We start from the raw sequence: 56,722 nt of genomic DNA, 5'->3' as shown, positions 1-56,722 counted from the left end.
TCGCCGCAGGAGATTGATCGCTATATTGCAACCGGTGAACCCATGGATAAAGCCGGTGCTTACGGCATCCAGGGCTTGGGCGGGGTTTTTGTCAGGGCTATCAATGGAAGCTATCATGGCGTGGTGGGATTGCCGCTGGTGGAAACCGCTGAATTGCTTTGCCAGTTCATTGCTTTACGTAGTCTGAGAGGACAACATGGCTGCTGAATTACTGGTCAATATCACCCCTTCCGAAACGCGGGTCGCTTATATCGATGGCGGTATCCTGCAGGAAATTCACATTGAGCGTGAGGCCCGGCGGGGTATTGTCGGTAATATCTATAAAGGCCGGGTCAGCCGCGTGCTGCCGGGCATGCAGGCGGCGTTTGTCGATATCGGCCTGGATAAAGCGGCATTTTTGCATGCGTCCGATATCATGCCGCATACCGAATGCGTTGCCGGCGAAGAGCAGAAAAACTTCCATGTGCGTGACATCGCCGAACTGGTCAGGCAAGGCCAGGACATCATGGTGCAGGTGGTCAAGGATCCGTTGGGCACCAAAGGGGCGCGTCTGACCACCGACATCACGCTGCCCTCGCGTTATCTGGTGTTTATGCCCGGGGCGTCCCATGTCGGCGTCTCCCAGCGCATTGATAGCGAGGAAGAACGCGAACGCCTTAAACGCACCGTGGCGGATTACTGCGACGAGCACGGCGGATTTATTATCCGCACCGCGGCGGAAGGTATCGGCGAGGAAGAACTGGCCCAGGACGCCGCTTTTCTTAAACGCCTGTGGACCAAGGTCATGGAGCGCAAGCGCCGCAACCAGAGCAAATACATGCTCTATGGCGAACTGGCGCTGGCGCAAAGAATACTGCGCGATTTCGCCGGCGCCGCGCTTGACCGCATCCGGGTCGACTCGCGTCTGACCTTTGATCTGCTGGTGGAGTTTACCGGTGAATATATTCCGGAGATGACCCATAAGCTGGAACATTACAACGGCAAACAGCCGATCTTTGATCTTTATGACGTGGAAAACGAAATCCAGCGCTCCCTGGAACGTAAAGTCGAACTGAAGTCGGGCGGGTATCTTATCATCGACCAGACCGAGGCGATGACCACCATTGATATCAACACCGGCGCGTTCGTCGGCCATCGAAACCTGGATGAAACCATCTTCAACACCAATATCGAGGCCACCCAGGCCATTGCCCGTCAGCTGCGGTTGCGCAACCTGGGCGGCATTATTATCATTGATTTTATCGATATGGTGAATGAGGAGCACCGGCGTCGCGTGCTGCATTCCCTGGAGCAGGCGTTAAGCAAGGACCGGGTGAAAACCGGCATTAACGGTTTTTCCCAGCTCGGCCTGGTGGAGATGACCCGCAAGCGCACCCGGGAAAGTATTGAACATGTGCTGTGCAGCGAGTGTCTGACCTGTCATGGCCGCGGCACGGTGAAGACCATCGAAACCGTCTGTTATGAAATCATGCGCGAGATCGTGCGGGTGCATCACGCTTACGAATCCGACCGTTTTTTGGTATACGCCTCGGCGGCGGTGGGCGAAGCGCTGAAAAGCGATGAGTCCCATGCGCTGGCGGAAGTGGAAATTTTTGTCGGCAAGCAGGTGAAGGTGCAGATTGAACCGCTCTATAGCCAGGAACAGTTCGACGTCGTGATGATGTAGTGAGGCAGATGATTCTGGCCCGGCAAAGTGCAGCACGCGCGGGCGGGAGATAAAAATAAATACTTCCCGCCAACGGTGCGGTGGGAGGCAAGGAGAAAGGCGTGAAGCGACTGCCGGGGATATTGCTGGCCCTTTGTGCAACCCTGATTGTCCTGGTGGCGTTAGCGGTCAGTGCGTTACGCCTGGCGTTGCCCCATCTGGACAGCTTTCGCCCGCAGATTGTCCAAACCATTAACGCCGCCAGCGGACTGAATGTCCAGATCCGCGAGATGAACGGCGCCTGGCAGTCCTTCGGCCCGACGCTCGATATCCGCGCCATTGAATCCGTTACCGCCGATGAACAGTTGCGCATCCAGCGCGTCACGCTCGCCCTGGATGTCTGGCAATCGCTGCTGCACTGGCGCTGGCAATTTCGCGACGTGACGTTTTATCGACTGCAACTGGATTTGAATACCACCCTGTTGGGCCGCGATCATCAGGGCAGCCCGATTAAATCCGATAAGCTTTCCGATCTGTTTTTACATCAGTTCGACCACTTTATTCTGCGCGACAGCGAACTCTCTTTCCTGACACCCTCGGGCGAGCGCACCAAACTTTCGGTGCCCCAGCTGACCTGGCTCAATTCCCGCCAACGCCACCGGGCGGAAGGGCAGATAGCCATGTCCAACGTCGATGTGCCGCAGGGGGCGATCCAGCTGCGCATGGATCTCAATGACGAAAACGGTCTGCTGGACAACGGCAAGATCTATCTGCGCGCCGATGATATCAACCTCAAGCCGTGGTTCAGCCAGTGGGCGCAAAGCCAGACCGGTTTGCTGCGGGCTGATTTCAGCCTGGCCGCCTGGCTGAGTCTGGATCATGGCGATATTACCGGCGGCGATGCCTTTTTCAGCCAGGGGACGGCCAACTGGCGGGACGGGACCCAGGACCATCGCCTGGACGTGGCGAAACTGGCCCTGCGCCTGAGCAAACAGGGGGACGGCTGGCAAATGGACGTGCCGGAGCTGAATGTCACCACCGACGGCGAATCCTGGGCGCCCGGCGCGCTCTCGCTGTTCTGGCTGCCGGAAAAAAACCATCTCTTCGCCCCCGACCGGGCGGGCGAAATCCGCCTGCGGGCGAAAAACCTGGAACTGCAGCGGTTCAGCCCCTTCCTGCCGCTGATATCCATTATCACGCCCAACCTGCGCGCCCGCTGGCAGGATCTGCGGCCCAAAGGGGTATTGTCGACCCTGGCGCTGGATATTCCGCTGAATAACCCGGAAAAAATCCGTTTCCAAAGCGACTGGCGCGATCTCAGCTGGCAGCAGTGGCAACTGCTGCCGGGGATGGATCATGTCGGCGGTTCGGTAGCCGGCACGCTTGCCGCCGGCCGGCTAAACCTGGCGCTGGATAACAGTACCCTGCCTTATCAGGGTATGTTCCGCGCGCCGCTGGAGGTACAGCGGGCCAGGGTTGCCCTTGACTGGCGCAATGATGAGCAAGGGCTGAAGCTATGGGGCAAGGATATCGATCTGCGGGCCACCTCGCTATGGGCGACCGGTGATTTTTATTTCCACAAACCCGTCAATGGCGAACCGTGGCTGGACGTGCTTTCCGGCCTGCGCCTGTACGACGCGGCCCAGGCCTGGCGCTATTTCCCCGAGCCGCTGATGGGCACCCACCTGGTCAATTACCTCACCGGCGCGTTGAAGGGCGGGCAGGTGGATAACGCCACGCTGGTGTTTGCCGGCAATCCCAAACAATTTCCCTTCAAACATAACGACGGGCAATTTGAAGTACTGGTGCCGCTGCGCCACGCGGATTACGAATTCGAACCCGGCTGGCCGCATCTGACCGACCTGGACATCGACCTGGATTTCCTGAACGACGGGCTGTTTATGCGCGCGCCGCAGACCAAACTGGGCGAGGCGACCGGCAGCAATATCGTGGCGGCGATCCCCGATTATTCCAGGGAATTGCTGCTGGTGGATGCGGACATCAACGGGGCCGGCCCGTCCATCGGCGCCTATTTCAACCAGACACCGCTGCAAAAATCACTCGGCTCGGCCCTGGAGGAACTCCAGGTCGGCGGCAATGTTAGTGGGGACTTACACCTATCAATACCCCTGGACGGCAAGCCGGTTACCGCGTCGGGCAAGGTGAATTTGGCGAAAAATACCCTGCTGATAAAACCGCTGGGCACCGCCATGAAAGAGCTGACCGGCCAGTTCCGCTACCATAACGGCAATCTGGACAGCGATCTGCTGTCGGCGCAGTGGCTGGGGCAGCCGGTGGCGGTGCGTTTCAACACGCAAGAGCAGCCAAAAGGCGTTGATATCAATGTCGATATGCAAGGGGACTGGTCGGTGAGCCACTTGTCCGGCCTGCCGCAGCCCATAGCGCAGGCCTTGGGCGGCCATGCCTCCTGGCAGAGCATCATTGCCGTGACGTTGCCGCTGCAAGGCAAGCCGGCGTATAACGTGGACGTTACCGCCGATTTAAAAAATGTAAGCAGTCACTTACCCGCTCCGCTGGATAAACCGGCCGGCCAGCCGTTTCCATTAGCCATCAAGGCCCAGGGCGGCCTGACGGGTTTTACCCTGAGCGGACATGCCGGCAAGAATAACGCCTTCAACAGCGAATGGCAGTTGGGCAAACAGGTCACGCTTGCGCGCGGCGCCTGGGCCGGCGACAACGCCAAGATCCCCCCGCTACCCCAGGGGAAAAGCCTGACGCTGAATCTGCCGGCGCTGGACGGCGAAAAATGGCTGGCGCTGATGACGCCGCAGTCGCGCTCGGTAGGCAAAACGGTAGCCAGCCGGTTTCGTTTCCCGGACGCCCTGACGCTTAATACCCCGGTATTGACCCTGGCGGGCCAGCAATGGCATCAGCTGTCGCTGACGCGCAACAATACCTTCGGCGGCAGCGCCGTGGAGGCGCGCGGCAAGGAAATCGACGGTAAGCTGTTGATAGCCGGCCAAGGCCCATGGCGGGCCGATATCCGCTACCTTTATTATAATCCGCTATGGCCGCAGAGCGGCGCGGCGCAGGAGACGCTGTTTGACAATGACGCCGCGACGAGCGGCTTCAGCGACTGGCCGGCGTTGCAGCTGCGCTGCCAGGAGTGCTGGCTGCTTGGGCAAAACCTCGGCCGGGTCGAGGCCGATGTGACACCGCAGAAAAACACGTTGGCGCTGAGCCATGGCCTGGTGGACACCGGCAGGTCCCGGCTGACGCTTGATGGCGGATGGACCCGCACCGGCCGGCAAAACCTGACCTCGCTCAAAGGCAAGCTAAGCGGAAAAAACATCGGTGAGGCGGCGGATTATATCGGTATCGACACCCCATTGCGCGACGCGCCATTTAACCTGGATTACGATCTGCACTGGCAGTCGGCGCCCTGGGCCCCGGATATCGCCAGCCTGAACGGCGTATTGCATACCAATCTCGGCAAAGGCAAGATAGATAATATCAGCAGCGGCCAGGCGGGCAGGCTGTTGCGCCTGATAAGCTTCGACGCGCTGCTGCGCAAGCTCCAGTTCGATTTCCGCGATACCTTCGGCAAAGGATTCTATTTCGACTCCATCAAAGGCACCGCCTGGATTAAAGACGGCGTACTCCACACCAACGACTCGCTGATCGACGGGTTGGAGGCGGATATCGCCATGAGCGGGCAGGTGGATTTAAACGCGCAGCGCATTGATATGGAAGCGGTTATAGCACCGGAAATTTCCGCAACCGTCGGCGTTGCCGCCGCGTTCGCCATTAATCCGGTGGTCGGCGCCGCGGTATTCGCCGCCAGCAAAGTACTGGCGCCGCTGTGGAACAAAATCTCGGTGATCCGTTATCACATTACCGGCAGCCTGGATGAGCCGAAAATCGAGGAAGTGCTGCGCCAGCCGCGCACGCCTACGGCCAAAGGTAAATAATCAGCCTGGATTTGACGGCGGCGCTTTAATGCCGCAGTCTATAAATATGACTATAACGATTGTTAGTAAAATTATTATTCCAGCCGTTGCTGGCCATTCCATCATCTACAAGAGTGAAAACCTATGAGTCTGACTTTTGTCAGTGAGCAATTACTCGCGGCCAACAACCTGAGTCACGAGGATCTCTTTTCCCTGTTGGGACAGATGACCGAACGCCGTCTGGATTATGCCGATCTCTATTTCCAATCCAGCTACCATGAGTCCTGGGTTATCGAAGACGGCATTATCAAGGATGGATCCTATAACATTGACCAGGGCGTCGGCGTGCGCGCGGTCAGCGGTGAAAAAACCGGGTTTGCCTATGCCGATCAGCTCACTCTCAACGCGCTGCAGCTGAGCGTCAACGCGGCGCGCAGCATCGTCAAGGAACAGGGCAACGGCCGGGTGCATACCCTGGGCGAAGTGCCGTATAAATCCCTGTATCCGCTGCTTGACCCGCTTAACAGCCTGCCGCGTGAAGAAAAAATCGCCTTATTGCATCGGGTGGATAAGGTGGCGCGCGCCGCCGATCCCCGGGTGCAGGAAGTGAATGCCAGCCTGTCCGGCGTATACGAGCAGGTACTGGTGGCGGCCAGCGACGGTACCCTGGCGGCGGATGTGCGCCCGCTGGTGCGTTTGTCCATCAGCGTCCAGGTTGAGCAGGACGGTAAGCGTGAGCGCGGCTCCAGCGGCGGCGGCGGCCGTTTCGGTTATGACTTCTTCCTTGCCAGCGACAATGGCGAGGTGCGTGCCGACAGCTGGGCGCGGGAAGCGGTGCGCATGGCGCTGATTAACCTGTCCGCTGTGGCGGCGCCGGCCGGCGCCATGCCGGTGGTGCTGGGCGCCGGCTGGCCGGGCGTGCTGCTCCATGAAGCGGTCGGCCACGGTCTGGAAGGCGATTTCAACCGCCGCGGCAGCTCGGTGTTCAGCGGCCAGATGGGGCAACTGGTGGCCTCGCCGTTATGTACCGTGGTGGACGACGGCACGTTGGCCGGCCTGCGCGGTTCGCTGGCCATTGATGATGAAGGGGTGCCGGGGCAGTATAATATGCTGATTGAAAACGGGATCCTCAAAGGGTATATGCAGGATAAGCTCAACGCCAGGCTGATGGGCGTCGCGCCCACCGGCAACGGGCGCCGCGAGTCTTACGCCTCGCTGCCGATGCCGCGCATGACCAATACCTATATGCTGGCCGGCCAGTCCACCCCCGAGGAGATCATCGCCAGCGTCGAATATGGCCTGTATGCGCCCAATTTCGGCGGCGGCCAGGTGGATATTACCTCCGGCAAATTCGTGTTCTCCACCTCCGAGGCCTATCTCATCGAAAACGGCCGGGTAACCAGCCCGGTAAAAGGGGCGACGCTCATCGGCTCCGGCATCGAGGCGATGCAGCAAATCTCGATGGTCGGCAACGATCTGGCACTGGACAAAGGAGTTGGCGTCTGCGGCAAGGAAGGCCAAAGCGTGCCGGTCGGCGTAGGCCAGCCCACGCTCAAGCTTGACAACCTCACCGTCGGCGGCACCGCCTGAGTCCTGCTCCGTCGGGATATCAGAACATGGTATCCTGGCGGAACGCCTGATAAACCGCCGTAACATTGGTAAAATACTCCTGCAGGGCGTTGATGCACACCTGCACCTTCAGCGGTAACTTGTCTTTTTGGGTATAGACCGCATACACCGGCCGCGGGTCGGAAAGATAGCGACTGAATAATATCTCGACGTTGCCCTGTTTGATCTCATCCAGTACCCACATTATCGGCACATAGGCGATGCCTGCACCGGCGGTCAGCCAGCGGATCAGCGTCTGCGAGTCGTTGGTGGCGAAGCGGCCCTGCGGCGCCAGATGCAGGGTAATGCCCTCCGGCGCCACCAGCTCGAATTCGCTGTCCGGCCTGACGTCATATTCCAGCCAGGAAAAATTGACCATATCGCTGGGTTTTTCCGGCGTGCCATGGGTCGCCAGGTAATTTTTGGCGGCGCATACCACCATCGGCATGGCGCCCAGACGCCGAGAGAACAGGCTTGAATCCTGTAACGCCCCCACCCGCACCACCAGATCCAGGCCGTCGGCAATCAGGTCCGGCGCCGGTATGCCGGTCACCAGGTTAACCGACAGGCCCGGATACTCCTTGAGCATATCGGCGGTGATGGTCGCCAACACATTATGGGCCATGGTGGAGGAACTGCCGACGCGCAGCGTGCCGATGGGGGTGTTGTTAAAGGCGTAAAGCTGTTCATGCACTTCCTGGAACTCCAGCAGCATGCGGCGGCAACCCTGGTAATAAATCTTGCCGGCCTCGGTCAGGCCCAGGCTGCGGGTACTGCGGTTTAGCAGCTTCACCTGGAGTTCGTTTTCCAGTTTCGCCACGGTCTGGCTGACGGACGACACGCTCATCTGCAACTGCCGGGCGGCGGAGGTAAAAGAGCCGCCTTCCACCACCTTGGCAAACACCATCATGCGTTTCAGTCTTTCCATTGTTAACTCTGAGTGAAAAGTGATTTAGATCACATAATATTGAAAACCCTTGTAGGTAAGGCTTATTATATACCCATCGGTCCATCAGAACGCTGGTCGCCACGCTATATTTCATCGGCCTTTATCGCATTGAAATAAACAGTAACATTATGTGTGTCTCCGCGCCATGCCGTCTCCAGGCGTTTTATCCGCCGGTCATTTCCATCGATCACCTTTCCGGGTTCTATACTTAGCCGCGTTCATCTGCGCGTATGCCGCCCGCGATCGCCGGGTGAATCAGACGGCGTGTGAAGCGCCATTGGGGACTGCGGCCACGGTTAACGGTAAAAGGTAAGGAAAAAGTCATGAGTTTGCTGCCGGTTATGGTGATCTTCGGCCTGTCGTTCCCACCGGTATTTTTTGAACTGCTGGTGTCGATGGCGGTGTTCCTGTTACTACGCCGCGTATTGCAGCCGACGGGAATTTACGATTTCGTCTGGCATCCGGCCTTGTTTAATACCGCGTTATATTGCTGCGTGTTTTATCTGATTTCGTGTCTTTTCGTTTGAGGTCGCTGTGAAAACTGTCGTAACAAAAATAATCAGGATGGCGATTACCCTGCTGTTGGTCTTGATTGCCGCCGTCGCCATTTTCCGGGCATGGACGTTCTATACCGAATCGCCCTGGACGCGGGACGCCAAGTTCACCGCCGATATCGTGGCGATTTCGCCGGATGTCAGCGGCCTGCTCACCGATGTGCGGGTGAGCGATAATCAGCTGGTGACGCGCGGTCAGGTACTGTTTGTGGTCGATCAGCCGCGTTATCAGCAGGCGCTGGACGAAGCCCAGGCCGATGTGGATTATTACCAGGCCCTGGTGGCCGAGAAACGCCGCGAGGCGGGACGCCGGCTGCGGTTGGGCACCAATGCCATGTCGCAGGAAGCCATCGACCAGTCCAGCAATGATTTGACCACCGTCGGCCATCAGCTGGCAAAAGCGGTGGCCGTCAGGGATCTGGCGAAAATCGACCTGGATCGCACCACGGTGCGCGCGCCCGCCGAAGGCTGGATAACCAACCTCAACGTCCACGCCGGAGAATTTATCACCCGCGGCACGGTGTCGGTGGCGTTGATCAAGCGTAACTCTTTCTACCTGCTGGCCTATATGGAAGAGACCAAACTGGAAAAAGTGCGCCCGGGCTTTCGCGTGGAAATCACGCCGCTCGGCAGTAACCGGGTGCTGTACGGCACGGTGGACAGTATCTCCGCCGGGGTGACCAACAGCAGCAGTTCGGTGGATGCCAAGGGTATGGCGACCGTGGATTCCAATCTGGAATGGGTACGTCTGGCCCAGCGGGTGCCGGTGAAAATCCGCCTCGACGCGCAGCAGGGCGATCTTTATCCGGCCGGCACCACCGCTACCGTGGTCATCACAGGCAGTAAAGATCGCGACCGGCGCGAGCTTTCGCCGATGATGCAGCTGATGCATCGCCTGCGCGAGTTCGGTTAAGCGGATGGCCCGATAATGTTGCAACTGCTGGCGCCGATATTTTTCCGCTGCCGTTTTGCGGTCAAGCTGACCTTCGCCATACTGCTGGCGCTGTTCCTGGGGTTTCATTTCCAGCTGGAAACGCCGCGCTGGTCGGTGCTCACCGCCGCCATCGTCGCCGCAGGCCCGGCCTTTGCCGCCGGCGGCGAGCCGTTTGCCGGCGCCATACGCCATCGCGGCATGCTGCGCATCGTCGGCACCTTTATCGGCTGCGCCGGGGCGCTGGTGATCATTACCCTGACCATCCGCGCCCCGGTGGTCATGCTGCTGTTAAGCTGTATCTGGGCCGGCGGCTGTATGTGGATTTCCACGCTGGTGCGGGTGCAGAATTCTTATGCCCTGGGACTTGCCGGGTATACCGCGCTGATTATTATCGTCAGTATTCAAAGCCAGCCCCAGGTCACGCCGCAGTTCGCCATTGAGCGCTGTAGCGAAATCGTGCTGGGCATCGTTTGCGCCATCCTGGCGGATATCCTGTTTTCGCCGCGCTCGATAAAACAGGATATCGACCGGGCGGTGGACCAGTTGCTGCTGGATCAGTACCGGCTGCTTTTCCTGTGCATCAACGGCGCGGCGAAAGAAGCGGTGGATAAGGCCTGGGGCGATTTGGTGAAATCGACCGCCGCCCTTGACGGCATGCGCGGCAACCTGCTGATGGAATCTTCGCGCTGGCAGCGCTGTAGCCGGCGTCTGCGGGCGATTAACACCCTGTCGCTGACCCTGATAACCCAGGCCTGTGAAACCTTCCTTATTTTACAGGTGCGGCCCGATTTTATTCAGCCGCATCTGCGGCGGCTGTTAAACGAACCGGTGCAGGGCGTGGGGGATATTCACAAACGCATGAAGCTGATGCGCCAGGTGATTGCCACCACGCCAGCCCGTGATATCCCACAGGTTCTCTATACCTGGGTGGGCGCGGCAACCCGTTTTCTGCTGTTGGCGAAAGGGGTCAACAACAATACGCGCATCAGTAAAATCGAGGAACAGGTGCTGGTGGATCAGGTGATTATCACCGCCCCTTCCGCCGAGCGGCATCACGCGATGATTAACGGGCTGCGCACCGGCGTCGCCACCGCGCTGGGATGCCTGTTCTGGCTATGGACCGGCTGGACGTCGGGCAGCAGCTGCATGGTGATGATCGCGGTGGTGACGTCGCTTGCCATGCGTCTGCCCAATCCCTGGATGGTGTGCAAGGATTTCATGATCGGCATGACGGCGGCGCTGCCCCTTGGCGCGCTGTATTATATGGTGATCATGCCCGCCACCCAGCAAAGCATGCTGTTGCTGTGTATTGCGCTGGGGGCGCTGGCGTTTATCATCGGCATCGAGGTGCAAAAACGTCGTCTCGGCAGCCTTGGCACCCTGGCGGGGACGATTAATGTGCTGGTGCTGGCAAATCCCATGAGTTTTTCCATAAACACCTTTCTCGACAGCGCCATAGGCCAGATAATCGGCTGCGGCCTGGCTGCGCTGGTGATCCTGCTGATCCGGGACGGTTCCAAGGCGCGTATCGGCCGGGTATTGCTGAACCGGTTTGTCTACGGCGCGGTATCGGCCCTGTCCACCAATAAGATCCGGCGCCGGGAAAATCATCTGCCGGCGCTGTATCAGCAACTGTTTCAACTGCTATCGCTGTTCCCCACCGATATCGCCAAATACCGTTTGGCGCTGACGCTTATCATTATCCACCAGCGCCTGCGCCTGGCGGATATTCCGGCCAATGCCGATCTCTCGGCCTACCACCGCCAGATCCGCGCCACCGCCGACCGGGTACTGGTCAGCCGCAGCGCCATTCGCCGCGGGGAACATTTCGACCAATTACTGGCGGAATTGCGCATTTATCATGACAAACTGCTTCACTACCAGGCCACGCCCGATATCACCGAATCGGTGCGGCGCCTGACCGACACGCTATTGCGCTACCGCCACGCCCTAAGCGATTAACCCGCCGGGACGGCTTTCACCCAACCCGGCCGCCCCATCGTGCAACCAGCATCTATACTTAAACCATATTTCTTACGCCGCGGCGCCCGCGCAGGCCGATGTCCCGCGCAGGCCGGGGCGTAAATCGGCAAATACACGCCTTTCCTGACGGAGGGCGCAAAAAGGAGGATAACAATGAGCGAGCACTTACACCTACAGGACCACCCGCTGTTCAAAACCGGCTATCTGGTCAACGGCGAATGGCTACGCGCTCGGGACACCTTTGACGTCATAAATCCGGCCACCGGCAAGCTCATCGCCCAGGTGGCCAAAAGCGGCAAACGGGAAACCGAGGCCGCCATCGCCGCCGCCGACGCGGCGTTTCCCGCCTGGCGCGCAAAGACCGCCAAGGCGCGTTCTGAAATCCTGTACCGCTGGTACCAGCTGATAATGGAAAACCAGCAATACCTGGCCCGGCTGATGACGGCGGAACAAGGCAAGCCGGTTAAGGAGGCCGAGGGCGAAGTCGCCTATGCCGCAAGCTTTATCCAATGGTTCGCCGAGCAGGCCAAGCGCGTTAACGGCGAGATTATTCCGCCGGCCAAAGCCCATTCACGCATTTTCGCCACCCGCGAGCCGGTGGGTGTGGTGGCGGCGATTACGCCCTGGAATTTCCCCCTGGCCATGCTGACGCGCAAGCTGGGTCCGGCGCTGGCGGCGGGCTGCACCGCGCTGATAAAACCGGCCAACAATACGCCGCTGTCGGCATTCGCCCTACTGGCGCTGGCGCAGCAGGCCGGCGTGCCGGCAGGCGTGCTTAACGGTGTCGCGGGGGATACCCACGCCATCAGCGACGCCATCATGGCAAGCGATCGGGTGCGTAAGGTGACATTTACCGGTTCCACCGAGGTGGGCAAGACGCTGATGCGCAACGCCGCCGACACCATGAAAAAGGTCTCCATGGAACTGGGCGGCAACGCGCCGTATATCGTGTTTGACGATGCGGACATCGACGCCGCGGTACAGGGCGCCATCGCCAATAAATTTCGCAATGCCGGGCAGGTATGCGTCAGCGTCAACCGTTTTTATATTCAATCCGGCGTCTATGACGAATTTGTTTCCCGCCTGGCGGGCAAGGTGGAGCGGCTAAAGGTCGGCAACGGCATGGATCCGGAGGTGGTGGTCGGGCCGTTGATTAACCGAGCCGGCCTGGAAAAAACGCAGGAGCACGTCGCCGACGCATTGGCCAAGGGCGGAAAGGCCGTAGCCGGCGGCAAGCCGCACCAGCTTGGCGGCAATTTTTTCCAGCCGACGGTTATCAGGGACGCCAGCGAGGAGATGAAGCTGGCGCACGAGGAAACCTTTGGTCCCGTGGCCGCCTGTTTCCGCTTTGACACCGAGGAGGAGGTGATCCAGCGCGCCAATAATACGCCGTTCGGGCTGGCGGCCTATTTTTACAGCCAAAATCTACAGCGCGTGTTCCGCGTATCAGCGGCGCTGGAAAGCGGCATGGTGGGGGTGAATGAATGCGCGGTGTCCACCGAGGTGGCGCCGTTTGGCGGCGTGAAGGAGTCCGGACTGGGCCGGGAAGGCTCCGTTCTCGGCATGGACGATTACCTGGAAGTGAAAACGCTGCATATTGGCGGTTTATGATAACTCTTTTTGCGCTATATCCGGGAAACGGTCTATGGCATGCTGGCACAATAGTGGGCAAGCTACAATTGATAACCTGCGGTGCGGAGAAAGATTGATGGGTAAAGTGTCCTTTGATTTTAACCAGATACCCGATCTGCCGGCCTTTTACCGCGATTTTGGCCGTCAGCTGTCCCTAAGCGAACCGTGCGCCGCCAATCTGGATGATTTATGGCAAACCGTGACCAGCCGGTTGCCGTTGCCGATGGAAATAGAGTTCTTGCATCTCAGCGCATCAAAAAAACGCCGCTTCGGCGCCCTGATACTGCTGTTTGACGAGGCGGAAGAAGAACTGGACGGCCGGCTGCGCTTTAACCTGCGCTGACGCCCGGCCTATTTATCGCCGGCGATGGTGCGCAGGTACTGGAAAATCTGGCGTGATGTTTTGGCGGGTTTGTTGGCCGCTTTTTCTTTTTGCGCGTTACGCACCAGGGATCGCAACTGCTGCCTATCCGCCTCGGGATACAGGGCCATCACTTCATCCACCACGTCGTCACCCTGCTCTATCAGGCGGTCGCGCAGGTTTTCCAGCTTATGGAACAGGGTAATTTGCTGATTGTGGCGGTTTTTCAGCTTATCCAGCGCCTGCTGGATAGGCTCGGGATCGCGTGCGCGCAGCATTTTGCCGATAAGCTGGATCTGGCGGCGGCGTCCCTCTTTTTTGATGCGTTGCGCCAGCTCTATGGCGGCGAGCAGGTCATCGTCCAGCGGTATTTTTTCCAACGCGTTTTTGCCGAGATCGACCAGTTCGACGCCGAGCTCCTTCAGGGCTTCGGCATCGCGTTTGATCTCGCTTTTGCTGACCCAGATAATCTCGTCATCGTCTTCGTCGCCGGGCTGCGCCGCGGGCTGTTCGTCTTGCCAGTCTTCCGGTTGTTTACTCATGATACGGTTCCTCAAAAAGAGGCTAATCCTAACAGGTTGCGCGGGAGGATCCACGCCCTTATTTTACCGCACCCTCGGTAATACCATGAATAAATCTGCGCTGGAACAGTAAAAATATCGCCACCAGGGGCAATATGGCAATGGTGGCGCCCGCCATCAGCACCGGAATATTGATGGTATTGCGATTCTGGAAAAACATCATGCCGATAGGCAACGTGCGCAGTTCCTCTTTATTAACCAGTATCAGGGGGATCAGAAATTCATTCCAGGTCCAGATGAACAGCAACAGGGCCAGGGTGGATAAGGTGGGTACGATGGCCGGGACCAGCAGGCCGCACAATATTTTCCAGCGGCTGGCCCCGTCCATCACCGCCGCTTCCAGGAGTTCTTTCGGCACCTGTGAAAAAGCGCTGGCCACCATCAGGGTGGTAAAAGGGATCGACATCGCCACCTGCGGCAGGATCAATGCCAGGTAATTATTATTCAGGCCGAGCCAGTGGATCTCGTGATACAGCGGGATGATATAGGCTTCCGACGGCAGCACCATGCCGATGGATAGCAGGAATGCGATGAATTTTTTCGCCGACAGCCGTAAAAAGGCGAAGGCGAAACCGGAGGGGATGCCCGCCAGCAGGCTGATGATAATCACCGGGAATACCACCAGCACGGAATTGGTAAAATAGATTTGGAAATGGCCGTCGCGCCAGGCGGAAACATAATTGGCAAAACTGAGGCGGGAAGGTAGGGTAAAAACGCCCTGGAACAGTTCGGTCTGTGTTTTGAACGAGGTTAATAACGCCAGGGCGAACGGCAGGATGGTAAGGAGGGCGAACAGCCACAGCAAGCCCCGGGTAGACCATGGAATACCGCGCATTAACGACGCTCCCGAATAGCAAGGTGAATGAATCCGTTGATAATGAAGACCAGCCCCATGCCGACAATCGCCACCGCCGAGGCATAGCCGAAATGGCGTAAATCAAAACCCTGCTGGAACATGTAAATATTGGTCACCAGGGTAGAGGTGCCGGGACCGCCGCGGGTCATCACATACACCAGATCGAAGGCCTTGATGCCGGCAATCACCGTCAGCAGCAGCGCGACGCGGATTTCCGGCAGCAATGAGGGCAGGGTAATGCGCATAAACTTTTGCCGATGGGACGATCCTTCCAGCTCGGCGGCTTCCAGCAACGAGGGGTCCATGCGCTGGATGCCCGCCATAAACAGCACCAGGCAAAAGCCGAAGAAATACCAGGTGGCCACCATGCCCACCGCCGCCAGCGCCCAGTCGAAATCGCCCAGCCAGGCGCGTGCCATGTGCGGCAGCCCAATGACGCGCAACAGCTGATCGATAGGACCGAACGCCGGGTTATACAGCCAGCGCCAGACCACGCCGAGCACCGCCATCGGCATGATATACGGCAGGAAAAACAGGATGCGCAGCAAACTGCGCTCGGTGGGCCGCGAGGCGCTGAGGAAACTGCATAACGCCAGGCCGATGATAATCGGGAATAAAGTATAAAACAGCAGTAGCAGAGCGTTATTGCCGATGGAGATCCAGAATACCGGATCAAGCAGCATGCGGATGTAGTTGCCAAGGCCAATGAAGACCGGCCATGAGGTGCCGTCCCAATCGGTCAGGCTGGTCCAAAAGGTTATCAGCAGGGGTATCAATAAAAACACGCAGTAGATAAGCAGCGATGGCAAAATATACAGCATATTTTGCGAACTGGACTTATTAAACATTGATACGCCTCTTGATGAGAAAAAAAACAACCGCCGTCCCGGCCGCGATAATCCGCGGGCCGGGACGGCGGCCAAGGGTTAATGCTTCAGTGTCTTGATGTATTGCTGATAGTTCTCGTCCAGTTTGTCGGTCAACTGCTGCGGGCTTTCCTTACCCGCCAGCAACAGCTGCACATGCTCTTGCAGCGCGCCGATCATGGTGGGGGTGGCCCAGTCGATATAATGGCCCAGGCCGTCATAGTCGCTGACCTTGATCCAGACCCGGTAGATTTCGGCCAATAACGGATTATCGGCCGGGATCTTGGCGTTTTTATCGGCGCTGGCCGGCAGGAAGCCCGCCTTGAGCCAGGCCTCCGCCATTTGGTCGGACACCAGGTAATCGATGAATTTAGCCGCGATATCACGCTGCTGCCGGGTTTTGGCGGTCGAGGTTATCGAGAACGGTAAATCGGTGCCCCCCACCATCAGCGGTGATGTTACGCCTGGGAACGGCGGCAGGTCGGCAAAGTGAATGTCCTTGTTTTCCTGCAACTGCCCCATGTACCAGGTGCCGCTGATAAAAAAAGCCGCCTGGCCGTTCTGGAAAAGCGTAGCGGCGTCATCGTTGCCGATGCCCTGGTAGCCGGGGAAGAAATACCCTTTGTCGGCCCAGGTTTTCATCATGGTGGCCGCCTTAAGCAGCTTTGCGTCATGGAAGGTGCCGCCCTTGCCGTAGATCAGATCGTCAAGCGGCTTACGATCCTTACTGTCGATCTGATCCTGCCAGAGCATCATCAGCAAATGGGGACCGCCGTTGCTGTCAAGCAGTCCCATCATCAGGGGCGCAATGCCCTGCTGCTGCAGTTTCGGCAGGGCCGCCTCAAATTCGTCCATATTTTTGGGCACCGCGACGCCCGCCTGATCGAGCAATTTCTTGTTGTAATACAAGCCGACCATTTCCCCCAGGCTCGCCACCCCGTAAAGATGGCCTTCGCCGAAATCATTATGATCCGACCAGCGGTTGCGTTTAAGAATGGAGGCCGGGAACCGCTGCTCCCAATGATAGGTTTTGGCGTAATCATCCAATGAATAGAGCAGTTTTTCATGTACCAGCGCGCCCATATCGCCGCCGCCCTGATTGACCTGCGCCACCTGCGGGCCTTCGCCGGACGTCAGCGCCAGCTTCAGGGGAATGCGCGTATCGGCGGATGCGTGGACTGAACGGTCGAGCCTCAGGCCGGGATTTTGCTGCTCAAACCGGGTAACGGTTTGTTTCATCAAGGCATCCTGGGCGGGATAGTTCCAGACATCCCAGGTGGTGAGGGTTTCGGCATGCGCGGCGCCGAGCGCGCAGAGACCGAGCAGGCTTCCCGCCAGCGCCAGCCTGATGCGATGGAGGGAAAGTCCGTCCGCGCCGGAGGATGACCGGCGGTAAGCTTTGACTGAATGGGACATGGGGTTCTGACCTCCATCACAGGGAAACAAGGCTATTCCGCCGGGAATAAAGCAATATCGATTCACCGGCGAAAAGCGGCTGACAGGTTGTCCTTTAATACTTACTTTAGGATAAAAATAAAGTCAATATTCTTTTATTTATCGGCTGTCCTGTGCGGATACAGCATAAAAGGACTGGATAAATGATGAATGGAAGGATAATTGTGAGATAAAACCGCATCGGTACAGTGTTACCGCCCGCTATTTCCAATAGACAGTGGTGTAATTTTTTATTTTGTAATTCATGAAGTTATTTATTGTTCCATCGTTTTATCTTATGGACAAACGCCTCATCAACGCCATATTTATGCCAAATAAAGGGTAAAATTATGATTATGCATCATTAAATTTATCAAACAATAAAGCGGTCATCACTTTTATGTCTGGCTGGGGATAATCAGGGGTTTTCATCATTACGTTGTACCATATAATATAATTATTATAACTTGCGAACTAAGTATGCTTTGCTTAGTGTATCAATCCATCCTCCCCGGAACGCAACGGAGACCGGCTGTTATGACCTCTACCCCGCTATTGATCCGACAGGCCGCGGAGCGCGATCGTTCCGCGCTGTCTGAAATCTGCCTGAAAACCGCCAATGCCGGCACGGATGCCAGCGCGCTTTACAGCGATCCGGCTTATCCCGGGCTGCGTTTCGTGATGCCGTACGCTGTTTTTGAACCGGAACTGGCGTTTGTCCTGGAGGAAAACGGCCGCGCCGTCGGCTATGTGGTCGCCGCGCGCGATACCGAGGCGTTCGAGCGGCGGCTTTTGCGCGATTGGTGGCCCGGACTCAGGGAAAAACTGGCCGATCGCCGGCCGCTGTTGCCGCTCGATGAGGGCGTGCTGGATTTTATACGCCGGCCGCAGCCCAAGGACGCAGGGCTGGTGGAGCGGTATCCGGCGCACCTGCATATCAATATCCTGCCGCAGTCCCAGGGCAACGGCCAGGGAAGGCGGATGATTGAAACGGAGCTGGACGCGCTGCGGCGCGCCGGCGTTTCAGGCGTGCATCTCGGCGTGAGCCTGAAGAATGAACAAGTCTGCGCGTTTTATCAACGGCTGGGGTTTAGGCTGTTACACCGCAGCCAGGCCATTTATATGGGACAAACACTGTAAACGGGGACGGAGATGGCCAACGTAGAGCTTCGGGCTATAAAAAAATCCTATGACAAAATCAACGTCATTCACGGCATCGATCTGCAGATCAACAGCGGCGAGTTTATCGTATTCGTCGGGCCGTCCGGCTGTGGTAAATCGACCCTGCTGCGGATGATTGCCGGTCTGGAGGATATAACCGGCGGAACGCTGAGCGTCGACGGTAAGGATATTACCCATAGCGCGCCCACCGATCGCGGCATCGCCATGGTATTCCAGTCTTATGCGCTGTATCCCAACATGACGGTGCGGGGTAACCTGCGTTATCCGCTGGAGGTGGCCAAATACAGTAAACAGGATATTGAGCAACAGGTAAACAGTACCGCCGCGGTGCTGCATCTCACCGAGTTCCTGGATCGTTTACCACGCGCCCTGTCCGGCGGCCAGCGTCAGCGGGTGGCCATTGGCCGCGCGATTATCCGCAAGCCGCGCATCTTCCTGTTCGACGAGCCGTTATCCAACCTGGACGCCGAGCTGCGCCTGAAAATGCGCATCGAAATTGCCCGTCTGCATGAAACGCTTGGAAACACAATGATTTATGTTACCCACGATCAGCTGGAAGCGATGACGCTGGCCGATCGCATCGTGGTGCTGCGCCAGGGCCGTATCGAACAGGTGGGCGCGCCCCTGGAGCTGTATCATGATCCGGATAATATCTTTGTCGCCGGATTTATCGGCTCGCCTAAAATCAATTTTATGCCGGCTACCGTGGTGCGCAGTGAACCGGGCTGGGCGCGGCTGTCGGTTCCCGAGCTGGCGTTGGACAACCTGGTGGTCCAGGTGGCCGGCGCGCTGGAGCGGGATCGTCCGGTCACGCTCGGGATCAGGCCGGAGCATTTCCTGGCGGCCGAGGGGGCGGAGGTGCGGTTTAGCGGCGTGCTGGCCTTTGCCGAGCGGCTGGGCCATACCAATTACCTGTATTTGAATACCGGGCGGGAGGAAGCGCTGGTGATTGAACAACGGGCGCCGACCACCATCAGCAACGGCGAAACGCTGGCGCTGGGCATCGATCCGGCAAAATGCCTGCTGTTCAGCGCATCCGGCGAGCGGATCCGCTAAAGAGATTATGCGTCATCGTCCGCCCGCGAGGCTATCGCGTCAATCAGTCCGTTGACCGCGAAGCCCGCCGCCCCCAGCGCCCACATGCGGCTTGAATCGGTCAGGTAGCGCAGCGGGATCACCTGCGGCGTCAGCTTGAGCCGGTATTGCTGGAAATGCGTCATGATCTGATCCAGCAGGATGCGCGAGGCCATCTGCGGCTCCATCGCCAGGTACACCACGTCCGGATCGAACGCGATCGACAAATTGGCCAGCGAAATGCCGATGTGCCGTCCGGCGGTGGTCAGGATATCCACCACCTGGTGCGACGGCCATCCGTCCACTTCCTGCAGGCTGCGCGGCGGTCCGTTTTCCGGCAGCGTGGCGGCGATACTGCTGAGTATCGCTCTTGAGGAGGCCACTTCCTCCAGGATCGCCGCCGAACCGTCGCCGACCAGCGCGTTGCCTATTTCACCGGCGTTGCCGTGTCGGCCGCGGTAAAGCTGGCGGTCGAGGATAATGCCGGCGCCGATCCCTTTGCCATACGTGGCGATGATAGCCGACCGGGCGTCGCCCAGCTGACCAAACACCATGGAAGCCAGCGCCATGGCGTTGGCGTCATTTTCGATATAAACCGGTATGGCGAAACGCTCGCAGAGCAGGCCGGCTATCGGGACGTGGTGCCAGTCCAGTACCTTGGAACGAATACAAACCCCGCTAAGCGGATCCACGATGCCGGAGATGGCCAGGCCGATCGCGCCGACCTTACTGGCTTCCACCGATTTAAGGAATTTCGCCAGCGCGTCGCTCAGCTGTTTCGGCGTCAGCGCGCCGGTCGGCATCTGCTGTTCGCCAATCAGTTTGCCGACCAAATCGGTCATGACGATCAAATTACGCTCGGCGTTGAGCTGTACCCCCACCACCGAGGCATAGGCGGGATCGATACCCAGCAATATCTTGGGCCGCCCCATGGATTCCCGGCGCAGGCCCAGCTCATGGATAATCCCTTTCGATAATAACCGGTTGGTCGCCTGCGAAACCGTGGACATGCTCAGGCCGCTGCGGACCTTCAGGTCGGATTGGCTGATGGGCGAGTGTTCGGCTATCAGGCGTAGGATGCGTGGGGATACGGTCGGCGCGCTCATGGCTGGGCTGTTTTATCCTTGTGACGACGATAACGGGTGAACCGGCTGGGCCTGGGGGAAAAGCCCGCCGCCGGCCAGTCGCAGCGCGCCGTCCAGGGCGTCCGCGCAGGGTGCGACGATATGTTTGCGCCAGCGGGGATCCAGCCAGGGCAATACCGGCTGTGAAAGACCCCCCATCAGCGCAATCCGCGGCGAGCCGGCCTTCGCCAGACAGGCTAGCATCAGATCGATCTCCAGCGCCAGCTGGCGCACCAAATGCACGCCGTTAGGGTCGTCGCACCGGGCGAATTCAAATATTCGCGGGGCAAATGCCGCCCAGTCGCGGGGGCCGGCGGACCGCGACCAGTGCAGCATGGTCTCGGGCGAATGGTCGAAATCCGCCATCAGGGCCCGCGTTAACGCGGACGCCGGCAGTATGCCTTCATGGGCCTGCAATGCGCGGCGCAGCGCGTGACGCCCCAGAATGGCGCCCGATCCCTGGTCTCCCAGGCTAAAGCCCCAGCCGCCGAAGGAATGGAACCGGTCGCCGTCATACGCCGTGGCCTGGCTGCCGGTGCCGGTAATCAGCACCGCGCCGGGGCGGCCTTGATGCGCGCCAAGACAGGCGATTTCCACATCGGAGGCGATGTGCCGGGCCGCGAACGGCATCGGCCAGGTTTCCGCCAGTTGCCTGACGCGCTGCACGTTGGCGCCGGCAAAACCGAACCCCGCGCGCGCGCGCGCCTGTTCCGCCAAAGGCAGGCCGGCGAGACGAAAGGCTTGGGCCACCAGCTCAAGCGAAGTGTTCAGGGCATCCGCCGTGGCGCTGAAAATATTGGCCGCTCCGCCCCGGCACTCCGCCAGCAGGCGGCCCTGGCTATCAACCAGGCGCACGCGGCATTCCGTGCCGCCGCCATCCACGCCCACATAAAAATTTGGTTGCAACGTTCCCCCTTCTTTTGGCTGTAGATGACATGAGTTGCCGCCAGGGACGCTGTGGAACTGACGTGTCGAGCGGAAAAGATAGGGTAAAAAAACATAAATCGCAATAATGAAAAAAACATAGCATTATTATATTTTAAAAAATCATTGTATTTCAACAAAATAGATAGTGTCATCATTTTTACATATTGGTGGATAATTGACATTACTTTTGTAATCGTAATAAGTTCAATGGCAAGAAACGGTGATTCATCATGGGCGGCAGGGGCAACCAACATGAAAGCAGGTATTGTCGGACTGGGTTTTCGCATGGCGAATGTGGCTAAGGAATTCAAACAAGCCGATGCGGATTTTACCATAACAGGATTTGCCGACCCGGCGCCGGCCGGGCTGGAGACGTTAACGCAATTCGGTATTGATGCCGGGCGGGGCTTCAGCACGCTTGGCGAACTGCTGGCGGCGGGTGGTTTCGACATGCTGATGGTGGGCTCGCCCAATTACCTGCATTTGGAACACATCCGCGCCGGGCTGGAAGCCGGGCTTATCGTCTTTACCGAAAAACCGGTGGTGATAAACGAAGAGCAGACCCTGGCGCTGGCGGAGCTGGTGCGACAGTACGGCAGCGATCGCATCATCGTGGGCCTGGTGCTGCGGTATTCGCCGCTGTATGTGGATTTACTCCGCGCCCAGGCGCAAAACCAATTGGGGGAAATCACGTCCATCGAGGCTTGTGAGCATATCCCGCCCTGGCATGGCGCTTTTTTCATGCGCGACTGGCGACGTTTCGAACGCTTCGCCGGGGCGTATATGCTGGAAAAATGCTGCCACGATCTGGACCTGTACCAGGGGCTGGTTGGCGCGCGCGCCATGAGCGTGGCAAGTTTTGGCGGGCGCAAGTCCTTTACCGCCGCGCATGAACCGCACGGGCCGGTGATTACCGCCGCGTCTGACGTGTATCACCGTAAGCCCAGCGGCTGGCACAGTACGGATAACGTGTTTACCAGCGATGCGGATATTATCGATTATCAGACCGCAATCGTTGAATATGCCACCGGGGCTACGCTCTCGTTCCATGCCAATCTTAACGTGCCGGATTATTTTCGCCGGTTTTGCGTGATCGGCAGCGACGGCATGGCGGAAGGGGATTTTGTGCGCAACTATTTCCGCGTCCATGATGCCCGCAGCGGCGACAGGCTGGAGGATAAAACCTATGAAGGGCACGGTGACGGCGGCCATTATGGCGCGGATACGCAAATGGCGCGGGGCGTGGTTGACCATCTGCTGCGCGGCGTGCCCCTGAAAGTCTCTATTATCGATGCCATGGAGGCCGGGCTTACCGCGATTAAAATCGACGAAGCGCGTAAACAGAAATGCCTTATCGACCTGACGGAATGCTGGCAGCGTTTCGATCGCGCGCTTGGCCGCACGGCCTGACCCGAGGCGATATCCCGGGCGCCTGACGTTATCCCCGTCGCGGGATAACGGCAATGCGCCTTTGTCTGCCGGTGGTTTTTGTCATCTGCCTCCCAGCCTTTCATTCATCCCTTCCTGATACCGTGCGAAACCGCCGACGGACTGATAGACTTGATACATTATCCCGCGGCGAATAACCCTTATCATTATGGCGGCCCAATGAAATTAGTCACTCAAGTTGCAGAACAGCGTAAATTATTGGAAAACGCGGTAGCCCAGGCGTTGGAACTGGCGGGCGCCGGCTCCGACGCGGCCGAGGTCGCGGTGACCAAAACCACCGGTATCGGCGTCAGCACCCGTTATGGCGAAGTGGAGAACGTTGAGTTCAACAGCGACGGCGCGCTGGGCATCACCGTGTTCTACCAGCAGCGTAAAGGCAGCGCCTCGTCAACCGACCTCAGCCCGGACGCGATTGCCCGCACCGTTGGCGCCGCGCTGGATATCGCCCGTTATACCTCGCCCGATCCGTTCGCCGGTCTGGCCGATAAAGATCTGTTGGCCTTTGAGGCGCCGGAACTGGACCTGTTCCACCCGGCCGAGCTGGACGCCGAGCGCGGTGCCGATCTGGCCGCCCGGGCCGAGCAGGCGGCGCTGAATGCCGATAAACGCATTACCAATACCGAAGGCGGCAGTTTCAACAGTCATTACAGCACCAAGGTCTACGGCAACAGCCACGGCATGCTGGCAAGCTACAACAGCAGCCGTCATTCCCTTTCCAGCAGCGTTATCGCGGAAAGCGGCGGCAATATGGAACGTAACTACGCCTATACCATCGGCAGGGCGTTCGACGATCTGCGCTCGCCGGAATGGGTGGGCGAAGAGTGCGCAAGGCGTACCCTGGCGCACCTGAATCCGCGTAAAATCGCCACCCAGCAGGCACCGGTGCTGTTCGCCGCCGAAGCGGCAACCGGTTTGTTCGGCCACCTGGTCGGCGCCATCAGCGGCGGCAGCGTGTACCGCAAATCCACTTTTCTGCTTGATTATCTGGGCAAGGCGATTCTGCCGGACTGGCTGTCCATCGAAGAGCATCCCCATTTGCTGAAGGGATTGGCATCGTCGCCTTTTGACGGCGAAGGGGTGCGTACCCGGGATCGGTCCATCGTCAAGGACGGCGTATTGCAGACCTGGCTGCTAAGCAGCTACTCGGCGCGCAAGCTGGGTCTGAAAAGCACCGGCCATTCGGGCGGCATTCATAACTGGCGCATAGCGGGCCAGGGCCTTGATTTTGTGGCATTGATCAAAAAAATGGATCGTGGGCTGGTGGTTACCGAACTGATGGGGCAAGGTGTAAGCGCCATTACCGGGGATTATTCACGCGGAGCCGCCGGTTTCTGGGTGGAGAACGGTGAAATCCAATATCCGGTCAGTGAGATTACCATTGCCGGCAACCTCAAGGATATGTGGCGTAATATTGTTTCCGTCGGCGACGATATCGAAACCCGCAGCAATATCCAATGCGGATCGGTGTTGTTGCCGGAGATGAAAATCGCAGGTATTTAACGAGAATTCATAATAATGAGATATAGAGCAATAGCAATGTTGTCGGCGGCCCTGTTTATCGCCGCCCCCCTGGCGTCGCAGGCGCGGGATCTGGGCGAGGATATGGATGTCCTTAACGCCAACTATAGCAAGGTGATGAAAAGCGATAACCTTGATGCGCTGAAAAAGGGCCTGGCCGCCATGCATGAAGCGGCGCTGGATGCGCGCAACGCCACGCCGCCCAAGCTGAAAGGCCAGCCGGCGGACAGCCCGCAGATGAAGGATTTTCGCCAGGGTATCGACACCCTGACCAGTCAAATCGAACGGGCCCAGGCGCTGGCGGCCAAGGGGGATTTGAAACAGGCCCAGGCGGTGGCGAAGGAGTTTCAGCAAACCCGCAACGAAAACCACGCAAAATTCCGCTAGGCTGACGTGCGCGCAAGGCAGCAAACCGGCCCCGGCCGGTTTTTTTATTACCGCGCCGGTGCGGGTGCCGAGGGTCCGGTCGCATAAAATGCCGTGGCGAAAAGCACGGACATCAGCCAGGGATCCTGATGATGGCGAATCGGCGGATGACCGGTGTTCATGCGCCGATGCAGATGCGCCAGCAGCTCGCAGAAGACGTCGGGATTGTTGATAATCATGGCCATCCTGGCCGTGGCCTTCTTGTGAAACAGCGCCAGGGCAAGCTCCTTATCGGTCATTAGCGCATAATTACTGATCCGGCTGGTCTGCGGCAGGCTTATCAGGCATTTGATTTCGTCAACCGTCATCTCGCCCGCCCACAAGCGTCTGATAATTGACGGAAAGTTCTCATGCTGATACTGGGCCGCATAATCCCCTGCGGCAAAGGTGCCGTTATCAAGGTTTGCCTGCTTGAGGATGGCGATATTCTCGGCCGGCGGCAGCTCATGGCAGCCGTAACGACAAAAAAGGGCGTGGTGACGTTGCGGGGGATTTGCGCTCTCATGATATCCCGCGTTGACCCATAATCGCTTAAGCGGGTCGGCATGGACCGCCATGACAATGGTCTCGGTTTGATTAAACTGCGCGACCCACACCCGGCTGAATTTATCATCTATATGCTGCTGAATAATAGCGAGCATTTTTTCAAGTAATTCCAGTACCCGCTTGGTATTTTTTTTGCGGAAATGATCCTGGTCGGGATTTTTGGCTCTTATCAGAGTGAAAATAGTATCATAGAAGAATGTCTGCTGTTCGCGCTCCGAGGCATTCAAAAGATCCATGAGGATATGGCGGCAAGAGTTCATGGCCCCTTTTAAACGGGTAGTCAATGACGTGGATTCAGGGTGGGTAAATACTTCATGGGGCAACAGACCATAACATATTATCTCCTTGACGCCGGCGTCGACAATAATTTTGTCGGCCACCATGGCGCCAAAGTACTGTTGTTCATTGCTGCCCCGGTAGCCGTCCCGGTAACTTAGCGACATATTGGCGCTTTTTAACCGATCATTGTCATCAACGGCCAGCTGATTGTATAGCGCCGATAATGTCAGCTCCGCGTTTAAGGAAAGTATGAATTTTCTTTGCGAGTCATCATAGATAACCAAAAGATGGAAGGCGTCGCGATAGCCTAAATAGAAATGATTATTTATGACGTTTCTTTGAATTTTTATATAATGTATGCCCACCTTTAAATAACTGTTGCCCAGCGCGTCCAGCGCCACACCGCGGCTATTAACGGGTGTCAGTGACTTCACCTTTGCGCATAGATTATCGATATTTTCCATAATAACGTCAAAAAGACGCACCGAGACAAAAGCGTAATCGGCCATGGAAACTTCGCTTTCCGCCAGGGTCTTTAAATGGGAATCCGTAACACGGCCAAATTGCCAATGCGCTATATTGTTGATAAGGGACATATAGACCGGATAACCTGCTGTTTTGATATGGTCAATATCATAGACTTCAAAGACTTTAAGAATATTATTGAAGCGGATTGGTAATACCGCCTTATACATACGGATGGCGGTAATGTCGTCCCTGCGTTGGCCGTCCTTCGTGGTCAGGCTTAGGGTGAAATGGTTATCGGTGGTGCCCTGCTGTTGGGTTTGCAATATCCGCCGGTATCCTTGCGGGTAAACGCTCAGGTTCGACACCAGGCGTTGCTCGCCGGGAGTGGCCTCCGGCATGGTATTCCACAGGGCGATATCCGTGTGGACGATATGAAAGTATTCCTCCAGCGTAAAGTTTAAGCTTAACGACGGCTGGAAGGCGCCTTTATCATCGTAGGGAATTATTTCGCTCAAGACCGACGCGAGTATGGCTGATGCCCGATTCACCTTACCGCCCCGGCCGCCGGCATAGGGGGCCATGCTCAGCAGGTTATTTGCGCCGCTGCCGGTTTTATTGGCATCCGCTGCCTGCGGTGCGAAGGGTATCAGGGGCATGGCGAACAGATTATCGCTAATGTTGAGCGCCGTTGCGGCCAACGTCCACAAGTCCTGGTGGCTGGCCTGGCCGAGTTTTGCGGCATCGCTTAAGGAACGCGCCTGTTGCCTGTTGCCCAGCGCCTCATGAAAAGGGACGCTCAGCGATTCATTTAGCGTCATGATACGCTCGGGGTATTCGCCGGCGTGGGCCAGCCAACGTTCGACGCCCCAGGCGCCAAAGCCGAATAGCGACACGCCGTCCACTCTATCCCGCAAAGCAAAATGGCCGGCGATGTCCTTTCGCCGCGTCTCATTCCGGCATTGCGTTACCACCCAGTCTCTTAAATCGCTGATGCCGTTGAATACCCTGAAATGCCTGACGCCGCGCGGTTGGTAAAGGATCAGCATATTCTGGCCGGCCACGCTGAGCACCACCATATCCGTGGCCGGATAACCGTTTATATCAAACAGCCTTGCCATTACCCGCAGCCGGTCGTTGTTCTCCAAGCCAAGAGCGTGCAGGATGATGGCGATAACGTTGTCAGTTAAAAACGTCTGTTCGATACGAAGATGGGTTAATATATTCATGATATTGGCGATGACATGGTAGGATTTATTCTCACGCCAATAATTCTCCAGTGCCGCGAAGTAGGGGGAAACAATATCCATATTGTTCACCAGCTGGATAATTTGTGATGGTTTGACCGCCACCTGTGAATGATGGCGAAGCAGCGGTTCCGGCCGTTCTGTACAATATATTCCCTCATAATTATCGACTGAATTAAAGTCTTTGTACTCATTGTTGAATAAATTGTTTATAACATATTCGGTCAACGGCATCGATTGTGTTATTACCGCGATTTGGCTTATCCCGACCGTCGGCCCCCGATCGGGATAAGCACGATCAAAATTCAGGACCCGGCAGTCTTCCGTAGTGATATCAAGATCAAATCCCGCCTTGATCTCCCGATTTAACAAGGTCATCACCATACGTTTGATGGAGGGAAAAGCCTGCTGCAGATGGCGATTAACCAGGATATCGCTGCTGTGCGCCGGGGTATCGCGTTGCGGCGCCACAGCGGTAACAATCCGCCTTAAGGGCGTCGCGCCCGGTATGATGGCGGCGGCCGCCACGGGCAGCAGGGAGAATCGCGGCAGTGAAAATCCGGTCAGCGCGCGCCCAATCGACCGCACTATCGAATGCGGATGAGGCGCGCGCGTCTTGGGCAAAAAAAACCTTGACCCGCCGCCGGCGCCCGGCGCTTCGTTCAAGCAGGGACGCCGAATGGGGGAAATGTGCGGTATCGCCTGCCTGCCGGCCTTGATTCGTGTCCGCGAGGTTGCGCTAACGGTCACCGCGCTGATGCCATAAAAATGTTCGGCAGCCCGCTCCGCAAGCAGTTGGCTGCCATTGGTTTGCCGGGCCCATTGCCGGGCCAGGTTGCGCTCCGCCGCCTGTTGCGTTTTTTCCGTCAGGCTTAATAACATCCTGCCGGTATCATCAGCCGGTGGCCGTTTATTATCACCGGACGCCGCGCATAACCCCTGCCAGCACTGGCACGCCTTGTTGAACAGGCGTGCGAGGGCTATCGGCAGGGTCAAGTAGCGCCGCTGCGGCTGTTGTTCATTCCACCCGTCGCAATAGTACTTACCGGCCAGCGCCAGGGCGCCAAAAAAAAGATAGCCGTTATCAGTGAGGATATTATCCGTACCGATATCCAACGCGCCGGTCAGGGATGGCCCAAACTGTTCTTCAATATAATCCTTTAAATAAACGGATACCGAAACCAAAAAATGTGAATGGGATAAAATAGCGTTAATGCACCATGGCAGCCCGGCTTCCAAGACTGTGCTGATACTCTGTCTGTTTGTTATGCTATTATAGATACACCAGGCGGTATTGAATACCGCCTGCGGAATATCTAATCCTATTTTCATACTGAAGCGGCCGGCCTCATGAGAAACGGCTATTTTAACCAGGCTCGTCAATGCTATTTTTAAATCCTCCGCCAAGGCTGTTTTCGGTTGATAAATTATATCATCAAGGGCGGCATGTTCGTTATCATTATGGTCAGGCCAATGGATGCAAGGTTCGCAATCAAAAAAAATATCTTCCGAATTATTTATTTCAATATGGTCATGTTTAATAACTTCATAGTTAATGTACATTAATTTCTCTCTATATAGGGTGTGTTTCTCAGCGTTAAACAATCTCTTTAAGCAGGGCCATATGGATGATGAAAGATGACCTTGGGGGGATGCCGCCATGATAAACATGTCGGCGGCCACTATCTCCACAATGGCTGGTTAATTAGTCTTTGTGGTGGATAAGGTTTAACCGTGTCAGGGCATCTCATCCCGGCCGGTACACGGCCTGGGCTGCGGACGGCGGCGCATCACCCCGCGGGTCGCGGCATGGCTCGCCGTCATTGTTTATACTTATCCATGCGGCCTTCGGGTCAGCGTTTTTTCCAGCGTGAAAAGGGTCACCGCGACTGCCGGCCAATGCCGGGCGCGGCCTGGTGGCCCGTGGCGTTTTCGCCAGGGCCGGATTCACGATAGGTAATTCTTATAAGTATATAACGGTGCAATATCCGTCATTTCATCCCCGGCGCTGGGCAATTGAACTCCGATACCCCGTAGGCCCAGTGAATTGTTGCGGTTTTTAGTCATTATGCGAATGAGATCGCTTGGCCGTGGTTTATTTCCGCTTCAAAGTGGAAATATAACGGCTACAAACCTTTCGCCGCACCGGCTAGGGTAAATCATCATCAAAGCCGGCAGGCGCAGCATTGCTTATCCGCGCTGAAAATTTTTTATTATGGATGTCGTAGGAGTAAAGAGTGGTCGATAAAGCCGTATCAGCGAGCGGAGAAGATCGTGACGCATTATCCGCCGCATTGACCGAAATGGTTCTGGCGGAAATCAAGAAAATGCTGATGGAGCGCCATATTCAAACTAACCGGGTGCAAGAGCAAATGCTGCACTCCCATGTGCGCGCCATGGTAATGCGTTCTTTAACCGGCGAGCCGTTACCGGAAGTGGATAAGGATTTGTTTGATGAGATTTCCGCTGACTCGATGGTGATGGCTGAGGCGGTGGTGAATTTGCTGGATAATTTACCGATTGAAGAAGCGTATTTATTATCGGTTCATTTTGAAGTGGCGAAAGATAATAACGCTCAATAATGTATGGGGGAATCAAATGGCACAGGTAACGGTAGTGATAGGCGATCGGCTGGGCAAGGGTCAGAAAGTGGCGCAGGGCATCGAAGCCGCGGGCGGCAAAGCGATAGTCGTTCCCGGCATGGCGGCGGATATGAAGCTGGGTGATGTGATGAACAGCGAGCAGGCCGACTTCGGCATTTCTTTTTGCGGCAGCGGCGGCGCCGGCGCCATCACCGCGCAGAATAAATACGGCTACAAAGCCAAATATGGCATGCGCTCGATTGAAGAGGGCGTCACGGCCATCCAGGAAGGCAACAAAGTGCTGGGTTTCGGTTTTATGGATAAAGAAGATCTTGGACGGAAATTAGTGGAAACCTGGCTTAAAAAATATGGCAATGCCTGATGAAAGAGCAGTCTGTTTTAACCGTACAGGTGGCGGGAAAAGGCGAAACCAAGGCCGCCGCTTTTGCCGCCGCGTTAAGTCAGGTACAGCCGGCGGTAATGAAATCCACCGGCTGTGTTTTGCTGCGCATTGAACCGCAGGAAGTCAACGTTATCCAGGCGGAAGAGAAGCGCATCACAGAGAAATTCCTTTTTTTCTTTTTACCGCGTGAAAAGAAAAGCTACAGCGTCGTATTGGATATTACGGTCGGCATCATCATGATCGATACCGAAAAAGTCCCTTTTACCCGCAGTTAATTATGCGGATAAATCATTAAAGGATAATCCGATGTTTCTTATCATATTAATCAAGTCACTTATTATCGGCGGGTTGGTCGGCGTCGGGGTAGGGGCCGGGGCGGCGCGGATGTTCCACGCGCCCACGGTTCAGGGGATGGGGGCTTTCCGCACCTTGGGTGAACTGAATTCCTGCGAAGGGGATCCGGCGTCTCACTTTTCCTTCGGTCTGGGCTTTTTCTTTAACGCCTGGGCGTCGTCGGTGGCCGCCGGTTCGTTTACCCAGGATGTCGACCATCGCATCATTCCCCACTGGGGCGCGGCGGTGCTGATGATTAAAAACCGCCAGCTTGGTGAAACCATGCACGATCCGAAACGCATGGCGTTTGCCTGCGGCATCATCGGCATGCTGGTGGTGGCGTTTCTTAACTCTACCGCATCCGCCGTGCCCGCCGCGCTGCAGGTGACCGCCGTGAAGGTGCTGGTGCCGGCCGCCAATCTTCTGGTCAATACCGTCATGCCGGTTATTTTCTGGCTGGCGGCGATTGACGCGGGCAAACGTTCCGGTTTCTGGGCCACTATTTTCGGCGGTCTGGCGCAGCTTATCATGGGCAACGCCGTCCCTGGCCTGGTGTTGGGCATCCTGATTGGCAAGGGCGTGGAGGAAGGGGGCTGGAATAAAATCACCGGCATCATGATGGCGGCGATTATCGCCCTGTTTGTCCTCAGCGGTTTCTTCCGCGGCTTCGATATGAAAATGCTGCAGTCATTTAGCCTGGGCGTGCCCGGCTGGCTGAACGGCATCCATAACGTCCTTAGCGGTAAATAATTTTTCAGGAGATAAGGAAATGGAAGAAACAAAACGTGGCTTTTGGTATGCCGACTGGTCATTCCCGATTTTTGTCGGCCTGCTTTCCGCCGGTATTTTTGCCGGGACGCATATGTATTATCTGTACGGTATCGGCGCTTTTAACGAAGTGGCGTTTGTCGCCATGCTGCGCACCGGTATCGATACCGGCGTGTACGGCGCGGTGGCCGCTTTTGGCGCCAGCTTCCTGTTTGCGCGCATCATCGAAGGATCGCTGGTGGGTATCCTGGATATCGGCGGCGCGCTACAGACCGGGGTTGGCCTTGGCGTTCCGGCGCTGCTGCTCGGCGCGGGCATTAAATTTCCCCTGGAGAATTTTCTCGCCTCGCTGGCGACCGGTATGGTGCTGGGTCTGGCGATCGGCGGCCTGATTATCCTGGCGCGCAGGTTCACCATCAATCAAAGCAATTCCACCTACGGGGCGGATGTCATGATGGGCGCGGGCAATGCCTCGGGCCGCTTTCTCGGACCGTTGATTATCCTGTCGGCCATTACCGCGTCGATCCCCATCGGCCTGGGGTCCCTGGTTGGGGCGCTGCTGTTTTATCTGTGGAATAAACCCATTACCGGCGGCGCCATCCTCGGCGCGATGCTGTTGGGCGCGTTCTTCCCGGTGGCTATTGCCTAACGTCCCGCCGCCCGGACGCCGTTGCTGTGTTGATTATCCGGCCGGCGCCTTCGGGCGATAGCGGGATAACATAAGGAGGACCCATGGCACCCTTATACGATCTGATTATCCGGCAGGCCAAGCTGCCGGACGGCACCCTTGCCGATATCGCCGTACAAAACGGCCGTATCGCCGTCGTGGGCGACGTGCCGGCCACCGCCCGGCGCGAGATCAATCTGGCCGGGCGCTATTATGCCAGCGCCGGCTGGATTGATTCCCATGTCCATTGCTATCCCTCCTCGCCGATTTACCATGACGAGCCGGATAAGGTGGGCATCGCCTGCGGCGTGACCACGGTGGTTGACGCCGGCAGCACCGGCGCCGACGCGGTGGATGATTTTTATCAATTCGCCAGTAGGGCCAAAACCCGGGTATATGCGCTGCTGAATATCGCGCGCACCGGCATTGTCACCCAGGATGAGCTGGCGGATATGGCGCGTATCGACAAGGATCTGGCCGGCGCGGCGATTGCCCGCCACCGTGGTTTTGTCATCGGCATCAAGGCCAGGATCAGCAGCAGCGTGGTGGGCGCCAACGGCGTTGCGCCCCTGCAGCGCGCCAAGGAAATCCAGCGCGAAAACGGCAACCTGCCGTTAATGGTGCATATCGGCAATAATCCGCCGGATTTGGGGCGCATTGTCGATCTGCTTGGCGCCGGGGATATCGTGACCCATTGTTTTAACGGTAAACCCAACCGCATTCTGACGCCGGCGGGGGAACTGCGCGCGTCGGTACGCAAGGCGCTGCGGCGCGGCGTGCGTCTGGATGTCGGCCATGGCACCGCCAGCTTCAGCTTCGAGGTGGCCCGCCTGGCGATAGCCCAGGGTATCTACCCCTATACCATCAGCTCCGATATCTACTGCCGCAACCGTATTGACGGACCCGTACATAGCCTGGCGGCGGTGATGGCCAAATTTTTCACCCTCGGCATGACGCTCGCCCAGGTGATTGACTGTGTAACCCTGCACGCGGCCGACGCGCTGCGTCTGTCGCAAAAAGGACGGCTTATACCCGGTTGCGACGCGGATATAACCCTGTTTGACGTTCGCACCGCTCCCTGCGTGTTTATCGATGCCGAGGGAAACTCCGTGCGCGGGGAGCAGCAGCTGATCCCGCTGGCGGCGGTGGTGGCGGGCGTTTGTTTGTTAACGGACGAAGGAAAAACCTCCCATGTCTTCGATTTATGAAAAATATCAACTGAAAGAAGTGATCAACGCCTCGGGCCGCATGACCGTCCTGGGGGTTTCCACCCCGCGCCGGGATGTGGTCGACGCGGTCAATCTGGGCCTGAATCATTATTTTGAAATGAAGGATCTGGTGGATAAGACCGGCGCCTATCTGGCCGGTTTGCTGGGCGTTGAGAGCGCGGTTATCGTTTCCTGCGCTTCCGCGGGCATTGCCCAGTCGGTGGCGGCGTTTATCGTTAAGGACGATCTTAACCTGCTGGTGAATCTGCATGCCGCGCCACTGGCCGTGCCGCATGAAATCGTGCTGCCCAAGGGCCATAACGTGAATTTTGGCGCGCCGGTGGGCACCATGGTGGCGTTGGGCGGCGGCAAGGTGGTGGAAGCCGGTTATGCCAACGAGTGTTCGCCGGAGCAGCTGGAGGCGGCCATCGGTCCACACACGGCGGCGGTGTTGTATATTAAATCGCACCACTGCGTGCAAAAGAGCATATTGTCGGTGGCGCAGGCGGCGCAGATTGCCCATGGCCGCCATCTGCCGCTGATTGTCGACGCCGCGGCCGAAGAGGATTTGGCGGTGTATTACCGCCAGGGCGCCGATCTGGTTATCTACAGCGGCGCCAAGGCGCTTGAGGGGCCGACCAGCGGGCTGGTTATCGGTAAAACGCAGGCGGTGGAGTGGGTCAAGATGCAGGGCGGCGGCATCGGCCGGGCAATGAAGGTCGGCAAGGAAGGCATACTGGGCCTGACCCAGGCCATCGAAAGCTATCTGGTGCGTGAAAAAGAGTCGGGCGACGAGATGGTGGCCAAAATGACGCCGTTTATCGACCGGCTGAATACCCTGGCGGGCATCGGCGCGCGGGTGGTCTGGGACGGCGCGGGACGCGACATCGCCCGGACCGAGATCCATTTTGACGAGCAGGTGGTGGGCGTCGCCACGGCGGATATCGTCTCGGCGCTAAAAAAGGGCGACCCGGCGATTTATTTTCGCGGCTATAAGGCGAACGCGGGCATTATCGAGGTGGATGTGCGCAGCGTGACCCCGGCCCAGCTTGATATTATTTGTTCACGCATCAGTGAAATAGGAAAAGGATCCCGTTGATGAATTTAACCCCCAATTATTACCGCGACCGGGTTTGCCTGAACGTTCTGGCCGGTTCCAAAGAGAACGCCCGCGCTATATACCAAGCGGCCGAAGGTCATGTGCTGGTCGGCGTATTGTCGAAAAACTATCCCGACGTGCCGACGGCCATCGAGGATATGCGCGCCTACGCCGCGCTGATTGATAACGCGCTGTCGGTCGGCCTGGGCGCGGGCGATCCAAACCAGTCGGCGATGGTCAGCGCCCTTGCCGGCGTTCTGCAACCACAGCACGTCAACCAGGTGTTTACCGGCGTCGGCGCGAGCCGCGCGCTGCTCGGCCAGGCCGATACCCTGGTCAACGGCCTGGTATCGCCCAGCGGGCGGCCGGGGCTGGTGAAAATATCCACCGGCCCGCTCAGCGCCAAGGCGCCCGACGGTATCGTCCCTATCGAAACGGCCATTGCCCTGCTAAAGGATATGGGCGGCAGCTCGATTAAGTTTTTCCCCATGGGCGGGCTGGATCACCTGGATGAATACCGGGCGGTGGCGGCGGCCTGCGCGCGTTATGATTTTTATCTTGAGCCGACCGGCGGCATCGATCTGGACAATTTCGCCCAGATCCTGCAGATAGCGCTGGATGCCGGGGTTAAACGCATCATCCCGCATATCTACAGCTCGATCATTGATAAAACCACCGGCAATACCCGCCCGCAGGACGTGGCGACGCTGCTGGCGCTGGTAAAAAAGCAGGTTGTATAGGTCATGGTAAGATTTCCTAACCAGCGATTGGCCAATATGTTTGACGCATTACAGGCGGAATCGCTGCCGCAGGAAGAGCTGGCCAGGCGTTTTTCGGTATCGACCCGGACGGTGCGGGCCGATATCCAGGCGCTGAACGCCATTCTGGCCGGGCATGGCGCGCAGTTTATCTTAAGCCGCGGCAGCGGCTATCAGTTAAAAATCGAAGATGAGCCGCTGTTTGCCGCGCTCTCCCGGCAGGCGCCGCGCCAAAACCACACGCCCCGCTCCAGCGCCGAGCGTATTCCGGCGCTGATGGTGCGCTTTTTAAGCTCGGCCTATGCCTTTAAGATGGAGGATGTGGCCGACGAATGGTATGTCAGCCGCGGCACGCTGCAAAGCGATATGGCCGAGGTGCGTGAACGTCTGTCCCGCTACGATCTGACCATTGAGACCAAACCGCGCCACGGCATGAAGCTGTTCGGCAAGGAGTCGTCGGTCCGGGTGTGCCTGACCGATCTGATGTATTCACTGTCGCTTGACGAGCATGACGGCTATCTGCTGGCCAGCGGCGCGCTGCCGTTCGATATCCTGCCCCGGCTGACGCCGGCGTGGCATCAAAGCCTGCTGGCCAGCGGCATCAAGCTCACCGACGAGGGTGAGCAATACCTGGCGCTGTACAGCGCGGTGGCGGTCAAGCGTATCAGGGAAGGTTATCCGCTGCCGGACTTCCCGATGGAGGAGGTGGACGAGCGGATTAAAACGGCGTCCGCCCAGTTGGTGCGCCTGATCGAACCCCTGACCGGCAAGGGTTTCTCGGCGGCGGAGGAAAATTATCTGCGCATTCATATCGCCGCCCGGCGGGTACAGGAAATCAACCCCTCCGCCATTAACGCCGATGACGACGAAACGCTGGTGGACTATATCCTCAGCTATATCAATAGCCACTATAACTATGACCTGCAAAACGACAGCCAGCTGCGCGCCGACCTGCTGACCCATATCAAGACCATGATCACCCGGGTGCGCTACCAAATCACCATTCCCAACCCGCTGCTGGCCAATATCAAACAGCACTATCCCATGGCGTATGACGTTACGCTTGCGGCGGTAACCAGCTGGGGCAAATATACCCCTTATGTGATCAGTGAAAACGAAATCGGCTTCCTGGTCCTGCATATCGGCGTCGGCCTGGAGCGGCACTATAATATCGGCTACCAGCGCCATCCCCAGGCGCTTCTGGTCTGCGACAGCGGCAACTCGACGGTGCGCATGATCCAGGCGATGCTCAAGCGCAAATATCCGCAGATTGCCGTGACGCAGGTGATTTCATTGCGGGAATATGAAAAACTGCCGGCGCTTGAGGAGGATTTTGTTATTTCCACCGCCCGGATCGGCGAAAAAAACAAGCCGGTCATGGTGCTGGCGCCGTTTCCCAGCGATTACCAGCTTGAACAGCTCGGCAAACTGGTGCTGGTGGACCGCACCCGCTCCTATATGCTGGAAAAGTTTTTTTCCGAGCGGCATTTTATGATTGTCGATCGGCCGCTGAGCCAACAGGCGCTGTTTAAACAGGTGTGCGGCCAGTTAAAACGGGAAGGGGTGGTGGATAAGGATTTTTACCCATCGGTGGTGGAGCGCGAGGCTATCGTCAGCACCCTGCTGGCCGAGGGCATCGCATTGCCGCACTCACTGGGATTACTGGCCAAACAGACGGTAATTTACACCATCCTGGCGCCGCAGGGCATAGCCTGGGGCGAGAATGAAACCGCCTACGTGATTTTTCTGCTGGCGATCAATAAGACCGATTATGAAGAGGCGATGGCGATCTATGAGCTGTTCGTCACCTTCGTGCGCGAACGCTCGATGCCCAGGCTGCGCGACAGCCGGGACTTTGCCGGCTTCAAGGCGGTGGCCACCGATAGCCTGAGCCGCGCCTGATCAGTCTTCGTCAAAACCGGCGTTAAACAGCTCGATAACCGCCGCCAGCGCCTGAACTTCATCCGGGCCGCTGGCTTCCACCTCGATTAAACGGCCTTTGGCGGAGTCCAGCATCAGCAGGGCGATGACGCTGCTGGCTTCCGCCTCGGTGCCGCTATCGTTGCGCAGCAACACCTCCGCGTCAAAGCTTTGCACCAGATCGAACAGCTTCATTGCCGGCCGGGCGTGCATGCCCAGACGATTCTTGATTTCCACCGTTTGTTTGACCGTCATGGTTTACGCTTTTCCAGGGTGCGGTGCCGGGACTGGACGTTTTTACCGCGCGAACGGAAATAGTCCGCCAACTGTTCGGCCACATAGACCGAGCGGTGCTTGCCGCCGGTGCAGCCGATGGCCACGGTCAGGTAGCTGCGGTTATTGGTTTCCAGCATCGGCAACCATAACTCCAGGTAACTGCGCGTTTGATAGATAAAATTATGCACTTCGGTATGCCGGTCGAGGAAGGCCGCAACCGGTTTATCCAGCCCGGTCATCGGTCGCAGCTTGGGGTCCCAGTGCGGGTTGGGCAGGAAGCGCACGTCAAAGACATAATCGGCGTCGATGGGCAGGCCATGTTTGTAGCCGAAGGACTCGAACACCATGGTCAGTTCGCGCTCGCGCTTGCCCAGCAGCCGGGTGCGCAGCATTTCCGCCAGTTCATGCACCGACATCTCCGAGGTGTCGATAATTAAATCCGCGCGGGAGCGCAGCGGTTCCAGCAGTTCGTTCTCTTCGTCAATGGCGCTTTCCAGCGACAGGTTTTTGCTGGATAACGGATGCAGGCGCCGGGTATCGCTGTAACGCCGTATCAGGGTGCTGCGTTCCGCGTCAAGGAACAACAGCTGCGGCGAAAAGCTTTGCGGCAGGTTGTTCATGGCGTGCTCGAAGATCTCGGGCGTCTCGGGCATGTTGCGCACATCGATGCTCACCGCGGCTGAGATATTCCGGTCGGCCAGCGTATTGGCCAACTGCGGCAGCAGCACCACCGGCAGGTTATCGACGCAATAAAACCCCATATCTTCCAGCGCGCGCAGCGCAACTGATTTCCCTGAACCGGATCGACCGCTGACAATCATCAGCACCATGACGACTCCCCTCTGGTATTTTTATTGACCCATTGGCGACGCTTTCAGCTATACGCCAATTCAACCCCGCTGGTCGGTACAGCGCCGGGCAGGCAATCCGACCCGGCGCGTTAAGACCCGGCTTCCGTTTCCGTCATTATGGCATAGAGTTCTTCATCGCTTTGCGCGGCGCGCAGGCGACGGCAGACCGTTTTATCGGCCAGGCGCTTGGCCACCAGGGCCAGGGTATGCAGATGGGTTTTACACTGCTCGGCCGGCACCAATAAGGCAAACAGCAAATCCACCGGTTGATTGTCAATGGCGTCAAAGGCAATCGGCTGCTCAAGGCGGATAAATACCCCGACCGCGCGCAGCGTGTCTTCTTCCAGCTTGCCGTGCGGAATGGCGATACCGTTGCCGATACCGGTACTGCCCATGCGTTCACGGGTCAAGACGGCCTCGAACACCAGCTGCGGCGCCAGGTTGAGCTGCTTGGCCGCCAGCTCGCTGATAATTTCCAGCGCGCGCTTTTTGCTCTGGCAGTGGATGGAGCCGCGGGTGCACTCAAGGCTCAACACCGTGTTTATTTGCAAAGCTGTATCGTTAGTCATTTCATTTCACTTAAGGCGCGGTTTCACCTTTAAGACTCATCGGCCCGTTATCGTACGGATAACGAGCCGATGTGAGGTTAGGTAGCGATGTAGGCTACAGTGAATTCAGTACTGTTTCAGTTTTTCTTTGTGCTTGTTCAACTGGCGCGTCAGCTTGTCGATCAGCAAATCGACGGCGGCATACATATCGTCCGCCTCTGACGTCGCGTGCAGCTCACCGCCGTTGACATGGATCGTCGCTTCGGCAATCTGCTGGACTTTTTCGATCTTCAGAACAATATATACCTGATTGATCCGGTCGAAGTACTGTTCCAGCTTGGAAAATTTCGTGGTAACGAAATCGCGCAAAGCATCGGTGATTTCAACGCGCTGTCCGGTAATATTCAGCTGCATAGTGTCTTCCTTCTCTGTAGAGGTCAAACCATTTGCTTACGCTGGTTTGACGGCGGGATGGACAAAGACTCTCGGTATTTTGCCACGGTTCGCCGCGCCACCATAATGCCCTGATCGGAAAGCAGGGTGGTCAGCTTGCTATCGCTGAGCGGCTTTGCCGGGTTTTCCGCGGCGATTAATTTTCTCACCAGCGCGCGTATGGCCGTGGAAGACGCTTCGCCTCCCCCCTCGGTATTGACGTGGCTGGAGAAAAAATATTTCAGTTCAAAAATGCCGCGCGGGCTGTGCAGATATTTTTGTGTCGTTACGCGGGAAATCGTCGATTCATGCATCTCCACGGCCTGGGCGATATCCGCCAGCACCATGGGCCGCATATACTCCTCGCCCTGGTCAAAAAAGGCCTTCTGCTGTTCAACGATGCAGCGGGTCACCTTTAGCAGGGTGTCATTACGGCTTTCAAGGCTTTTGATCAACCAGCGCGCCTCCTGCAAGTGGCTGCGGATAAACTGTCCGTCCGAGTCATTGCGGGTGGTATTGCCGAGCGCCGCGTATTGCTGGTTGATTTTAAGATTGGGAATGCTGTCGGTATTCAGTTCCACCGTCCAGCGGTTATGCACTTTGCGCACCAGGACGTCTGGGATCACATATTGCGATTCGGTGGTATTGATCGATTGACCGGGCCTCGGATCGAGCGATTGAATCAGCGCCATGGCGGATTTCAGCACCTCTTCCTTCAGCCGGGTAGAGCGCAGCAGGCTACGGAAATCATGGCTGGCCAGCAGATCGAGATAGTCGCTGACGATAAGCCGGGCTTCGTTAATGTAGGGGAAGTCCCTGGACAGCTGCGACAGCTGGATCAGCAGGCAATCCCGCAGGTCGCGCGCCGCCACGCCCACCGGATCGAAGCGCTGTACGCGTTTGAGCACCGCTTCCACTTCATCCATGGTAACGCTGTCGTCGCCGATGCATTCCAGGATATCCTCCAGCGGCACCGTCAGGTAACCGGTTTCATCCACCGCGTCGACAATGGAGGTGGCTATGGCGGTATCGGTATCGGAAAACGGCGTCAGCTCCACCTGCCACATCAGGTAATCCTGCAGGGTCTGGATGGTTTCACCCTGGTAAATCGGCAGTTCTTCATCGCGGTAGTCGGTGCCGGTGCCCGAAGGGGTGCCGGCCGAATACATTTCGTCCCAGGTGGCGTCCAGCGGCAGTTCTTCCGGCATGTCCTTCTGTTCCATCGCCTCGCGGGTGTCAAGGGATTCGCTGTCGGGCAGGTCGTGTGAATCTATTTCTTCATGGACATCGGTTTGCTCAAGTAAGGGATTGCTTTCCAGCGCGGTCTGGATTTCCTGCTGAAGTTCAAGCGTAGACAATTGCAGCAGGCGGATTGCCTGCTGTAACTGCGGAGTCATGGCTAGCTGCTGACTAAACCTGAGTTGCAAACCTTGCTTCATATAATGCGTCAATTAACCTCTTGGGGCTTTCACTTCAGGACACCTTATCAGAGGCGGAACTCTTCGCCCAGATAAACACGCTTCACCTGCTCGTCCTGCAGGATTTCGGCGGGTGTGCCATGGGCGATGAGTTTCCCCTGGCTTACGATATAAGCGCGTTCGCAGACGTCCAATGTTTCGCGCACATTATGATCGGTAATCAGCACGCCGAGTCCGCTATCGCGCAAATGCTCGATAATTTTCTTGATATCGATAACGGAAATCGGGTCCACGCCGGCGAAAGGCTCATCGAGCAAAATAAATTTAGGGTTCGCCGCCAGGGCGCGGGCAATTTCGACTCGCCTGCGCTCGCCGCCGGATAAGGATTGGCCAAGATTATCGCGCAGATGGGCGATATGGAATTCTTCCATCAGGGCGTTGGCGCGGTCTTCGCGCTGCGCGGCGGTCAGATCGTTTCTGATCTGCAATACCGCCATCAGGTTGTCGAACACGCTCAGGCGGCGGAATATGGACGCCTCCTGCGGCAGGTAGCCGATGCCGCGCCGGGCGCGGGTGTGCAGCGGCAGCAGGCTGATATCGTCGTCGTCAATGATAATACGCCCGGCGTCGCGCTGGATAATGCCGACCACCATGTAAAAGGTGGTGGTCTTGCCGGCTCCGTTCGGCCCCAGCAACCCGACGATTTCCCCCGAGCTGACCTTAAGGCTGACGTCTTCCACCACATGGCGGCCCTTATAAGCTTTAGCCAGGTTTTCTGCGATTAATGTTGCCATGGGTTCAATACTCTTATTTAGTGCCGGATTTGGGCGCCGCGGTCGCTTTAGGCGCCGCGCCGGCCGGGGTTTTATCCTGCAGCTGTGACGGCACCAGTACGGTGGTGACCCGTTTACCCTTATCGCTAAAGGCTTCCATCTGCTGTTTTTTCACCAGGTAGGTAATGCGGTCGCCCTTGACGTTGCTGTCGAGCTGTTCAAGATACGCATCGCCGGTCAGCACCACAAAATCGTTGGCCAGCTCATAGCGGACCTTTTGCGCATGGCCCTTCACCGGCTTGCCGTTGTCCTGCATCTGGAAAAACGTCACCGGATTGCCGTAGCCCTCGACCACTTCCTTGCCCTGTTCGCCGTTCGGGCGGGTGATAACGACCTTATCCGCACGGATGTCGATGGACCCTTGCTTAACCACCACCGTTCCGGTCAGGGTGACGACATTGGTCTGCATATCGACCGCCTGCTGCTCGGAATCAATATTGATCGGCTGGTCGGTATCGCCGGTCATCGCCAGGGCGTTGGCGCTTGCCAGCAGCAACGCGCCGGCCGCAAAAACGGTATAGATTTTATTTTGGGTTTTGGATTTCATAAGAGGTCTTAACCTTTTCAATCAGCTCGGCAGTTTTGTTCCGCAGATTTCCGCGCATTTTCATGCCTTTAGAATTAAATCCGATGCCATATAGCGTCACCTCGTCGTCGGAGGAAACATCCTGCGTAACAAGATTCACCACAGCGTTATCGGTTCGGATGCGCTGCAGCTGCGAGGTTTCGGTCAGACTATCAACCTGGACATGGCCGTATAAATAAAGCATTTTATCATTGGTCAGCTTGGCCCGATCGGACCGGACTGTCCAGGTGGCGACTTTATTTTCATCGTACATCGTCGCCACCGGCTGGGTAAACCAGGTAATCTGCTCGACGGCGAAGTGCTCGACGTGCTCGGAGATCAGCCGATAGTTCATGGCGCCCACCGGATTGTATACCAGGGTAATGGTATGCTCGCTCTGGTAGGTGGGTTCGCCGGCATCGGGCGCCACCGCGCTCTGTCCGCCGTCTTTATCGGTCAGATTCAGGCCGATTAACACCAAGGCCACCAAGACCAGCAGTATGGTGACCCACCATTTTGTTTTACTCATACCGACTGCCCTTTGGCATCATCAAGCTTCCCTTGCGCCAGCAGAATTAAATCGCAGATTTCACGTACCGCGCCGCGACCGCCGGCAATATGCGTCACATAATCGGCCTTGGGCAGCAGCAGGGGATGCGCGTCGGCCACCGCGACGCTGAGTCCGACCCGCGCCATCACCGGCCAATCGATAAGATCATCGCCGATATACGCGACCTGGTCCGCTGTTAAAGATAGTTTAACCAATAGATCCTCAAAGGCCAAAAGCTTATCCGACCGGCCCTGGTAGAGATGGGTAATCCCCAGGGTGCGCGCGCGATCCTCCACCAGTTTGGCGGACCGGCCGGTAATAATAGCGACCTCGATGCCCGATGTCAGTAAGCATCGGATGCCGTAGCCGTCGCGCACGTTAAACGCCTTGAGCTCCTCGCCCTGATTGCCCTGGTAGACAAGACCGTCCGACAGGACGCCGTCCACGTCGCACACCAGCAGCCGGATGTCCCGGGCGCACTGCAGTATCCGCTGATCGACCGGGCCGTAGCAGGTCGCAATAAGGGTGGTGTCTTGCATGGCGGGTTTCCTTGTTAAATAACGCCGGCTCGCAGCATATCATGCATATGCACCACGCCCATCAGCCGGTTCTGGTCGGCCACCAGCACCGAGGTGATGTGGCGCGACTGCATCAGGTTCAGGGCATCGACCGCCAGGGTATTGGGCGTCACCCGAATGCCGCCGGCGGTCATCAGGTCGGCGATGCGCGCCTGGTTTAAATCCACGCCCATATCGAACACCCGGCGTAAATCGCCGTCGGTAAAAATGCCCTCGATATTCAGCTTATCGTCGCAGATAACCGTCATGCCGAGGTTTTTGCGCGTGATTTCCAGCAACGCGTCGCGCAAAGAGGCGTTCCTGGGCGTCACGGGCAATTCGTCGCCGCTGTGCATGATATCGGTCACCCGCAGCAATAGCTTACGCCCCAGCGCGCCGCCGGGGTGGGAAAGGGCGAAGTCTTCCGGGGTAAAGCCGCGCGCCTGCAGCAGCGCCACCGCCAGCGCGTCGCCCATCACCAGGGCGGCGGTGGTGCTGGTGGTGGGGGCCAGGCCCAAGGGGCAGGCTTCCAGGGGCACGTGGACGCAGATATGGATATCCGCCGCTTTGCCCATGGCGCTGGCCGGATTGCCGGTCATGCAGATAAGCGGGATGCGCAGGCGCTTGAGCACCGGGATGAGCGCCAGGATTTCATTGGATTCACCGGAGTTGGACAAGGCGATGACGATATCCTGGGCCGATACCATGCCCAAATCGCCGTGGCTGGCCTCGCCGGGATGCACAAAAAAGGACGGCGTGCCGGTGCTGGCGAACGTCGCCGCCATCTTGCGGCAGATATGGCCGGATTTGCCCATGCCCATCACCACGACTTTGCCGCCGCAATAAAATATTTTTTCGCACGCGCGGCGGAAATCATCGTTGATATATTGATCAAGCTGCGCCAAACCTTCCCGCTCGGCGGCGAGCACCTGTTTACCTGCGGCCGGAAAATCAAAATCCGGCGCTAACGACAAATGTGACATAACGTTATCCTGATGCGCCCGCTGTGTTCGCGGGCTAAGTAAACAACACCGTAACATAGGCGGCAAAACCACATAATAACAGAGCGCCCATGATAGAGTTGATCCTGCGGCGCTTTCCCAGGCAAAAGGCGGCTAATAAACTGCTTGCCGCCAGCATAACCCAATAATCGCGCGTAAACGCCAGTGCATTGATTCGTCCGGGCGAGAGCAGGGCGGGCACGGCCAGCACCAGCAGGCTATTAATAATGTTCGATCCGATGAGATTGCCCAGGGCAATATCATTTTCCCCCTTCAGGGCACCGGCGATAACGGTCGCCAGCTCGGGCAGGCTGGTGCCCAGGGCCACCACCGTCAGGCCGATAACCAAATCGCTGACCCCGAGATGGCGGGCCACCACGCCGGCGTTGTCAATGACCATATGCGCCGATATGGGCATGATGATAAAGGCCAGCGCCAGCCACAGCACCGCCACGGTAGTACCGCTGCCCTGAGTGTCCTGCGGCAGCTCCGCCAGCTGCTCGCGGGTCAGGCTGTCGTTGCCGGCGCCCTGCGCCCGCCGGGTGAGGGCGATGACGGCGGCAATATACCCTATCGCCGCCAGCAGCAGTATCATACCATCCAGGCGCCCCAGGACGCGATCCGCCAGCGCCAGTCCGCATAACGCCGTGGCGAGCAGCAGCAGCGGCAGCTCGCGCCGCACGATATCCGAATGGAACACCATGGGCCGGATAACCGCCGCGCCGCCGACAACCAGTAAAATATTGATAACATTGGAACCGATGATATTTCCCACGGTCATATCGAGCTGATGATTCAGCGCGGCGGTCACCGCAATCAGCAGTTCGGGCAAGGATGTGCCCAATGCGACAAGGGTGCAGCCTATCAGCCAGGGCGCCATCCCCAGAGACCTGCCGATCACGGCAGCACTGTAAACCAATCTATCCGCGCCATAAACCAGTAGAATAAGGCCAATAACCAATAATGACGTGGCAAAAAACATGTGAAGTCCTTGATGTTGTAGAATCCCGGGCTGCTGTCACTGCTGCCGTTTCCCGCGCGCAAGGTTGGGGACGCCGGCAATCCGGCCCGCGTGTTAATTTTGACTGTCCGCGGGCCAAAAGTAAAACATCGTATACTCACCTTAGATTATCGTTGCCAGGGTAATTTTATGTAAAAGTTCGATGAATCGGTCCTATTGCTTTAATATCTAGGGCAATAGGTTTTGAATGGGCACGACATGGGCAGTAATTACATGAACCAGACGGAACATTTGGTCGACATTCGCGGGTTGAGTTTTCGCCGCGGCAGCCGGCCGATATTCGACAACATCACCCTGCAGGTTCCCAGGGGGAAGATCACCGCTATCATGGGGCCGTCGGGTATCGGTAAAACCACCCTGTTACGCCTGATTGGCGGCCAGTTGCCGCCCGATGGCGGCGAAATTTGGTTTGACGGCGACAACATCCCCGCCTTGTCGCGCCGCCGGTTGTACGAGGTGCGTAAAAAAATCAGCATGCTGTTCCAGTCCGGCGCCCTGTTTACCGATATCAACGTATTTGAAAACGTGGCGTTTCCCCTGCGCCAGCACACCCGGCTGCCGGAGGCGGTGCTGCGCACCACCGTAATGATGAAACTCGAGGCGGTGGGGCTGCGCGGGGCGGCGTCGCTGATGCCCTCCGAGCTCTCGGGCGGCATGGCCAGGCGCGCCGCGCTGGCCCGCGCCATCGCGCTCGACCCGGAACTGATTATGTTCGACGAACCCTTTGTCGGACAGGATCCCATTACCATGGGCGTGCTGGTCAAGCTTATCGATGAATTGAATCACGCGCTGGGCGTCACCTGTATCGTGGTCTCCCATGACGTGCCGGAGGTATTGAGCATCGCCGATTACGCATACATCGTGGCCGAGCAGCATGTTATCGCGGAAGGTACGCCGGACGCGCTGCGCGCCAATCAGGATCCCAGAGTGCGGCAGTTCCTGGACGGCATCGCCGATGGTCCGGTGCCGTTCAACTTCCCCGCCAGAGATTATAAAACGCAGCTTTTAGGTTCAGGGAGTTGACCGTGCCATGCTAATACAGCAAGCAATAGCGTCTTTTGGACGCCGGGGCATCAGCGTCTGCCACACCTTCGGGCGGTCGGGCGTGATGTTATTCAACGCGCTGGTGGGCAAACCCGCCTTCCGGCAGCAGTGGCCATTGTTGATAAAGCAGCTTTACAGCGTCGGGGTACAATCCTTAATCATTATCATGGTGTCGGGGCTGTTTATCGGCATGGTGCTGGGTCTGCAAGGGTATATCATCCTGACCACCTACAGCGCCGAGGCCAGCCTGGGCATGATGGTGGCCCTGTCGTTGCTGCGCGAGCTGGGCCCGGTGGTGACCGCGCTGCTGTTCGCCGGGCGCGCCGGGTCGGCGCTGACCGCGGAAATCGGGCTGATGAAGGCCACCGAGCAATTGTCCAGCCTGGAAATGATGGCGGTCGACCCGCTGCGGCGCATCGTGGCGCCCCGGTTTTGGGCCGGCGTCATCAGCATGCCGCTGCTGACCGCCATTTTTGTCGCGGTGGGCATTTGGGGCGGCGGCATCGTGGGGGTGGACTGGAAGGGGATCGACAGCGGTTATTTCTGGTCCGCCATGCAAGGCGCGGTGGATTGGCATCAGGATTTGGTGAATTGCCTGATCAAAAGCGTGGTTTTCGCCATTACGGTGACCTGGATTGCGCTGTTTAACGGTTATGATGCGATCCCGACATCGGAGGGCATCAGCCGCGCGACCACCAGAACGGTGGTCCATGCGTCCCTGGCGGTGTTGGGACTGGATTTTGTGCTGACAGCACTGATGTTTGGGAAGTGAGTTAATGCAAACGAAAAAGAGTGAAATCTGGGTCGGCGTTTTTATGATCATCGCCCTGTGCGCCGTGATTTTCCTGTGCCTGAAAGTGGCGGATATCCGCTCGATGGGCAGTGTGTCAACCTACCGTATTTCGGCTACCTTCGATAATATCGGCGGCCTGAAGGTTCGCTCGCCGGTGAAAGTGGGCGGCGTGGTGGTGGGCCGGGTGGCGGAGATTGCCCTCGACCCCAAGACCTACGCGCCCAAGGTATCGATGGACATCGAGGATACCTACAACCATATACCCGATACCAGTTCCCTGGCGATCCGCACCTCGGGGCTATTGGGCGAGCAATTCCTGGCGCTGAACATCGGGTTTGAAGACCCGGATATGGGAACGTCTATCCTTAAGGACGGAGGCACTATACAGGACACCAAATCGGCCCTGGTGCTCGAAGACCTGATAGGCCAGTTCCTGTATAAGAGCGGCGACAAGCCGGTTGCGGCCGGCGGCGATGGCGCCGCCGATCCGGCGCCGGTTCCCGCAGACAGCGCGCCCGCCGCGACCGGCGGCGCGGTCCACGCACCCGCATCCGTAGACGGCAACGCCCCCGCCGCTCCGGCACAATAAAAGGATAATAATATATGTTTACACGTTTTTTATTGCTGGCCCTGCTGGCGATCGCGCCGCTGGCCCAGGCCGTCGACCAGACCAATCCCTACGCGCTGATGAATGCGGCGGCGGATAAAACCTTTACCCGGCTGAAGAACGAACAAAGCCAGATCCGCAGTAATCCCAACGTGCTGCGCGATGTGGTCAGGGAAGAATTGCTGCCCTATGTGCAGGTTAAATACGCCGGGGCGCTGGTGCTCGGCACCTATTATCGCGATGCCACCCCGGCGCAGCGCGACGCCTATTTCAAGGCGTTCCAGGCTTACCTGGAACAGGCCTACGGCCAGGCGCTGGCGATGTACCACAACCAGACCTACCAGGTTGCTCCCCAGCAGCCGGTGGGCGACGCCACGATTATCGCCATTCGCGTCACCATCATCGACCAGGGCGGACGCCCGCCGGTGCGCCTTGATTTTCAATGGCGCAAAAACAGCCAGACCGGCAACTGGCAGGCCTACGATATGATAGCCGAAGGCGTGAGCATGATTACCACCAAGCAGAACGAATGGGCTTCGACGCTGCGCCAGCAGGGGATCGATGGGCTGACCCGGCAGCTACAGGCCGCCGCCGCGCAGCCGATTTCGCTGGATAAGCAAAACAATGGCTGAGACCCTGAGTTGGCAAGCCGAGGATGACCGGCTTGTCCTGCGCGGCGAGCTTGACCGCGTTACGCTGCTGCCCTTTTGGGAGCAGCGCGAGCAAGCCCTGCAGGGCATCCGGTTTCTGGATGTTTCGCGCCTGGACCGTGTGGATTCGGCCGGCGTCGCCCTGATGCTGCACCTGTGCGAGATGCAGGTCCGGCGCGGCGGCATGCTGCGCCTGACCGGCGTCACCGAAAAACTGCGTACCCTTATCACCTTGTACAACCTGCATAATATCCTGCCTTGCGCGGAAGACGGCATCGGCTGACGGGTTGATTCCATTATTGCCTGTTTCCGATGACGACGTATTCATCTAAGATATCGGCTTGTTTCTCGATCTATTACAGTGATTTGACCCTTATGGAAAACCACGAAATCAAAGAAGTGCTGATGAATACCGAGGCGCTGGCCTTAGAAGAAGCCCATGTAACGGGCGATGGCAGCCATTTCCAGGTCATTGTCGTCAGCGAGCGGTTCGCCGCCATGAGCCGCATTAAAAAACAGCAGGCGGTTTATGCCCCGTTAATGGAATATATTTCAGATAACCGTATCCACGCGCTCTCCATCAAGGCTTATACCCCGGAAGAGTGGCGTCGCGATCGTAAATTAAGTGGTTTTTAGGTTGTAGGCGATGCCGCGCTATGGCGTTGAATATTAGAGCCCGTTGAATACAGAGAGCAGTATTGATGGATAAATTTCGTGTCCAGGGTCCCACCCGCCTAAGCGGAGAAGTGACCATTTCCGGCGCTAAAAATGCGGCGTTGCCGATATTGTTCGCCGCGCTGCTGGCTGAAAAGCCGGTAGAAATACAAAATGTGCCAAAATTAAAAGATATCGACACCACCATGCAGCTGCTGCGCCAGCTTGGCGCCAAGGTAGAGCGTAACGGCTCGGTGCATGTGGACGCGAGCGGCGTGGACGTGTTCTGCGCGCCCTATGAACTGGTCAAGACCATGCGCGCGTCCATCTGGGCGCTCGGACCGCTGGTGGCCCGCTTCGGCCAGGGACAGGTTTCGCTGCCCGGCGGCTGCGCCATCGGCGCCCGGCCGGTGGATCTGCATATTAGCGGCCTGGAACAGCTTGGCGCCACCATCAAGCTGGAAGAGGGGTATGTCAAGGCGTCGGTGGACGGACGGTTGCGCGGCGCGCATATCGTCATGGACAAAATCAGCGTCGGCGCCACGGTAACGATTATGAGCGCCGCCACCCTGGCGGAAGGCACCACGATTATTGAAAACGCCGCCCGCGAGCCGGAAATCGTCGATACCGCCAATTTCCTGATTACGCTTGGCGCGAAAATAGCCGGCGCCGGCACCGACAAAATCACCATCGAAGGCGTGAAGCGCCTTGGCGGCGGCGTGTATCGCGTGCTGCCCGATCGTATTGAAACCGGCACGTTCCTGGTTGCGGCGGCGGTTTCCCGGGGGCGCGTGGTCTGCCGGTCAACCCGTCCCGATACCCTGGACGCGGTGCTGGCCAAGCTGCGCGAGGCCGGCGCGGATATCGAAACCGGCGACGACTGGATAAGCCTGGACATGCATGGCCGGCGGCCAAAAGCCATTACGGTGCGCACCGCGCCCCATCCCGGCTTTCCCACCGATATGCAGGCGCAGTTCAGCTTGCTGAACCTGGTGGCGGAAGGCACCGGCGTGATTACCGAAACCATTTTTGAAAATCGCTTTATGCACGTACCTGAACTTATCCGTATGGGCGCGCGGGCTGAAATCGAAAGCAATACGGTCATTTGCCACGGGGTGGAAACCTTGTCCGGCGCGCAGGTGATGGCCACCGATTTACGCGCATCCGCCAGCCTGGTGCTGGCCGGGTGCATTGCCGAAGGCGTTACGCTTGTGGATCGCATCTACCACATCGATCGCGGTTATGACTGTATCGAGGACAAGCTGCGTAAGCTGGGCGCCAATATCGAGCGCGTCACAGGCGAATAGCATGCCGGTGGCCGGCTCGCCCGGCCACCGCGTTGGTTCTCATCCGTCGATGCATTCGTCTGCCTAGGCTTTGATTTCAGGCAGGCAACAGCCGGCTATGGCCTGGACGCGGGCCGTTTTCCCAACAGACCGTCGGCCGGCGTTTTAGTATCATAAGCCTTGGCAATATCAATCAATTCCTTCCCGGCAGCCCGGGTAACATAACCGTATTTCTTATTAATATCGCGCGGTTTCATGCCGCTGCGAATATCATTCCAGGCCGGTCCCAATAGCGAGCGCGTTTCCAGTATACGCCACGCATCACGCGTGGTTAAGCCGTACATCTCGATCAACTCTCGGCAATTTTCTCCCGTAGCCGCCCTCTTGCCGGCGGGACCATTAGCGCTGGTTATTTCAATATGCGCTATTATCCCTGGCTCGGAAACGCCATGCAGCGCGGCGATATCCCGGCAATTAAAATCATCGTTAGCCATTTCCGTCAGTAGCTTTATATAGGCGTCAGGACCTTCTTTCATTGCCTGAACCAGTCCGCCCAGCCTTTGAGAAATGGGAGGGTCAATTGGAGAAATGGGAGGGGAAAAATTTTCCAGATATGTCCGCATGACCTGCGGACGATGCTCATCGTTGATGCGCATTATACCGCTGCTGGCTTTGACCAATAGCCGATTTCGCAGGAGGCAACAACGCCGCTCTATTCCAGTGCAACCATAAATTATATTTACCGTGGAACAATACTCATAAATTGCCTTCAGGCAGGTAATAAATTTCTCATCGGACTTTGGCGTACATAATTCCTCGGAGATTCGGTCAAATATAGACCATAGTCGCGTCTGCTGGATCGCCGTTTTCCATAGCCGGTTGCGGTCGCTTTTCTTATTATGCCGGGCGCGCCTTACCGGCGGTTCCTGGTCGGCTTTTATACCGCTAGCCAGCTCTATTCCCGGCGGATTATGCGCGGCGGATAATTTCGTTTCGATTATGTTTATGTTATGCGATTTTAATAAGCCTTGAGGGGGTGGCGGAGTGTGACAGGGTGGTTCATTCTCTAATACAGACAACATCGTTGAATTATCCTCGGCCGGTAAATAAGGATACCCCCGCCCGGAACAACCCTCTCCGGGCATGGTTAACTTCCGCCAAGCCGGGCAGTGATAAGATGAGCTAGCTTAGCTGGGCGCATTATAATGAAAGGAGAACGCAAGGAGTAATTTTCAAACAATATTGCACCGGCGCGCTAAATCCATTTAGTCGCCGGTGAGGGTATCAATCGGATGCCGGGTATTCCTGGATGGTGACATTCAGCGTCAGCTTGGCGCCGTTGCGCAAAATCACCACCGGGATCACTGAACCGGGCCTGATTTCCGCCACCTGATCCATGGTCTCGATGGCCGATACCGCCGGTTTATTATTAACGTTGAGAATCACATCGGTCACTTTGATGCCGGCCTGCGCCGCCGGGCCGCCAGGGGTCACTTCATTGACGATAATGCCCTGGATACGGTCGATGTTGACGCCGGTGGTATGCAGCGGGTCCGCCTCGCGGCCGCCGATGCCGATATAGCCCCGAATCACCCGCCCATCGCGAATCAGCTTGATCATCACCTTGGTGGCCAGGGCGGTGGGAATGGCGAAACCAATACCCTCCGGCGTTTCACCGTTATTGCTTTTGTCGAACGACAGGGTATTGATGCCAACCAGTTCGCCCAGGCTGTTGATAAGCGCACCGCCGGAGTTGCCGCGGTTGATGGAGGCGTCGGTCTGCAGAAAATTCTGGCGCCCGGAGGGGCTTAGGCCGATACGTCCGGTGGCGCTGATGATGCCCTGGGTGACCGTCTGGCCCAGGTTGTAAGGATTGCCGATGGCCATGACCACATCGCCGATATGCGGCGCGCGGCGGGGATTGATGGGAATCACCGGCAGGTTGGTGGCATTGATTTTCAGCACCGCCAGATCGGTAAGGCTATCGGACCCGACCAGCTGCGCCTCATAGCCCCGTCCATCCTGCAAGGCCACGATAATCTGTTCAGCATCGTTGATCACATGCTTATTGGTGATCAGGTAGCCCTTCTGGTTCATTATGACGCCTGAACCCAGGGTGTGGATCTCCAGTTCGTTATGCGAATTGCTGTTCATGCTGCGGTTATAGACGTTGACCACCGCCGGCGCGGCGCGGCGCACCGCCTGGTTATAGCTGACCGGTGATTCGTCTTCGCTGTCCGCGGAGCCTGTAATCAGCGAGCCGGTGGTGGAACGCAGCCCAGGCAGCGCCAGCAGCATAATGCCCGCGATGACAAGTCCAAAAATAATCGCACGTAAGAGCTTTACCAGCATGATGTCCGAACTAGAGAAGGGAAATAGCGGCAGGATAACATGAGTTTATCGGACGCTGCATAGGCAGCGTCCGTTATTTCATAAAATATCAACGCAACAACAGGAAAATACTCTCATCGCCACGCATGATATTCATCGCCATGACCGCCGGTTTGCTCTCCAGCACTTTACGCAGCTGGATGATGTTTTCCACCCGTTCGCGGTTGATGCCGATGATGACATCGCCTTTATGCAGGCCAATCTGGGCCGCCGGGGTGTCTTTTACCACGTCATCCACGGCCACGCCCTTGGTGCCGTCCTTCAACTGCCCGTTGCTGAGCGATGCGCCCTGCAGTGACGGCGTCAGGATTTCCGCGCTGCTGGTGGTGGCGGCGCTGTCGTCAAGCGTAACCGTTACTTCGACCGGTTTGCCTTCGCGCAGCAGACCCAGCTTGATGGCCTTGCCCGGCGCGGTGGTGCCGATTTTCACCCGCAGCTCGGCAAAGCTGGTAATGGGCTTGCCTTCGATCGCCACGATAATGTCGCCGGCCTTGACCCCCGCCTTGGCGGCGGCGCCGCCCGGCAGGACTTCGCTGACAAAGGCGCCGCGCTGGGTGTCGATCTTGAAAGCCTTGGCCATGTCAGCGGTCATTTCGCTGCCCTTGATGCCGAGCAGGCCGCGTTTTACCGCGCCGAATTCAATCAGCTGCTGGCTGAGGTTTTGCACCATATTGCTTGGAATGGCGAAACCGATGCCGATATTGCCGCCGCCGGGCGCCAGGATGGCGGTATTGATGCCGATAAGCTCGCCGTTGAGGTTAATCAGCGCCCCGCCGGAATTGCCGCGGTTAATGGATGCGTCGGTCTGGATAAAGTTTTCCAGCCCTTCCAGGTTCAGGCCGCTGCGCCCCAGCGCCGAGATAATACCGGAGGTGGCGGTCTGCCCCAGGCCGAAGGGATTGCCCACCGCCACGGCGAAATCGCCGACGCGCAGGGTATCGGAATCGGCCATCTTTATTTCGCTGAGGCCTTTGGGATCCGGCAGTTGCAGCAGCGCCAGATCGGTCTGCTCGTCGCGCCCGACCAGCTTGGCGTCGAACTCGCGGCCGTCGTTAAGCTGGACCTTGATTTTGTCCGCGCCGTTCACCACATGATTGTTGGTGATGACATAGCCTTTGGCGGCGTTGATGATAACGCCGGAACCCAGCCCTTCAAACGGACGGGAATCGCCGGGCTGCTGATCGCCCTGGGGGGTGCCGGGGCCGAAAAAGTATTTAAATTCCTTCGGCAGGGTGGGGCGCTGAACCTGCTGGGTACCTTCCACATGGACGCTGACCACCGCCGGAAGCACTTTTTCCAGCATGGGCGCCAGGCTTGGCATGGCCTGTCCGGGTATCGCGGCCGGCAGGGCCGCTTGGGCAGGCAGGGAAGAGGTTAAGCCGAAAGCGATGCAAAGTGCCAATGCGCTGAATAAAGGTGTGGTTTTCATTAAACTTGTTACTCGCTTGCTGTCCGTGAACGACGCCATTAATCAGAAACCTCGTTAAAACGCCACTTTGTGTTCTTGTATGACCCTGACGGGACGGCAAAAGTTCAGTAGTGGCGCGGTAAGGTTATGTCAGCGGGGCCTGGCGATATCCCGCCGAACCCTAAAGTTATTTGCGTGGTTCCCGCGTGCCCCGCAGCAGGCCGGTGGCGCTTTCGGGATAGTCCCGCGGCTGCATGCCGGCCGGCACCTGATCGTTATCCGCTTCGGCTTCGGTCAGGCGGTAACGGAACGGATTATCCTCGCCGGGCCGGTTGGGCAACAGATGGTTGGAGCCCTTGGCCATATGTTGGTACAGCTGGCGGTAGTCGTCGGCCATATTGTCGAGCAGTTCGGCGCTGCGGGCGAAGTGGCCGGTCAGCTCCTCGCGATACTCCTCCAGCTCCGCCTTGCTCTTTTCCAGCTCATGCTGCAGCGTTTGCTGCTGACGTAGTTTGCGGTTGCCGAACCGCATTGCGACCGCACCGATGATAATACCAACCACTAATCCAATCAGCGCATATTCCCAGGTCATAATGACTCCTATAATTGACTTCGTTGTCCCGTAGGGTTTTCACACTCTATACTTCCCACTATAACCGTTTACCCCGCCGGTGGGGAATCCCGATAGCGTTACCGAGGGTAAAGCCATGTTATTTGTTGCTCTTGTGTTCCGCGGCGCGGCTGTTTAAGCTGTCCGCAACATAAGTGTTACAAATAATCGTTATCAGGGATCGTTCGCCACCATGCATGTCACATCGCCGCAGTCCCTTTACCAGCAGAAGCTGGCCGGAGGAGAATACCAGGCCGACGCCGTCCAGGCCGGGGCCGTCGACAGGCTTGAACGTCTTCACCGCCAGCTCCTGGCCAGGGACGCCGCCGCGCCGGCCGCCGCCGGCCTGCTGGGTCGCCTGGGCCTGCGGCTGCGCGGTAAAAATAACGCCGACGCCGCCGTACCCATAGAGGGATTATATATGTGGGGCGGGGTAGGGCGCGGAAAAACCTGGTTAATGGATCTTTTTTTTCAAAGCCTGCCGGGAGAGCGTAAGCTGCGCCTGCACTTTCACCGCTTTATGCTGCGGGTGCACGAAGAAATGAACCGTTTGCAGGGACATCAGGATCCGCTCGAACTGATTGCCGATGATTTCAAGGCGCAAACCGACGTGCTGTGTTTTGATGAGTTTTTTGTGACGGACATTACCGACGCCATGCTGCTGGGCACGCTGATGCGGGCGTTGTTCGCCCGCGGCATCACCCTGGTGGCCACGTCCAATATCCCGCCGGACGAGCTGTACCGCAACGGCCTGCAGCGCGCCCGTTTCCTGCCGGCCATCGAGCTTATCAAACGCCATTGCGCGGTGATGAACGTGGACGCCGGCATCGATTACCGGCTGCGCACCCTGACCCAGGCGAGCATTTACCTGACGCCGCTTGGTGAACGGACCGCCGCCGACATGGCGCGTATCTTTACCCGCCTGGCCGGCGCGCGGCCCGAGGGCGCCCCGGTGCTGACGGTCAACCATCGTCCGCTGCCGACGCTCGGCGCCCGCGACGGCGTGGTGGCGCTGGATTTCACCACGCTGTGCGCCGGCGCCCGCAGCCAGAATGATTATATCGTCCTGTCCCGGCTTTATCACACGGTGCTGCTGCACGACGTACACGCCATGGGGTCCAGGGATGAAAATACCGCCCGGCGGTTCGTGGCCCTGGTGGATGAATTCTATGAACGGCAGGTCAAACTGGTGATTTCCGCCGACGCAAGTCTTGAGGAGTTATACCAGGGACAGCTGCTGGGTTTTGAATTCCAGCGCTGCCTGTCGCGGCTGCGGGAAATGCAAAGCGAGGAATATCTTGGCCTGCCCCATCTGCCGTAAGCGCCGCGCTCGGCCGATTCGGCTGCAACCGTAAATAACAGTCGACCTTTGGCGCGGTCTTCTCTATAATCTTGCGACCCCACGTTACAAGAAGTTTTTTTCCCGAAAACTTCGATCGCGCCAGCAACGGCTATTCGAAGGGGTAGGTTTGCTGGACTAGATAGCCGTGTGAGCCTCATAACTATTCATTGAAGCGTTTGGGTGTTCACCAACGTGTAACTTTAATTGGGTAAGCTTTTAATGAAAACATTTACAGCAAAACCAGAAACCGTAAAACGCGACTGGTATGTTGTCGACGCCAGCGGTAAAACCCTGGGTCGTCTTGCTACTGAACTGGCTAGTCGCCTGCGCGGGAAGCATAAAGCGGAATTTACGCCGCATGTTGATACCGGTGATTACATCATCGTGTTGAACGCCGAGAAAGTTGCCGTTACCGGCAAAAAGCGTACCGACAAGATCTATTATCATCATACCGGTTTCATCGGCGGTATTAAAGAAACGACCTTTGAAGAGATGATTGCCCGCCACCCTGAGCGTGTGATTGAAATCGCGGTTAAAGGCATGCTGCCAAAAGGCCCGCTGGGTCGTGCAATGTATCGTAAACTGAAAGTTTACAA

The 56,722-nt window shown here is 57.5% G+C and carries 55 protein-coding genes (1 of these 55 cut by a window edge); 32 read left to right on the top strand and 23 right to left on the bottom strand.

Annotation, left to right across the window (positions count from 1 at the left end; genetic code table 11):
• From VGC33_RS21970 to tldD, 4 genes are all read left to right on the top strand, one after another.
• Positions 1 to 207 carry the 3' portion of a Maf family protein gene (locus tag VGC33_RS21970; RefSeq protein ID WP_331122894.1) on the top strand. It extends 387 nt beyond the left edge of the window, so 207 of the gene's 594 nt are visible here — the last part of the coding sequence; the start codon falls outside the window, past its left edge; the stop codon is at positions 205 to 207.
• Positions 197 to 1,666: a ribonuclease G gene (gene rng / locus VGC33_RS21965; protein WP_331122893.1), complete on the top strand. Its 1,470-nt coding sequence runs from the start codon at positions 197 to 199 to the stop codon at positions 1,664 to 1,666. The genes VGC33_RS21970 and rng overlap by 11 nt, the downstream gene beginning before the upstream one ends.
• Positions 1,667 to 1,767: 101 nt before the next feature.
• Entirely contained in the window at positions 1,768 to 5,577 is a 3,810-nt protein-coding gene (gene yhdP / locus VGC33_RS21960) for an AsmA2 domain-containing protein YhdP (protein ID WP_331122892.1), read from the top strand.
• 123 nt (positions 5,578 to 5,700) lie between these two features.
• A complete protein-coding gene (gene tldD / locus VGC33_RS21955) occupies positions 5,701 to 7,146 on the top strand; it encodes a metalloprotease TldD (RefSeq protein ID WP_331122891.1) in 1,446 nt (481 codons plus the stop codon).
• A gap of 19 nt (positions 7,147 to 7,165) precedes the next feature.
• Here tldD and aaeR read toward each other — a convergent pair whose 3' ends face one another.
• Complete coding sequence (gene aaeR, locus VGC33_RS21950) at positions 7,166 to 8,092, bottom strand: HTH-type transcriptional activator AaeR (RefSeq protein WP_331122890.1); 927 nt, start codon at positions 8,090 to 8,092, stop codon at positions 7,166 to 7,168.
• Positions 8,093 to 8,436: 344 nt separating this feature from the next.
• On the opposite strand from aaeR, the gene aaeX reads away from it, so the two are divergent.
• The 5 genes from aaeX (at position 8,437) to VGC33_RS21925 (ending at position 13,559) form a co-directional block, all read left to right on the top strand.
• Positions 8,437 to 8,640: a p-hydroxybenzoic acid efflux pump operon protein AaeX gene (gene aaeX / locus VGC33_RS21945; protein ID WP_331122889.1), complete on the top strand. Its 204-nt coding sequence runs from the start codon at positions 8,437 to 8,439 to the stop codon at positions 8,638 to 8,640.
• Between the two features lie 37 nt (positions 8,641 to 8,677).
• Positions 8,678 to 9,580, top strand: a complete 903-nt coding sequence (aaeA, locus tag VGC33_RS21940) for a p-hydroxybenzoic acid efflux pump subunit AaeA (RefSeq protein ID WP_331122912.1) — start codon at positions 8,678 to 8,680, stop codon at positions 9,578 to 9,580.
• A gap of 15 nt (positions 9,581 to 9,595) precedes the next feature.
• Complete coding sequence (gene aaeB, locus VGC33_RS21935; protein ID WP_331122888.1) at positions 9,596 to 11,563, top strand: p-hydroxybenzoic acid efflux pump subunit AaeB; 1,968 nt, start codon at positions 9,596 to 9,598, stop codon at positions 11,561 to 11,563.
• Between the two features lie 174 nt (positions 11,564 to 11,737).
• Positions 11,738 to 13,195, top strand: a complete 1,458-nt coding sequence (locus VGC33_RS21930; RefSeq protein WP_331122887.1) for an NAD-dependent succinate-semialdehyde dehydrogenase — start codon at positions 11,738 to 11,740, stop codon at positions 13,193 to 13,195.
• Between the two features lie 97 nt (positions 13,196 to 13,292).
• On the top strand, positions 13,293 to 13,559 hold the full coding sequence (locus tag VGC33_RS21925) for a barstar family protein (RefSeq protein WP_331122886.1): 267 nt from the start codon (positions 13,293 to 13,295) through the stop codon (positions 13,557 to 13,559).
• 8 nt (positions 13,560 to 13,567) lie between these two features.
• On the opposite strand, the gene yjgA is transcribed toward VGC33_RS21925, so the two are convergent.
• The 4 genes from yjgA to VGC33_RS21905 form a co-directional block, all read right to left on the bottom strand.
• Positions 13,568 to 14,119, bottom strand: coding sequence for a ribosome biogenesis factor YjgA (yjgA, locus tag VGC33_RS21920; RefSeq protein ID WP_331122885.1), 552 nt, complete (start codon positions 14,117 to 14,119; stop codon positions 13,568 to 13,570).
• A gap of 58 nt (positions 14,120 to 14,177) precedes the next feature.
• A complete protein-coding gene (locus VGC33_RS21915; protein WP_331122884.1) occupies positions 14,178 to 14,993 on the bottom strand; it encodes a carbohydrate ABC transporter permease in 816 nt (271 codons plus the stop codon).
• Positions 14,993 to 15,862: a carbohydrate ABC transporter permease gene (locus VGC33_RS21910; RefSeq protein WP_331122883.1), complete on the bottom strand. Its 870-nt coding sequence runs from the start codon at positions 15,860 to 15,862 to the stop codon at positions 14,993 to 14,995. Before VGC33_RS21910 ends, VGC33_RS21915 begins: the two co-directional genes overlap by 1 nt.
• A gap of 78 nt (positions 15,863 to 15,940) precedes the next feature.
• The gene (locus VGC33_RS21905) at positions 15,941 to 17,296 is read right to left on the bottom strand and encodes an extracellular solute-binding protein (RefSeq protein ID WP_331122882.1); all 1,356 of its coding nucleotides are present in this window, start codon (positions 17,294 to 17,296) and stop codon (positions 15,941 to 15,943) included.
• Positions 17,297 to 17,851: 555 nt separating this feature from the next.
• Here VGC33_RS21905 and VGC33_RS21900 point away from each other — a divergent pair.
• Both VGC33_RS21900 and VGC33_RS21895 read left to right on the top strand, forming a co-directional pair.
• A complete protein-coding gene (locus tag VGC33_RS21900) occupies positions 17,852 to 18,454 on the top strand; it encodes a GNAT family N-acetyltransferase (RefSeq protein WP_331122881.1) in 603 nt (200 codons plus the stop codon).
• Positions 18,455 to 18,466: 12 nt separating this feature from the next.
• Complete coding sequence (locus VGC33_RS21895; protein WP_331122880.1) at positions 18,467 to 19,552, top strand: ABC transporter ATP-binding protein; 1,086 nt, start codon at positions 18,467 to 18,469, stop codon at positions 19,550 to 19,552.
• A gap of 5 nt (positions 19,553 to 19,557) precedes the next feature.
• On the opposite strand, the gene VGC33_RS21890 is transcribed toward VGC33_RS21895, so the two are convergent.
• Positions 19,558 to 20,676, bottom strand: a complete 1,119-nt coding sequence (locus tag VGC33_RS21890; RefSeq protein ID WP_331122879.1) for an ROK family protein — start codon at positions 20,674 to 20,676, stop codon at positions 19,558 to 19,560.
• 12 nt (positions 20,677 to 20,688) lie between these two features.
• A complete protein-coding gene (locus VGC33_RS21885; protein ID WP_331122878.1) occupies positions 20,689 to 21,600 on the bottom strand; it encodes a glucosamine kinase nucleotide-binding domain-containing protein in 912 nt (303 codons plus the stop codon).
• Positions 21,601 to 21,873: 273 nt separating this feature from the next.
• On the opposite strand from VGC33_RS21885, the gene VGC33_RS21880 reads away from it, so the two are divergent.
• The 3 genes from VGC33_RS21880 to cybC all read left to right on the top strand — a co-directional run bounded on the left by VGC33_RS21880 (position 21,874) and on the right by cybC (position 24,975).
• Positions 21,874 to 23,031 carry a Gfo/Idh/MocA family protein gene (locus tag VGC33_RS21880; RefSeq protein ID WP_331122877.1) on the top strand — a complete coding sequence of 386 codons (1,158 nt, stop codon included), beginning with the start codon at positions 21,874 to 21,876 and terminating at the stop codon, positions 23,029 to 23,031.
• 198 nt (positions 23,032 to 23,229) lie between these two features.
• On the top strand, positions 23,230 to 24,570 hold the full coding sequence (gene pmbA / locus VGC33_RS21875) for a metalloprotease PmbA (protein ID WP_331122876.1): 1,341 nt from the start codon (positions 23,230 to 23,232) through the stop codon (positions 24,568 to 24,570).
• A gap of 36 nt (positions 24,571 to 24,606) precedes the next feature.
• Positions 24,607 to 24,975, top strand: a complete 369-nt coding sequence (cybC, locus tag VGC33_RS21870) for a cytochrome b562 (RefSeq protein ID WP_331122875.1) — start codon at positions 24,607 to 24,609, stop codon at positions 24,973 to 24,975.
• Between the two features lie 47 nt (positions 24,976 to 25,022).
• Here the strand turns inward: cybC and VGC33_RS21865 are convergent, their stop codons facing one another.
• Positions 25,023 to 28,883 carry a dermonecrotic toxin domain-containing protein gene (locus VGC33_RS21865; protein WP_331122874.1) on the bottom strand — a complete coding sequence of 1,287 codons (3,861 nt, stop codon included), beginning with the start codon at positions 28,881 to 28,883 and terminating at the stop codon, positions 25,023 to 25,025.
• Between the two features lie 905 nt (positions 28,884 to 29,788).
• Between VGC33_RS21865 and VGC33_RS21860 the strand changes: the two genes are divergently transcribed.
• The 9 genes from VGC33_RS21860 (at position 29,789) to VGC33_RS21820 (ending at position 37,271) form a co-directional block, all read left to right on the top strand.
• Positions 29,789 to 30,133 carry a glycine dehydrogenase gene (locus VGC33_RS21860; RefSeq protein WP_331122873.1) on the top strand — a complete coding sequence of 115 codons (345 nt, stop codon included), beginning with the start codon at positions 29,789 to 29,791 and terminating at the stop codon, positions 30,131 to 30,133.
• A gap of 16 nt (positions 30,134 to 30,149) precedes the next feature.
• Complete coding sequence (locus VGC33_RS21855; protein ID WP_331122872.1) at positions 30,150 to 30,515, top strand: glycine-rich SFCGS family protein; 366 nt, start codon at positions 30,150 to 30,152, stop codon at positions 30,513 to 30,515.
• A complete protein-coding gene (locus tag VGC33_RS21850; RefSeq protein ID WP_331122871.1) occupies positions 30,515 to 30,811 on the top strand; it encodes a DUF4312 family protein in 297 nt (98 codons plus the stop codon). Before VGC33_RS21855 ends, VGC33_RS21850 begins: the two co-directional genes overlap by 1 nt.
• Positions 30,812 to 30,842: 31 nt before the next feature.
• Complete coding sequence (locus VGC33_RS21845) at positions 30,843 to 31,619, top strand: DUF4311 domain-containing protein (protein WP_331122870.1); 777 nt, start codon at positions 30,843 to 30,845, stop codon at positions 31,617 to 31,619.
• A 19-nt stretch (positions 31,620 to 31,638) separates the two neighbouring features.
• A complete protein-coding gene (locus tag VGC33_RS21840; RefSeq protein ID WP_331122869.1) occupies positions 31,639 to 32,286 on the top strand; it encodes an EF_0833/AHA_3914 family membrane protein in 648 nt (215 codons plus the stop codon).
• Positions 32,287 to 32,369: 83 nt separating this feature from the next.
• Entirely contained in the window at positions 32,370 to 33,512 is a 1,143-nt protein-coding gene (locus VGC33_RS21835) for an EF_0837/AHA_3915 family putative deacetylase (RefSeq protein WP_331122868.1), read from the top strand.
• Entirely contained in the window at positions 33,496 to 34,611 is a 1,116-nt protein-coding gene (locus VGC33_RS21830; protein ID WP_331122867.1) for a DgaE family pyridoxal phosphate-dependent ammonia lyase, read from the top strand. The genes VGC33_RS21835 and VGC33_RS21830 overlap by 17 nt, the downstream gene beginning before the upstream one ends.
• Entirely contained in the window at positions 34,611 to 35,351 is a 741-nt protein-coding gene (gene dagF / locus VGC33_RS21825) for a 2-dehydro-3-deoxy-phosphogluconate aldolase (RefSeq protein ID WP_331122866.1), read from the top strand. Before VGC33_RS21830 ends, dagF begins: the two co-directional genes overlap by 1 nt.
• A gap of 3 nt (positions 35,352 to 35,354) precedes the next feature.
• Entirely contained in the window at positions 35,355 to 37,271 is a 1,917-nt protein-coding gene (locus tag VGC33_RS21820; protein ID WP_331122865.1) for a BglG family transcription antiterminator, read from the top strand.
• Here the strand turns inward: VGC33_RS21820 and npr are convergent, their stop codons facing one another.
• The 11 genes from npr to VGC33_RS21765 form a co-directional block, all read right to left on the bottom strand.
• The gene (gene npr / locus VGC33_RS21815) at positions 37,272 to 37,544 is read right to left on the bottom strand and encodes a PTS phosphocarrier protein NPr (RefSeq protein WP_331122864.1); all 273 of its coding nucleotides are present in this window, start codon (positions 37,542 to 37,544) and stop codon (positions 37,272 to 37,274) included.
• Entirely contained in the window at positions 37,541 to 38,395 is an 855-nt protein-coding gene (gene rapZ, locus VGC33_RS21810) for an RNase adapter RapZ (protein WP_331122863.1), read from the bottom strand. Before rapZ ends, npr begins: the two co-directional genes overlap by 4 nt.
• A 110-nt stretch (positions 38,396 to 38,505) precedes the next feature.
• Positions 38,506 to 38,985 carry a PTS IIA-like nitrogen regulatory protein PtsN gene (gene ptsN, locus VGC33_RS21805; RefSeq protein WP_331122862.1) on the bottom strand — a complete coding sequence of 160 codons (480 nt, stop codon included), beginning with the start codon at positions 38,983 to 38,985 and terminating at the stop codon, positions 38,506 to 38,508.
• 105 nt (positions 38,986 to 39,090) lie between these two features.
• Positions 39,091 to 39,378, bottom strand: coding sequence for a ribosome hibernation promoting factor (gene hpf, locus VGC33_RS21800; RefSeq protein ID WP_162366255.1), 288 nt, complete (start codon positions 39,376 to 39,378; stop codon positions 39,091 to 39,093).
• 23 nt (positions 39,379 to 39,401) lie between these two features.
• On the bottom strand, positions 39,402 to 40,835 hold the full coding sequence (gene rpoN / locus VGC33_RS21795) for an RNA polymerase factor sigma-54 (protein WP_331122861.1): 1,434 nt from the start codon (positions 40,833 to 40,835) through the stop codon (positions 39,402 to 39,404).
• Positions 40,836 to 40,882: 47 nt separating this feature from the next.
• On the bottom strand, positions 40,883 to 41,608 hold the full coding sequence (gene lptB, locus VGC33_RS21790; RefSeq protein ID WP_331122860.1) for an LPS export ABC transporter ATP-binding protein: 726 nt from the start codon (positions 41,606 to 41,608) through the stop codon (positions 40,883 to 40,885).
• A gap of 13 nt (positions 41,609 to 41,621) precedes the next feature.
• The gene (gene lptA / locus VGC33_RS21785; RefSeq protein WP_331122859.1) at positions 41,622 to 42,194 is read right to left on the bottom strand and encodes a lipopolysaccharide ABC transporter substrate-binding protein LptA; all 573 of its coding nucleotides are present in this window, start codon (positions 42,192 to 42,194) and stop codon (positions 41,622 to 41,624) included.
• The gene (lptC, locus tag VGC33_RS21780; protein ID WP_331122858.1) at positions 42,172 to 42,741 is read right to left on the bottom strand and encodes an LPS export ABC transporter periplasmic protein LptC; all 570 of its coding nucleotides are present in this window, start codon (positions 42,739 to 42,741) and stop codon (positions 42,172 to 42,174) included. Before lptC ends, lptA begins: the two co-directional genes overlap by 23 nt.
• The gene (gene kdsC, locus VGC33_RS21775) at positions 42,738 to 43,301 is read right to left on the bottom strand and encodes a 3-deoxy-manno-octulosonate-8-phosphatase KdsC (protein ID WP_331122857.1); all 564 of its coding nucleotides are present in this window, start codon (positions 43,299 to 43,301) and stop codon (positions 42,738 to 42,740) included. The genes lptC and kdsC overlap by 4 nt, the downstream gene beginning before the upstream one ends.
• Positions 43,302 to 43,315: 14 nt before the next feature.
• Entirely contained in the window at positions 43,316 to 44,302 is a 987-nt protein-coding gene (kdsD, locus tag VGC33_RS21770) for an arabinose-5-phosphate isomerase KdsD (protein WP_331122856.1), read from the bottom strand.
• A gap of 34 nt (positions 44,303 to 44,336) precedes the next feature.
• The gene (locus tag VGC33_RS21765; RefSeq protein WP_331122855.1) at positions 44,337 to 45,302 is read right to left on the bottom strand and encodes a calcium/sodium antiporter; all 966 of its coding nucleotides are present in this window, start codon (positions 45,300 to 45,302) and stop codon (positions 44,337 to 44,339) included.
• Between the two features lie 252 nt (positions 45,303 to 45,554).
• On the opposite strand from VGC33_RS21765, the gene mlaF reads away from it, so the two are divergent.
• The 7 genes from mlaF (at position 45,555) to murA (ending at position 50,396) form a co-directional block, all read left to right on the top strand.
• Entirely contained in the window at positions 45,555 to 46,364 is an 810-nt protein-coding gene (mlaF, locus tag VGC33_RS21760; RefSeq protein ID WP_331122911.1) for a phospholipid ABC transporter ATP-binding protein MlaF, read from the top strand.
• Between the two features lie 7 nt (positions 46,365 to 46,371).
• Entirely contained in the window at positions 46,372 to 47,157 is a 786-nt protein-coding gene (gene mlaE, locus VGC33_RS21755; protein ID WP_331122854.1) for a lipid asymmetry maintenance ABC transporter permease subunit MlaE, read from the top strand.
• A gap of 4 nt (positions 47,158 to 47,161) precedes the next feature.
• Positions 47,162 to 47,767 (top strand): outer membrane lipid asymmetry maintenance protein MlaD, encoded by a 606-nt coding sequence (mlaD, locus tag VGC33_RS21750; RefSeq protein ID WP_331122853.1) that lies wholly within the window; start codon positions 47,162 to 47,164, stop codon positions 47,765 to 47,767.
• A gap of 14 nt (positions 47,768 to 47,781) precedes the next feature.
• Positions 47,782 to 48,417 (top strand): phospholipid-binding protein MlaC, encoded by a 636-nt coding sequence (gene mlaC / locus VGC33_RS21745; RefSeq protein ID WP_331122852.1) that lies wholly within the window; start codon positions 47,782 to 47,784, stop codon positions 48,415 to 48,417.
• Complete coding sequence (gene mlaB / locus VGC33_RS21740; RefSeq protein ID WP_331122851.1) at positions 48,410 to 48,718, top strand: lipid asymmetry maintenance protein MlaB; 309 nt, start codon at positions 48,410 to 48,412, stop codon at positions 48,716 to 48,718. The genes mlaC and mlaB overlap by 8 nt, the downstream gene beginning before the upstream one ends.
• Positions 48,719 to 48,810: 92 nt before the next feature.
• On the top strand, positions 48,811 to 49,071 hold the full coding sequence (gene ibaG / locus VGC33_RS21735; protein WP_331122850.1) for a BolA family iron metabolism protein IbaG: 261 nt from the start codon (positions 48,811 to 48,813) through the stop codon (positions 49,069 to 49,071).
• Between the two features lie 65 nt (positions 49,072 to 49,136).
• Entirely contained in the window at positions 49,137 to 50,396 is a 1,260-nt protein-coding gene (gene murA / locus VGC33_RS21730) for a UDP-N-acetylglucosamine 1-carboxyvinyltransferase (protein ID WP_331122849.1), read from the top strand.
• 95 nt (positions 50,397 to 50,491) lie between these two features.
• Here the strand turns inward: murA and VGC33_RS21725 are convergent, their stop codons facing one another.
• From VGC33_RS21725 to zapG, 4 genes are all read right to left on the bottom strand, one after another.
• Positions 50,492 to 51,031 (bottom strand): hypothetical protein, encoded by a 540-nt coding sequence (locus VGC33_RS21725; RefSeq protein ID WP_331122848.1) that lies wholly within the window; start codon positions 51,029 to 51,031, stop codon positions 50,492 to 50,494.
• Positions 51,032 to 51,659: 628 nt separating this feature from the next.
• Entirely contained in the window at positions 51,660 to 52,727 is a 1,068-nt protein-coding gene (gene degS, locus VGC33_RS21720; RefSeq protein WP_331122847.1) for an outer membrane-stress sensor serine endopeptidase DegS, read from the bottom strand.
• A gap of 88 nt (positions 52,728 to 52,815) precedes the next feature.
• Positions 52,816 to 54,195, bottom strand: coding sequence for a serine endoprotease DegQ (degQ, locus tag VGC33_RS21715; protein ID WP_331122846.1), 1,380 nt, complete (start codon positions 54,193 to 54,195; stop codon positions 52,816 to 52,818).
• Between the two features lie 166 nt (positions 54,196 to 54,361).
• A complete protein-coding gene (gene zapG, locus VGC33_RS21710; protein WP_331122845.1) occupies positions 54,362 to 54,766 on the bottom strand; it encodes a Z-ring associated protein ZapG in 405 nt (134 codons plus the stop codon).
• 211 nt (positions 54,767 to 54,977) lie between these two features.
• Here zapG and zapE point away from each other — a divergent pair, with 211 nt between their 5' ends.
• Both zapE and rplM read left to right on the top strand, forming a co-directional pair.
• Positions 54,978 to 56,105: a cell division protein ZapE gene (gene zapE, locus VGC33_RS21705; protein WP_331122844.1), complete on the top strand. Its 1,128-nt coding sequence runs from the start codon at positions 54,978 to 54,980 to the stop codon at positions 56,103 to 56,105.
• Between the two features lie 240 nt (positions 56,106 to 56,345).
• Positions 56,346 to 56,722: 50S ribosomal protein L13 (rplM, locus tag VGC33_RS21700; RefSeq protein WP_331122843.1), on the top strand; the 377-nt coding region annotated here is incomplete at its 3' end.

Source organism: Acerihabitans sp. (assembly GCF_036398755.1).
Lineage (GTDB): Bacteria > Pseudomonadota > Gammaproteobacteria > Enterobacterales > Enterobacteriaceae > Acerihabitans.
Note: the sequence above shows the minus strand (reverse complement) of the source record. Positions and strands in the feature narration are given on the sequence as shown.

What these genes read in the sequence shown, in the direction of transcription:
- rng (WP_331122893.1), top strand. Translation starts at nt 197, where the DNA reads ATGGCTGCTGAATTACTGGTCAATATCACCCCTTCCGAAACGCGGGTC.
- tldD (WP_331122891.1), top strand. Translation starts at nt 5,701, where the DNA reads ATGAGTCTGACTTTTGTCAGTGAGCAATTACTCGCGGCCAACAACCTG.
- aaeR (WP_331122890.1), bottom strand. Translation starts at nt 8,092, where the DNA reads ATGGAAAGACTGAAACGCATGATGGTGTTTGCCAAGGTGGTGGAAGGC.
- aaeX (WP_331122889.1), top strand. Translation starts at nt 8,437, where the DNA reads ATGAGTTTGCTGCCGGTTATGGTGATCTTCGGCCTGTCGTTCCCACCG.
- aaeA (WP_331122912.1), top strand. Translation starts at nt 8,678, where the DNA reads ATGGCGATTACCCTGCTGTTGGTCTTGATTGCCGCCGTCGCCATTTTC.
- aaeB (WP_331122888.1), top strand. Translation starts at nt 9,596, where the DNA reads ATGTTGCAACTGCTGGCGCCGATATTTTTCCGCTGCCGTTTTGCGGTC.
- VGC33_RS21930 (WP_331122887.1), top strand. Translation starts at nt 11,738, where the DNA reads ATGAGCGAGCACTTACACCTACAGGACCACCCGCTGTTCAAAACCGGC.
- VGC33_RS21925 (WP_331122886.1), top strand. Translation starts at nt 13,293, where the DNA reads ATGGGTAAAGTGTCCTTTGATTTTAACCAGATACCCGATCTGCCGGCC.
- yjgA (WP_331122885.1), bottom strand. Translation starts at nt 14,119, where the DNA reads ATGAGTAAACAACCGGAAGACTGGCAAGACGAACAGCCCGCGGCGCAG.
- VGC33_RS21915 (WP_331122884.1), bottom strand. Translation starts at nt 14,993, where the DNA reads ATGCGCGGTATTCCATGGTCTACCCGGGGCTTGCTGTGGCTGTTCGCC.
- VGC33_RS21910 (WP_331122883.1), bottom strand. Translation starts at nt 15,862, where the DNA reads ATGTTTAATAAGTCCAGTTCGCAAAATATGCTGTATATTTTGCCATCG.
- VGC33_RS21905 (WP_331122882.1), bottom strand. Translation starts at nt 17,296, where the DNA reads ATGTCCCATTCAGTCAAAGCTTACCGCCGGTCATCCTCCGGCGCGGAC.
- VGC33_RS21900 (WP_331122881.1), top strand. Translation starts at nt 17,852, where the DNA reads ATGACCTCTACCCCGCTATTGATCCGACAGGCCGCGGAGCGCGATCGT.
- VGC33_RS21895 (WP_331122880.1), top strand. Translation starts at nt 18,467, where the DNA reads ATGGCCAACGTAGAGCTTCGGGCTATAAAAAAATCCTATGACAAAATC.
- VGC33_RS21890 (WP_331122879.1), bottom strand. Translation starts at nt 20,676, where the DNA reads ATGAGCGCGCCGACCGTATCCCCACGCATCCTACGCCTGATAGCCGAA.
- VGC33_RS21880 (WP_331122877.1), top strand. Translation starts at nt 21,874, where the DNA reads ATGAAAGCAGGTATTGTCGGACTGGGTTTTCGCATGGCGAATGTGGCT.
- pmbA (WP_331122876.1), top strand. Translation starts at nt 23,230, where the DNA reads ATGAAATTAGTCACTCAAGTTGCAGAACAGCGTAAATTATTGGAAAAC.
- cybC (WP_331122875.1), top strand. Translation starts at nt 24,607, where the DNA reads ATGTTGTCGGCGGCCCTGTTTATCGCCGCCCCCCTGGCGTCGCAGGCG.
- VGC33_RS21865 (WP_331122874.1), bottom strand. Translation starts at nt 28,883, where the DNA reads ATGAAAATAGGATTAGATATTCCGCAGGCGGTATTCAATACCGCCTGG.
- VGC33_RS21855 (WP_331122872.1), top strand. Translation starts at nt 30,150, where the DNA reads ATGGCACAGGTAACGGTAGTGATAGGCGATCGGCTGGGCAAGGGTCAG.
- VGC33_RS21850 (WP_331122871.1), top strand. Translation starts at nt 30,515, where the DNA reads ATGAAAGAGCAGTCTGTTTTAACCGTACAGGTGGCGGGAAAAGGCGAA.
- VGC33_RS21845 (WP_331122870.1), top strand. Translation starts at nt 30,843, where the DNA reads ATGTTTCTTATCATATTAATCAAGTCACTTATTATCGGCGGGTTGGTC.
- VGC33_RS21840 (WP_331122869.1), top strand. Translation starts at nt 31,639, where the DNA reads ATGGAAGAAACAAAACGTGGCTTTTGGTATGCCGACTGGTCATTCCCG.
- VGC33_RS21835 (WP_331122868.1), top strand. Translation starts at nt 32,370, where the DNA reads ATGGCACCCTTATACGATCTGATTATCCGGCAGGCCAAGCTGCCGGAC.
- VGC33_RS21830 (WP_331122867.1), top strand. Translation starts at nt 33,496, where the DNA reads ATGTCTTCGATTTATGAAAAATATCAACTGAAAGAAGTGATCAACGCC.
- dagF (WP_331122866.1), top strand. Translation starts at nt 34,611, where the DNA reads ATGAATTTAACCCCCAATTATTACCGCGACCGGGTTTGCCTGAACGTT.
- VGC33_RS21820 (WP_331122865.1), top strand. Translation starts at nt 35,355, where the DNA reads ATGGTAAGATTTCCTAACCAGCGATTGGCCAATATGTTTGACGCATTA.
- npr (WP_331122864.1), bottom strand. Translation starts at nt 37,544, where the DNA reads ATGACGGTCAAACAAACGGTGGAAATCAAGAATCGTCTGGGCATGCAC.
- rapZ (WP_331122863.1), bottom strand. Translation starts at nt 38,395, where the DNA reads ATGGTGCTGATGATTGTCAGCGGTCGATCCGGTTCAGGGAAATCAGTT.
- ptsN (WP_331122862.1), bottom strand. Translation starts at nt 38,985, where the DNA reads ATGACTAACGATACAGCTTTGCAAATAAACACGGTGTTGAGCCTTGAG.
- hpf (WP_162366255.1), bottom strand. Translation starts at nt 39,378, where the DNA reads ATGCAGCTGAATATTACCGGACAGCGCGTTGAAATCACCGATGCTTTG.
- rpoN (WP_331122861.1), bottom strand. Translation starts at nt 40,835, where the DNA reads ATGAAGCAAGGTTTGCAACTCAGGTTTAGTCAGCAGCTAGCCATGACT.
- lptB (WP_331122860.1), bottom strand. Translation starts at nt 41,608, where the DNA reads ATGGCAACATTAATCGCAGAAAACCTGGCTAAAGCTTATAAGGGCCGC.
- lptA (WP_331122859.1), bottom strand. Translation starts at nt 42,194, where the DNA reads ATGAAATCCAAAACCCAAAATAAAATCTATACCGTTTTTGCGGCCGGC.
- lptC (WP_331122858.1), bottom strand. Translation starts at nt 42,741, where the DNA reads ATGAGTAAAACAAAATGGTGGGTCACCATACTGCTGGTCTTGGTGGCC.
- kdsC (WP_331122857.1), bottom strand. Translation starts at nt 43,301, where the DNA reads ATGCAAGACACCACCCTTATTGCGACCTGCTACGGCCCGGTCGATCAG.
- kdsD (WP_331122856.1), bottom strand. Translation starts at nt 44,302, where the DNA reads ATGTCACATTTGTCGTTAGCGCCGGATTTTGATTTTCCGGCCGCAGGT.
- VGC33_RS21765 (WP_331122855.1), bottom strand. Translation starts at nt 45,302, where the DNA reads ATGTTTTTTGCCACGTCATTATTGGTTATTGGCCTTATTCTACTGGTT.
- mlaF (WP_331122911.1), top strand. Translation starts at nt 45,555, where the DNA reads ATGAACCAGACGGAACATTTGGTCGACATTCGCGGGTTGAGTTTTCGC.
- mlaE (WP_331122854.1), top strand. Translation starts at nt 46,372, where the DNA reads ATGCTAATACAGCAAGCAATAGCGTCTTTTGGACGCCGGGGCATCAGC.
- mlaD (WP_331122853.1), top strand. Translation starts at nt 47,162, where the DNA reads ATGCAAACGAAAAAGAGTGAAATCTGGGTCGGCGTTTTTATGATCATC.
- mlaC (WP_331122852.1), top strand. Translation starts at nt 47,782, where the DNA reads ATGTTTACACGTTTTTTATTGCTGGCCCTGCTGGCGATCGCGCCGCTG.
- mlaB (WP_331122851.1), top strand. Translation starts at nt 48,410, where the DNA reads ATGGCTGAGACCCTGAGTTGGCAAGCCGAGGATGACCGGCTTGTCCTG.
- ibaG (WP_331122850.1), top strand. Translation starts at nt 48,811, where the DNA reads ATGGAAAACCACGAAATCAAAGAAGTGCTGATGAATACCGAGGCGCTG.
- murA (WP_331122849.1), top strand. Translation starts at nt 49,137, where the DNA reads ATGGATAAATTTCGTGTCCAGGGTCCCACCCGCCTAAGCGGAGAAGTG.
- VGC33_RS21725 (WP_331122848.1), bottom strand. Translation starts at nt 51,031, where the DNA reads ATGCGCATCAACGATGAGCATCGTCCGCAGGTCATGCGGACATATCTG.
- degS (WP_331122847.1), bottom strand. Translation starts at nt 52,727, where the DNA reads ATGCTGGTAAAGCTCTTACGTGCGATTATTTTTGGACTTGTCATCGCG.
- degQ (WP_331122846.1), bottom strand. Translation starts at nt 54,195, where the DNA reads ATGAAAACCACACCTTTATTCAGCGCATTGGCACTTTGCATCGCTTTC.
- zapG (WP_331122845.1), bottom strand. Translation starts at nt 54,766, where the DNA reads ATGACCTGGGAATATGCGCTGATTGGATTAGTGGTTGGTATTATCATC.
- zapE (WP_331122844.1), top strand. Translation starts at nt 54,978, where the DNA reads ATGCATGTCACATCGCCGCAGTCCCTTTACCAGCAGAAGCTGGCCGGA.